Origin of the sequence: Kitasatospora sp. NPDC058478, from assembly GCF_042720345.1 — a bacterium.
GTDB lineage: Bacteria > Actinomycetota > Actinomycetes > Streptomycetales > Streptomycetaceae > Kitasatospora.
This window is the reverse complement of the sequence record NZ_JBHXML010000057.1, coordinates 1-57,671: the sequence shown is the minus strand read 5'-3', so window position 1 is coordinate 57,671 and position 57,671 is coordinate 1. Positions and strand designations below refer to the sequence as shown.

Here is a 57,671-nt window from a genome sequence, read left to right as displayed (position 1 = left end):
TTCAAGAACAAGAGCGGCCTGCTCACCGTCGAGAGCACCGAGAACGGCACCGACGCCGCCCTCTGGTACTACCCCACGACCAAGCTCCAGACCCTCGGCAAGCCCGTCCGGCTCGCCGCCTCCGGGTGGAAGGACAAGGAGCTCATCGCCCCCGGCGACTGGGCCAAGCAGGGCCACCCAGGCCTGTGGGCCCGGAACCTGGAGGCAGCCGCGGACGGCGGCAAGGGCACTCTGCTCGCCTACACCTTCACCACCGGGACAGTGGTGTCCACCGACCGCAACGGCAGGCCCGTACTGGACACCAGCGGGAACACCGCCACCGTCCCGACGCTGGCCCAGATCTCCAACCCGGTCACGATCGGCTCCGTCTCCCCGGACACCTGGCCGACGCTCGGCTCGGACGGGGACCTCACCGGCAACGGCGCGGCCGGTCTCTGGGGCAAGCGCGGCAACGGTCAGATCGACATCTGGTGGGGCGCGCCCACCAACCCCGGCAGCCCCAACGCCGCCTTCACCTGGCAGGCCGGGCCGACCCAGGCCGCAGACACCTCCGTGAACCCGCTCTGGTGGGCACTCGACGGCACCACCGCCGTCGACAGCAACGCCGCCAACGCGCTCTACCCGAGCACGTTCACCCGCACCACCGACCACAACGGCGCCGCGGGCAAGGCGACCGTCCTCGACGGCAACACCCTCTACCGCAGCACCAACCAGGCCGACATCGACACCGGCCAGAGCTACACCGTCGCCGCCTGGGTCAAGCTCAACAACGCCAACGGCTACCAGACCGCCGTCTCCCTGACCGGCAACGAGCGCAGCCCGTTCTACCTGCAGTACTCCGCGACGTACGGCAAGTGGGCCTTCAACCTGCCCTCGTCGGACCAGCTCCGCCCCAGCACGTACTACGCGGCCGTCGACTCCGAGCAGCCCCAGATCGGCGCCTGGACCCACCTCGTCGGCACGTTCAACGCGGACACCCAGACCGCGACGCTGTACGTCAACGGCCGAGCGGCCGGAAGCGCGAAGGTCCCTGCGGGCTGGAAGGCCAACGGCAGTCTGAACATCGGCGGGGAGACCACCACCCGGTACCCCGGGCCTGACAGCCGCGTGAACGGCGCGGTCAGCGACGTCCGGATCTACCCGTACGCGTTCACCGACCAGCAGGCCAACACGCTCGCCACGGCCGGCTCCAGCGTCCAGATCCAGAGCGCCTACAACCCCGGTAGGTGCATCGACAGTTGGGGCGGTTCCATCGGTACGGCGGTCGCCTTCTACAACTGCTACAACGGCAACGCCCAGCACTTCACCCTGACCACCGACAACAAGGTCAAGGTCTCCGGCGCCGACCGGTGCATCACCACCAACGACAAGCCGGCCGGCAACGGCACCAAGGTGTCCTTCCAGACCTGCACCGCCGACGACGCCCAGACCTGGGTCCGCCGCTACGACGGCACGCTCTACAACCCGATCTCCGACAAGTGCCTCGAACTGCCCGGCTGGGCGGACGCGAACGGCACCACGCTCGGGGTCTGGTCCTGCACCGCCAGCGCCAACCAGCGTTGGCTGGTGCGCGCCCAGGCGGGCTGACCACCGGGTGCCCACGGAAGCCTGAACGACCAGGGCACCTAACCACTGCGGCCTCCCCGAGCCACGCTCGGGGAGGCCGCGGCCGTGTCGGCGGCGCCGGCCGGGCCCCCAGGGGACCCGCTATACACCTGTGTGTATACATGGCCTGTATAGTCCCGGAGCATGTCACTCGGACAGCTGTTCCTCGGCTTGCTGGAGACCCAGCCCCGCCACGGATACGACATCAAACGCCTCCACGACGAGCACTTCGGGCGCGACCGCGGCCTGCACTACGGGCAGGTGTACGCGACGCTCTCCCGGCTGCTGAAGAACGGGCTGGTGGTGGTCGACGGGGTCGAGGCCGGCGACGGCCCGGAGCGCAAGCGGTACGCGATCACCGACGCCGGGGTCACCGACCTCGCCAACTGGCTCGCGCACCCGGAGAGCCCGCAGCCGTACCTGCAGAGCACGCTCTACCAGAAGGTCGTGCTCGCCCTCCTGACCGGCCGCTCCGGCGCCGACGTCCTGGACGCGCAGCGGGCCGAACACCTCAAGGAGATGCGGGAGCTGACCCGCCGCAAGCTCACCGGGGACCTCACCGACCAGCTGATCTGCGACCACGCTCTGTTCCACCTGGAAGCCGACCTGCGCTGGCTGGAGCTCACCGCCGCCCGCCTGGACGAACTCGCCGCCCGCATCACGGAGTCCCAGCGTTGACCATGCCCGAACCCCTGCTCGCCGCCCACGACCTGCACAAGAACTTCGGGCTCACCCCGGCGCTCGGCGGAGCCTCGCTCACCGTCGCGGCCGGCGAACTCGTCGCCGTGATGGGCCCGTCGGGCTCCGGCAAGTCCACCCTGCTGCACTGCCTCGCCGGGATCACCCGGCCCGACAGCGGCCGCCTCCGCTACCGGGAACGCGACCTCACCGCCTGCTCCGACGCCGAGCTGAGCGCCCTGCGGCGCACCGAGTTCGGCTTCCTGTTCCAGTTCGGCCAGCTCGTCCCGGAACTCTCCTGCCTGGACAACGTCGCGCTCCCGCTGCGCCTCAACGGACTGCGCCGCCGGGCCGCCGAGGCCCGGGCCCGCGAATGGCTGGAGCGCCTGGAGGTGGACGACGTGGCCGCCAAGCGCCCCGGCGAGGTCTCCGGCGGCCAGGGCCAACGGGTCGGCGCCGCGCGGGCCCTGATCACCGGGCCCAGGGCGGTCTTCGCCGACGAGCCGACCGGCGCGCTCGACTCCCTCAACGGCGAGCGGGTGATGAAGCTGCTCACCCTGGCCGCCCGGGAGACCGGCGCCGCCGTCGTCCTGGTCACCCACGAGGTCAGGGTCGCCGCCTACGCCGATCGCGAGATCGTCGTCCGCGACGGCCGCACCCGCGACCTGGCGGGCGCGATATGAGCAGTTCCACCACGAGCGGCCCCGGCGTGAGCAGCCCCGACGCGAGCACCCCCGCCGCCGACCGGGTCCGCTCGCCGTTCCTGGACCAGCTCGGCCTCGGCGTGCGCCTGGCCCTCACCAACGGGCGGGACGGCTGGGGCCGGCTGCTGCTCACCGCCTGCGGTGTCGGCCTGGGGGTGGCCCTGCTGCTGTTCACCGCCTCCTTCCCCGGCATCGTCCAGCACCGCAACGAGCGCCTGTACGTGCAGAACGACACCTTCCGCGACGAGGACCTGCCCACGCCCGGCGACCGGACGGTCCTCATCGCCACCGCCGACACCGCCTTCCGGGGCACCCCGATCCGTGGACGGGTCGTCCAGCCCGAGGGCCCGGACGCGGCGCTCCCGCCCGGAGTGGCCGCGTACCCGCCGCCGGGGCGGATGGTCGTCTCGCCCACCCTGGCCGAGCTCCTGAAGGACCCGGCCAACCAGCTGCTGCGCGACCGCCTCCCCTACCCGGTGGTCGGCGGCATCGGCCCGGCCGGTCTGCTCGGCCCCGGCCAGGCCGGCTACCTGCTCGGCAGCGACCGGCTCTCGCTGGACGCCGGAGCCGACCGCATCACCTCGTACGGCCACTTCTCGCCGCCCAAGCCGATGGACCCCCGGCTGATCCTGCTCAACGCCGTCGGCCTGACCGTGATGCTCGCCCCGGTCGGCGTCTTCCTCGCCGCCGCCGCCCGCTTCGGCGGCGAACGGCGCGACCGCAGGCTCGCCGCGCTGCGCCTGGTCGGCGCGGACCGCCGGATGACCGCCCGGTTCGCCGCCGGGGAGTCCCTGGTCGGCGCGGTGCTGGGCCTGGTCGCGGGCGCGGCGCTGTTCCTGCTCGGCCGGCAGCTGACCGGCCGCCTGCGGCTCGCGGGCTTCAGCTTCTACCCCGAGGACATCGCGCCGCACCCCGCCATCGCCGCCGCGATCGCCGTGGTCGTGCCGCTCCTCGGCGTCGGCGTGACCCTGCTGGCGATGCGCCGGGTCACCGTCGACCCGCTCGGCGTGGTCCGCCGGTCCGGTCCCGGCCGGCGCCGGATCGGGTGGCGGCTGGCGCTGCCGCTGGCCGGTCTCGCCCTGACGGCGCTCGCGCTGGCGCTGCCCACGCAGTACAACCCGTCCGGGATGGGGCGCACCGCCGTCTTCAACTCCGTTCAGGACACTCGCGGTTCACTGCTGGTCGCGGTCGGCGTGCTGCTGATGCTGGTGGGCGTCTGCACCCTGCTGCCCTGGCTGGTGGAGGCCGCCACCCGGCACTCCGGCGGCGGCGTGTCCTGGCAACTCGCCATCCGAAGGCTCCAGTTGAGCTCGGGACCCGCCTCGGCCGCGGTCAGCGGCGTGGTCGTCGCCGTCGCCGGGGCGATCGCCCTGCAGACGCTCTTCCTCGGCGTCAGCGCGAGCTACGAGGACCGCCCCGGCCCCCGCGCCGCGGTCGGGCCGTACCAGCAGTCGGTGTCCTTCCCCGGCGGCGGACCGCAGGCCGACCTGCTCGCCGAGCGGCTGGCGCACTCCCCCGGGGTGCAGGCCACCGCCGCCTACACCGAGTTCGCCCTGGAGACCCCCACCGCCAAGTCCTGGGAGCTGCCCGGCGTCCGGATCGCCGGCTGCGCCGTGCTGCGCGGCTTCGCCACCCTGCCCGACTGCAAGGACGGTGACGCCTTCGCCGTCCAGGGCCGGACCATCCGACCGGGCGGCGGCACGAGCACCGGAGCGAACACCGGAACGAACGACGGAACGAACACCGGCACGAGCACCGGAACGAACCGCGGCACGGACGCCGCCGCCGAGACCAGGCCCGGCACGCCCGTCCACGCCGCCTACTTCCACGGTGCCGGCGAGCCGCCGTCCTGGCCGCTGCCCGCGGTGACGGCCACCGTCGAGCCCGTCGAAGGCGCCGACCCCAACGGGCGGCTCGGCTCCGGCCTGCTGCTCCTCACCCCGGCCGCCGCCCCGGCCGCCGCACTGCGCGGCCAGCCCGCGACCGTCCTGGTCGCGATGGCCCCCGGCCTGCCGGACCCGAAGGAGCAACTCGCGACCGCCGTCATGGCGATCGACCCGCAGGGCTTCGCCGGGTCCCCCCTCGACCGCGCCGTCGACCCGACCTACCTCGCCGTCAAACGCCTGCTCACCGCCGGCTCCGCCGTCACCCTGCTGCTGGTCGCCCTCAGCCTGCTGGTCGGCCAGTTGGAGCGGTTCCGGGAGCAGCGCCGCATCCTCGGCGTGCTGAACGCCGTCGGCACCCGCCGCCGGATCCTGGGCCTGTCGGTGCTGTGGCAGAACCTCGTCCCGATGGCCCTGGGCATGCTGCTGGCCACTGTCGGCGGCCTGCTGATGGGAGCCGTCCTGCAGTACACGGCGGGCCTGCCCTTCGCCCTCGACTGGGGCTCCATGCTGGCCATGTCCGCGATCGCCGCCGGCGCCGTCCTCCTCACGACCGCGCTCGGCCTGCCGCAGCTCCTGCGCCTGATGCGGCCCGGCGAACTGCGCTACGAGTAGCACCGGCCACCGGGGGCCGTCCCACCAGGCGACGGCGACGGCAACGGCCACCGGTGTCGGTCACAGGTCGTCGAGGGGTTCGTCCAGGACGCCCTCGCGGGCGATGATGTAGCCGAGGTGGCCGCGGCTGCGGCTGCCGAGGAGTTCGCTGGCCTTCTGGATGTGGCTGGAGACCGTACGGGTGCTCATGCCGAGGCGGGAGGCGATGGCCTCGTCGGTGTAGCCGTTGACCATCAGGCGCAGGACGTTCTGGCGGGTGCGGTCGGTGAGCAGTTGGGGGCGGTGGCGGCCCTCCAGGTAGGTGACCGGTTCGGCGCGTTCCCACATCAACTCGTAGATCTTGAGCAGGTACTCGACCAGCGGTGGGAACTGGATGAGCATCGCGGCGGCCTCGCGGTCGGCCGCGGCCGGGACGAAGGCGGTGGAGCGGTCGCAGATGATCACCCGGTCGAACACCTCGTTCAGGGTGCGTATCCGGGCGCCCTGGGCGGTGACCTGCTCGATGTAGGCCAGCGTCGGGCCGTGCGCGCGCACGGTGTGCTGGTAGAGGGTGCGCTGGCGCACGCCGCGCCCGGCGAGGGCGAGGTCGCGCGGGAGGGCGTCCGCGAGGTGCTCGGGGCTGCGGCCGCCGCCGGGCTGGGCGGTGCGCAGTTCCTCGGTGCAGGCGGCGACGGCCTTCTCCAGCGCGGGGTTGATCTCCTCGCCCGTCAGGAGGCGGACCGGCAGCTGGGCCCGGCGCATGACGTCCTGGTAGGCGCGGTCGGCGGCGGTGAAGGCGGTGCGCAGCTCGGCGAGCCGCTCCTGGTGGCCCAGCACGGCGAGTTCGAGCGGCCGGGTCAGGCCGGTGGCCGCGATGTCGGGCGGGACGGGGGTCAGCCGCTCGCCGGAGCCGGGTACGGAGCGCAGCAGGCCCATCGCGAGCAGGCACTCGGGGGCGTCTCCGGCGGCGCAGCCCTCGGCCAGCGCCACCCGGTAGAACTCGACCCCCCGGTCACAGAGCTGCGGTGTCCCCATTCCCGCGCTGTTGTCCTGGGATAGGCACATCTGGGCATCCTTCCGGCTTCGGCATTGCGGTTTCACGAATGCCCGTACCGGCCACCGCCAGGCGTCTGAAATGGCAGGATGGAAATCACCTGTCGGTCGGAAGCCGTCCCCCCGGGCTCTGACTGCCGTGAGTGTACGCCCAAGTGGCGCGGAAATCAGCGGCCGACGGCGAAGCCGAGCGCGCCCGGAGGCGGGGGAGCCGACCGCGGCAGTGGCGGACCCGACCGTACCCGGCCGCGGTGACAGGCGGATGGCCGCCGTGTCGCGCCTGTCGCCCCGTCAGGGCGGCCGGGGCGGACGGTCGGCGGACGGAACGGCCGACAGACGGAGGGCACCCCTTGTTGCGAGCTGATCCCGGCCCGGCGGTCCCGCCCGTGGACCTGGCCGAGCTGGTGGACCAGCGGCTGGTGCGGCAGCTGGCGGAGGCCGCCGCCGAGCAGGTCGGCTCCGGCGCGATCCGGCTGCTGGGCGACGGCGGGCTGTTCCAGACGCTCGCCAAGCAGCTGATCGAGCACGCCCTGGAACTCGAACTCCAGGAGCACCTGCGCGGGGCCGAACCCGGCACCGACCCCGGCGCCAACGTCCGCAACGGCGCCCGGGCCAGACGGCTGCTCACCGAGGTCGGCCCGGTCGAGGTGCGGGTGCCCCGGGACCGCCAGGGCAGCTTCACCCCCCGGGCCGTCCGCCCCCGGGCCCGCCGACTGCCCGGCCTCGACCGGCTGGTCATCTCGCTCACCGCGCGCGGCCTCAGCTCGGGCGAGCTGGTGGCGCACCTGGCCGAGGTGTACGGCGTGGAGCTCAGCCGGGAGACCGTCTCCGCCATCACCGACCAGGTGCTCGACGAGCTCGACGAGCGGCGCCGGTGCCCGCTCGACCCCGTCTACCCGGTGGTCTTCCTCGACGCGGTGCGCAGCGGCCGCTCGGGCGGCCCGCTGGTGCACCTGGCGCTCGGGATCTCCACCGACGGCCGGCGCGAGGTCCTGGGCCTGTGGCCGGCCACGGACGGGGAGCACTGGCCGCAGGTGCTGGCCGAGCTCGCCGAGCGCGGGGTGCGCGAGGTCTGGGTACTGGTCGGCGACACCGGCGGGGGCCTGGCCGAGGCGGTGGCCGCGCGGTGGCCGCGCACCGTGGTGCACGGCTCGATGGCCCACCTGTTGCACGCCGCGCTGCGGCACGCGCCCGGCGAGGACTGGGGTGCGCTCGCGCGGACGCTGCGCGAGATCTGTGCCGCGCCCACCGAGCGGGCGGCGATGGCGCGGCTGTCCCGGGCCGAGCGGGAGTGGGGTCCGGGCCACCGCGAGGTGTTCCGGGTGTGGCGGTCGGCCTGGCCGCTGCTCGCCGCCGGCTTCCGCTTCGGCCCCGAAGCGCGGCGTCTGCTCGCGGGCGGGGGCGCGCTGGAGCGGCTGCACGCCCGGCTGCGCCGGATCGAGCAGGCCTCGGGCCGGGTGCAGGACGAGCGGGCCGCGCTCAAGCGCGCCTACCTGGCGACGATCGCCCTGGAGTCGCCCGCCTCGGCGGGGCGGACGTGGACCGACGACTGGCCCGCCGTCCGCGAGGAACTGCGCCGGGGATCGCACTGCTGACGCTCCATCACCTCCCGCACTGACGCTCCGTAACCCCCGCCCCCGCGGCAGCTTCGGCAGCTTCCGGAGGCCGGGGCCGGGGCCTCCCTCGCCGACGCGCCGGGGGAGTGGTTTGACCGAAACCCTCGCCAGTGACCGGTTCCCACCACTGATCTGACAGTGCCAGGCGCTCTTTGGATCAGATCTGTCTGTTTTTGACATGGTCTGTTCGGGCTTCCGGTTCCCGCAATGCGTGTTCCCGATCATGGCCAGAGCTTCCACCCCCGTTTGAGCCTCGGCAGGATGAATTTCCGAGCGAAGAGGGCCGACCGCCCCCTCGGAAAAAGGAATTAACGATGAAGAATCTTGCCGTTCGCATTCACCATATGCTCGGGATTCTCGCCGTTCTGCTGGTCGCCGGACTGGGCGTCCAGAGCAGCGCCGACCCGCACTCGCCCCTGGCCGCCGCCGCCCTCGTCTCGGCGCCCAACGCCGACTCCGGCTGGGGTCCGTGAGCCGCGCTCCGGCGTAATTCCCCCCTCCCCGAAATTTCTCCGAACAAAGAGGAAACCGACGATGGCGAACCCGTTCGAGGACCCCGACGCCAGCTACCTCGTCCTGGTGAACGACGAGGGCCAGCACTCGCTGTGGCCGGCCTTCAGCCCGGTGCCCGACGGCTGGCAGCAGGCCTTCGGCGCCGCCGGCCGACAGGACTGCCTCGACTACGTCGAACAGCACTGGCAGGACCTGCGGCCGAAGAGCCTGCTCGCCCAGCAGTCCGGCCACTGACCGCGGCAGCCCAGCGCCGAAACCGCACCACCGCACCACCGCACCACCAGAACAGCCAGAACAGCCAGAACCACGCCACCACGCCACCGCACCGCCGCTCCATCGACCGCCCGGGCCGACCGCCCCGAAGGTCACCGAGCAAGCCGTTCCCGCCACCGCGGGGGCCAGCCGTACGAGGGAGAGAGCCACATGTCCGGGGTCCAGCAGACGCACAGAGCCGACCAGCGGCCGACCCTGACCGCGCTGGTCGACGCCCAGACGTCCCGCACCCCGCAGGCCCCCGCCCTGTACGCCGAGGGCACCACCCTCACGTACGCCGAGCTGGACGCCCGCGCCAACCGGCTGGCCCGGGTGCTCGCCGCCCGCGGCCTGGGCACCGAGGACATCGTCGCGCTCGCCCTGCCGAAGTCCCCCGAGGCCGTCGCCGCGATCCTCGCCGTGGCCAAGACCGGCGCCGCCTGGCTGCCCGCCGACCCGGCCTACCCCGCCGAGCGGCTGCGCCACATGCTGACCGACTCCCGCGCCGCCCTGGTGCTCACCACCGCCGAGGCCGCCGCCCAGCTGCCCGAGACCGACGCCCCCCGGCTGCTGCTCGACTCCCCCGGGCACCTCGCCGAGCTGGCCGCCCAGGCCGGCACCCCCTTCACCGCCGCCGAGCGGGTGCGGCCGCTGAGCGCCGGGAACACCGCGTACGTGATCTACACCTCCGGCTCCACCGGTGTGCCCAAGGGTGTGGCCGTCACCCACACCGGGCTGCCCAGCATGATCGACACGCAGGTCGCCGCCACCGGGGTCGGCCCCGGCAGCCGGGTGCTCCAGGCCGCCTCGCTCAGCTTCGACGTCTCCGTCTCCGACCTGGCCGTGGCGCTCTCCACCGGCGCCGCCCTGGTGCTCCCCCGCGAGCAGAGCCAGCTGGTCGGCGAGCCGCTGGCCGCGCTGATCGAGCAGTACGGCGTCACCCACGCCGACATCGCCACCGCGATGGCGGCCACCCTGCCGGACGTGCCGCTGCCCTCCCTGCGCACCCTGATCGGCGGCGGCGAGGCCATCCCGCGCGAACTGGCCGCCCGCTGCGGCCGCGACCGCCTGATGCTCAACAGCTACGGCCCGACCGAGACCACCGTCATCGTCACCATGAGCGAGCCGCTCACCGGCGAGGAGCAGCCCCCGATCGGCCACCCCTGCCAGGACGTGCGCATCCACGTGCTGGACGAGCGGCTGCGCCCGGTCGAGCCGGGCACCGTGGGCGAGCTGTACGTCTCCGGCCCGCACCTGGCCCGGGGCTACCTCGGGCGCCCCGGCCTGACCGCCGAGCGCTTCGTCGCCTGCCCCTTCGGCGAACCCGGCGACCGGATGTACCGCACCGGCGACCTCGGCAGCCAACGGCCGGACGGGCAGCTGGACTTCGTCGGCCGGGCCGACGACCAGGTGAAGATCCGCGGCTTCCGGGTGGAGCTCGGCGAGGTCGAGCAGGCCCTCTCCGCCCACCCCGAGGTGCGCCAGGCCGTGGTGCTGGTCCGCGAGGACCGCCCGGGCGAGCGCCGCCTGGTCGGCTACACCGTCGGCGCCGCCGACCCGGCCGAGCTGCGCGCGTACTGCGCCGAGCGGCTGCCCGACCACATGGTGCCCACCGTCGTGGTGCTCGACCGGCTGCCGCTCACGCCCAACGGCAAGGTGGACAAGCGCGCCCTGCCGGCGCCGGTCTTCGCCGCCGCCGAGGAGGGCGGCCGGGCCCCCGCCGGGGAACTGGAGCACACCCTCGCCCGGCTCTTCGCCGAGGTGCTGGGCCTGCCCGCGGTGGGCGTCACGGACTCCTTCTTCGAGCTCGGCGGCGACTCCATCGTGGCCATCCGGCTCGTCTCCCGGGCCCGGCACGCCGGGCTGCAGCTCACCCCCCGCGAGGTGTTCCTCTCGCCGACCGTCGAGGCGCTGGCCCGGATCGCCCGACCGCTGGAGGGGCCGGTCGTCGCCGAACCCGCCGGGGCCGGCCTCGGCGAGGTGCCGCCGACGCCCATCGTGCACTGGCTGGCCGCGCAGCACGGCGCCGTCGAGAGCTTCTACCAGTCCACCCTGCTCACCCTCCCCGCCGGGAGCGGGCCCGAGCACGTGGCCACGGCCCTCCAGGCGCTGCTCGACCACCACGACGTCTTCCGCGCCCGCACCTCCCCGCTCGCCGAGCGCCCCTGGACGCTGCACGTCCCCGCCCCCGGCGCCGTCCCCGCCGGGGCCGCGCTGCGGCACGTCGCGGGCCCGGCCACCGAGGAGGCGCTGCGCGCCGAGACCGAGGCCGCCCGCGAACGCCTCTCGCCCGAGGACGGCCGGATGCTCCAGGCCGTCCGGTTCGACGCCGGGCCGGGCCTGCCCCCGCAGCTCCTGCTCGTGATCCACCACCTGGCGGTGGACGGCGTCACCTGGCGCATCGTCGAGGAGGACCTGCTCGCCGCGCTCGCCGCCGCCCGCGAGGGCCGGGCCGTGGCGCTGGCGCCGGTGCCCACCTCCTTCCGCCGCTGGGCCCAGCGGCTCACCGCCGAGGCCGGGACCGACCGCCGGGCCGCCGAACTCCCGCTCTGGGAGGCCGCCCTGGCCACCCCGGACCCGCTGCTCGGCGCGCGCCCCCTCGACCCGGCCCGGGACACCTACGCCACCGAGGGCGTCCTGCGGCTCGTACTGCCCGCCGAGACCACCCAGGCGCTGCTGACCCGGGTCACGGCCGCCTACCACGCGCAGGTCAACGACGTGCTGCTGACCGCGCTGGCGCTCGCCCTCGGCCACTGGCGCGGCGCGGCGACCACCGGTCCGGACGGCGCCGTGCTGGTGACCGCCGAGGGCCACGGCCGCGAGGAGGTCGTCGACGGCGTCGACCTGCACCGCACCGCCGGCTGGTTCACCTCCCTCTACCCCGTCCGGCTCGCCCCCGGGGCGCTGCCCTGGTCCGAGGTCACCGCGGCCGGCCCCGGGCTCGGCCGGGCCCTCGGCCAGGTCAAGGAGCAGCTGCGCGCCGTCCCGGACAACGGCATCGGCTACGGCCTGCTGCGCCACCTCAACCCGGCCACCGCCGCCGTACTGGAGGGGTACACCGATCCGCAGGTCGAGTTCAACTACCTGGGCCGCTTCGCGCCGGAGGGCGTCACCGCCGAGGACGTGCTCGCCGGCACCGAGGCGATGAGCGAGGGCGCCGCGACCGGCCTCGCGCTCGGCCGGGTGCTCGGCCTGGACGCCACCACCGTCGACACCCCGCAGGGCCCGCTGCTGGTCGCCCAGTGGTCCTACGCCACCGGGCTGCTCGCCGAGGAGCGCGTGGCCGCGCTCGCCGAGGCGTGGTTCACCGCGCTGCGCGCGCTCGCCGAGCACGCCGACCGGCCGGACGCGGGCGGACACACCCCCTCCGACTTCCCGCTCGTCACGCTCGGCCAGTCCGAACTGGACCAGCTCGCCGGACACCACGCCCCCGCCCGCCTGGTGGACGTCTGGCCCACCTCGCCGCTCCAGCAGGGCATGGCCTTCCACGCGGCGTACGACACCGACGGCGCCGACGTCTACACCTCCGTCTGCACCTTCGACCTCACCGGCCCGGTGGACGCCGACCGGCTGCGCGCCGCCGCCGAGGCGCTGCTGCTGCGCCACCCCAACCTCAAGGCCGGCTTCCACCAGCGCCCCGACGGCCCGCCCGTGCAGGCCGTACCGGACGGCGTCGAACTGCCCTTCACCGCCATCGACCTGACGGCGCACGCCGACCCGAAGGCCGAGGCCGCGCGGATCGCCGCCGCCGAGTACGGCCGCCGCTTCGACCTCGCCCGGCCGCCGCTGCTGCGCTACACCCTGCTCACCCTCGCCCCCGGGCGCCACCAGCTGATCGCCGCCGCGCACCACATCCTGCTGGACGGCTGGTCCACCCCGCTGTTCGCCGAGGAGCTGTGGGGCCTGTACTTCCAGCAGCCGATGCCCCCGGCCGCCCCCTACCGCGAGTACCTGCGCTGGCTCACCCGGCGCGACGGCGCCGCCGCCCGCGCCGCCTGGGCCCGGGCCCTGGCGGGCGCCGACGAGCCCACCCTGCTGGCCCCCGGCCGCTCCGCCGCCGCCCCGCAGCTGCCGCTGCGCCTGCACACCGGCCTCACCCCGGCGGCCACCGAGGCGCTGGCCCGCACCGCCCGCCGCTACGGCGTCACCCTCAACACCCTCGTCCAGGCCGCCTGGGGCGTGCTGCTGGCCCGGCTCACCGGGCGCGAGGACGTGCTCTTCGGCACCACCGTCTCCGGCCGGCCGCACGACCTGCCGGGCGTGGAGCGGATGGTGGGCCTGCTCATCAACACCGTGCCGGTGCGCGTCACCCTCGACCCGGCCGAGAGCTGGGGGCAGCTGCTGCTGCGTCTCCAGCACGAGCAGTCCGCGCTGCTGGACCACCAGCACCTCAGCCTCACCGAGATCCAGCAACTCGCCGGAGTGGGCAGCCTGTTCGACACCGTCACGGTGTACGGCAACTACCCGGACCCGTCCGCCCTGGACGAGGCCGACCCGAGCGGCGCCACCCACGTCACCCTGGTCGAGGACGTCGACAGCGCGCACTACCCGCTGCTGCTGGCCCTCACCCCCGGCGACGGCCTCCAACTGCGCCTGGACCACCGGCCCGACGCCTTCACCCCCGCCGAGGCGCGCACCCTGCTGGACCGCTTCCTCGCCCTGCTCGACCGGATCGTCGCCGACCCGGCCGAACTCGTCGGTGCCGTCCAGGTGTTGACCGAGGAGGAGCGCGAGCGGCTGCTGACCGGCGGGGCCGGCGCCACCGCGCCACTGCCGGAGGCCGCACTGCCCGAGCTGTTCGAGGCACGGGCCGCCGCGACGCCCGACGCGGTCGCGCTCACCGCCGACGACGTCGAGCTGACCTACGCCGAACTCAACGCGCGGGCCAACGGGTTGGCCGTTCGGCTGGTCGAGGCCGGGGTCCGCCCGGAGACCCCCGTCGCGCTGCTGATGGAGCGCTCGGCCGCCCTGGTGGTGGCGATCCTGGCCGTGCTCAAGGCCGGCGGCGCCTTCGTGCCGCTGGACGGCGCGCAGCCGGCCGAGCGCCTGCGGGCCGTCCTCGCGGACTCCGGGGCCCGGCTGGCGCTGGCCGACACCGCCCACCGGGCACACCCCGCGCTGACCGGACTGGACGTGCTCGACCCCGAGGGCGCACGAGACCCCGAGGACGAAGACACCGCCGGGAACCTCGGACTCCCGCTGAGCGCCGACCAGTTGGCGTACGTGATGCACACCTCCGGCTCGACCGGCGTGCCCAAGGGCATCGGCGTCACCCACCGGTCCGTGGTCGACCTCGCGCTCGGCGGGGCGTTCGCGGGCGGCGGCCACGAGCGCGTCCTGCTGCACTCCCCCGTCGCCTTCGACGCCTCCACCTACGAGCTCTGGGTGCCGCTGCTCTCCGGCGGCCGCGTGGTGGTCGCCCCGGCCGGGCGGCTCGGCGTCGCCGAGCTGGCGACCGCGATCGGCCGGGGGCGGGTCGGCGCCGCCTGGATGACGGTCGGGCTCTTCAACGTGCTGGCCGCCGAGGCCCCGGAGACCTTCGCCGGGCTGCGCGAGGTGTGGACGGGCGGGGACATCGTCTCGCCGGCCGCCATCCGGCGGGTGCTGGAGCACTGCCCCGGCCTGCGGGTGGTGAACGGCTACGGGCCGACGGAGACCACGACCTTCGCGACCCGCCACCCGATGGCCACCGCCGCCGAGGTCCCGGCCGCCGTGCCGATCGGGCGGCCGCTGCCCAACACCCGGGTGTACGCGCTGGACGCCGGGCTGCGCCCGGTCCCCGTCGGCGTCGCCGGTGAGCTGTACGTCGCGGGCGCCGGGCTGGCCCGGGGCTACGTCGGCCGCGCCGGCCTGACCGCCGAGCGGTTCGTGGCCTGCCCCTTCGGCGAGCCCGGCGGCCGGATGTACCGCACCGGCGACGTGGTGCGCTGGACCACCACGGGCGAACTGGAGTTCGTCGGCCGCGCCGACGACCAGGTCAAGCTGCGCGGCTTCCGGATCGAACTCGGCGAGGTGGAGGCCGCGTTCACCGCCCACCCGGCCGTCGGCCAGGCCGTCGCCGTGGTCCGCCAGGACCAGCCGGGCGACAAACGCCTGGTCGCCTACGTCACGGGCCCCGTCCGGCCCGACGAACTGCGCGCCTTCGTCGCCGACCGCCTGCCCGGCTACATGGTGCCCGCCGCGATCGTCACCCTCGACGCGCTGCCCGTCACCCCCAACGGCAAGGTCGACCGCCGCGCCCTGCCCGCCCCCGACTACAGCGGCGCCGCCGCCGGCCGGGCCCCGCGCACCGAAACCGAGCAGGCGCTCTGCGAACTCTTCGCCGAGGTCCTCGGGTTGGCCTCGGTCGGCATCGACGACAGCTTCTTCGACCTGGGCGGCCACTCGCTGCTCGCCACCAAGCTGGTCAGCCGCGTCCGCACCGCCCTCGGCACGGAGCTGCCGATCCGCGCGCTCTTCGACCACCCGACGGTGGCCGCCCTGGCCGCCGCCCTGCCCGCCTCCGGCGCGGCCCGCCCGGCCCTGCGGCCCGTCACCCGGCCGGAGCGCGTCCCGCTGTCCTCCGCGCAGCAACGCCTGTGGTTCATCGAGCAGTTCGAGGGACCGAGCGCGCTCTACAACACGCCCGTCGCCCTCCGGCTGACCGGCGCCCTCGACCGCCCCGCGCTGGACGGCGCGCTGCGGGACGTGGTGGCCCGGCACGAGGTGCTGCGCACCGTCTTCCCGACCACCGACGGCCAGCCGCACCAACTGGTCGCCGAGGCCCCCGAGTCGATCCTGCGGACCATACCCGTGGCCACCGAGGCGGCGCTCCGGGCCGCCCTGGCCGAGGCCGGCGGGGAGGTCTTCGACCTCGCCCACGACCTGCCCGTCCGCGCGACGCTGCTCTCCCTCCCGCACGACGAACACGTCCTGCTCGTCCTCATGCACCACATCGCCACCGACGGCTGGTCCGTCGCCCCCCTCCTCCGCGACCTCTCCACCGCCTACGACGCCCGGCTCACCGGCACCGCACCGCAGTGGCAGCCGATGCCGGTGCAGTACGCCGACTACGCCCTCTGGCAGCACGAACTCCTCGGCACCCCAGAGCAGCCCACCACCCTGCTCACCGAACAACTCGCCCACTGGCAGCAGACGCTGTCCGGCCTCCCGGAAGAGCTGGCACTCCCCTACGACCGCCCCCGCCCGACCACGCCCAGCCACCGGGGCGGCGCCGCCGAGTTCGAGGTCGGCGCCGAACTGCACACCGCCCTGGCCGAGTTGGCCGCCGCGCAGAACGCCAGCCTGTTCATGGCCCTGCAAGCCGCCGTCGCCGCCCTCTACACCCGCCTCGGCGCGGGCACCGACCTCCCGCTCGGCACCCCCGTCGCCGGACGCACCGACGAAGCCCTCGACGACCTGGTCGGCTTCTTCGTCAACACCCTGCTGCTGCGCACCGACACCACCGGCAACCCCACCTTCCGGGAACTGCTGGACCGCGTCCGCCGCGCCGACCTCGACGCCTACGACCACCAGGACCTCCCCTTCGAGCGCCTGGTCGAACACCTCAACCCCCCGCGCACCACCCGCCACCCCCTCTTCCAGTCGCTGATCGCCCTGGAGAGCGGCCCGGCGGTGCCCGCCGCCTTCGGCGACCTGGCCTGCGCGGACCACCCCTTCGAGCTGGACGTGGCCAAGTTCGACCTGTCCTTCCGCTTCACCGAACAGGGCTCCCAGGCGGGCCTGTCGGTGGCGGTCGAGTACGCGGCCGACCTCTTCGACCACGCCACCGTCACCGCCCTCGCCGAGCGGCTGCTCCGCGTCCTGCGCGCCGTCGCCGCCGACCCGGACGCCCCGATCGGCAGCATCGAGATCCTCGACCCGGCCGAACGCGAGCACCTGCTCACCGGCTGGAACGGACCAGCGGCACCGGTTCCCGAGGCCACCCTGCCGCAGCTGTTCGAGGCCCAGGCCGCCGCCACCCCCGACGCCCCCGCCCTGATCACCGGCGCCGAACAGCTCAGCTACGCCGAACTCGACTCCCGGGCCGAACACTTGGCGGCCCACCTCGCCGAGGCGGGCGTCGGCGCCGACACCCCGGTGATCCTGCTGATGGACCGCTCCGCCGACCTGGTGACGGCGATCCTGGCGGTGGCCAAGGCCGGCGGCACCTACGTCCCGCTGGACGACCGGCACCCCGCCGAGCGGCTGCGGCAGATCACCGCCGAGACGCGGGCGGCGCTCGTCCTGGTCGATCCCGCGCACCAGGGCCACCCGCTGGCCACCGACGCCCCCTGCCCCGTCCTGCCGCTCACCGAGGGCTGGTTCGACGGCCCGCGCAGGCGGCGCGCCCAGCCCGCCGGGCTCCACCCGGAGCAGCTCGCGTACGTGATGTTCACCTCCGGATCCACCGGGATGCCCAAGGGCATCGCCATCACCCACCGGGACGTGGTGCAGCTCGCGACGGACCCGTGCTGGCACCACCCCGACGGGCTGCGGGTGCTCTTCCACGCGCCGCACGCCTTCGACGCCTCGACCTACGAACTGTGGGCGCCGCTGCTCTCCGGCGGCCAGGTGGTCGTCGCGCCGCAGGGCGACCTGGACGCCTCCGCCATCCGCGAGCTGGTCCGGGCGCACGGGCTCACCCACGTGCACGTCACCGCCGGGCTGTTCCGCGTCATCGCGGAGGAGGACCCGGGCATCTTCACCGGCGTGCGCGAGGTGCTGACCGGCGGGGACGTCGTCTCCGCCCCGGCCGTCCGCCGGGTGCTGGAGGCCGTCCCGGGCATCGCGGTGCGAGCGCTTTACGGGCCGACCGAGACGACCCTGTGCGCGACCCAGTTCCCGATGCCGACCTCCTCGGCGGTCCCGAACGTGGTGCCGATCGGCCGTCCGCTGGCCAACACCCGGACGTACGTGCTCGACACCGCGCTGCAGCCCGTACCCGCCGGCGTGGCAGGCGAGCTGTACATCGCCGGCGCCGGACTCGCCCGCGGCTACACCGGCCGCCCCTCCCTCACCGCCGAACGCTTCGTCGCCTGCCCCTACGGCCAGCCCGGTGAGCGGATGTACCGCACCGGCGACCTCGCCCGCTGGACCACCGACGGCATCCTGGAATTCCTCGGCCGCGCCGACGACCAGGTCAAGATCCGCGGCTTCCGCATCGAACTCGGCGAAGTCGAGGCCGCGTTCACCGCCCACCCCGCCGTCGGGCAAGCCCTCGCCCACGTCCGCGAAGACCAGCCCGGCGACAAACGCCTCGTCGTCTACACCACCCTCGCCAGCACAGGCGCGGACACCGTCACCGCCGGCGAACTGCGCGCAGCCGTCGCCGACACCCTCCCCAGCTACATGCTCCCCGCCGCCGTCGTCATCCTCGACACCCTCCCCGTCACCGCCAACGGCAAGGTCGACCGCCGCGCCCTCCCCGCCCCCGACTACACCGGCACCACCGAAGGCCGCGCCCCCCGCAACACCACCGAACAAACCCTCTGCGCGCTCTTCGCCGACGTCCTCGGACTCACCACCGTCACCATCGACGACCGCTTCTTCGACCTCGGCGGCCACTCGCTGCTCGCCACCAGGCTGGTCAGCCGCATCCGCGCCGCCCTCGGTACGGAGCTGCCGATCCGCACCCTGTTCGACTCCCCCACGGTCGCCGCCCTGGCCGCCGTCCTGCCCGAGCGCGAACAGAAGGCCGCGCCGAAGAAGGCCCGCCCGGCCCTGCGGCCGATGCGCCGCCCGGGCGGCCCGGCCTGACCTGCCGCCCACCTCGCGGCCCCGTCCACCGCAGGACGCGCGCCCGCCGCCGGCCCGGCCGGCGGCGCGGCCCGCCGCGTCCCGCGACCGCCGAACCCCACCAGCCATACCAGCCCCAGCAGTCACAGCACCCGTAAGTCGCCAGTCGGAGGCAGACCTTGATCCCGTTGTCGTTCGCCCAGCAGCGGCTCTGGTTCATCGAGCAGTTCGAGGGCCCGAGCGCCCTCTACAACACGCCGTTCGCCCTCCGGCTGACCGGCGAGCTCGACGCCGCCGCCCTCGAAGGCGCGCTGTGGGACGTGGTGGCCCGGCACGAGGTGCTGCGCACCGTCTTCCCGACCACCGACGGCCAGCCTCACCAGCACATCCTCGACCAGGGGCGCCCGCCGCTGCACCGGGTGCCGGTGGCCGACGAGGCCGAGCTGTCCGAGCGGCTGCGCGAGGACGCCGGGCAGGTCTTCGACCTCGCCGCCGATCTCCCCGTCCGCGCCTGGCTGTACGCCCTCCCCTCGCCGGGCGAGCACGTCCTGCTGCTGCTGACGCACCACATCGCCAGCGACGGCTGGTCCGTCGCCCCGCTCTTCGGCGACCTCGCCACCGCCTACGAGGCCCGGCTCGCCGGCACCGAGCCGCAGTGGGAGCCGCTGCCGGTGCAGTACGCCGACTACACCCTCTGGCAGCGCGAGCTGCTCGGCGAGGAGGACGACCCCGAGAGCGTCGTCTCCCTGCAACTCGCCTACTGGCAGCAGGCGTTGTCCGGCCTCCCCGAGGAGCTTGCGCTCCCCTACGACCGCCCCCGCCCGACCGCGCCCACCCGCCGGGGCGGCGCCGCGGAGCTGGAACTCGACGTCGAACTGCACACCGCGCTGGCCGAGTTGGCCGGCACGCAGAACGCCAGCCTCTTCATGGCCCTGCAAGCCGCCGTCGCCGCCCTCTACACCCGCCTCGGTACGGGCACCGACCTGCCGATCGGCACCGTCGTCGCCGGGCGCACCGACGAAGCCCTCGACGACCTGGTCGGCTTCTTCGTCAACACCCTGCTGCTGCGCACCGACACCAGCGGCAACCCGAGCTTCCGGGAACTGCTGGACCGCGTCCGCCGCACCGACCTCGACGCCTACGACCACCAGGACATCCCCTTCGAGCGCCTGGTCGAACACCTCAACCCCACCCGCACCGCCGGCCACCCCCTCTTCCAGTCGCTCGTCACCCTGAACACGGAGCGGGCCGGCGATCTCGCCTTCGGCCCGGTGACGGCCCGGCCGGTCGAGGCCGGCGAGGCCCAGGCCCAGTTCGACCTGAACTTCAACTTCGTCGAGCACCTCACGGCGGACGGCGACTGCCTCGGTGTCCGCGGCGCCGTCGACTACGCGGCCGACCTCTTCGACCACGCCACCGCGACCGCCCTCGCCGAGCGGCTGCTGCGCATCCTGCGCGCCGTCGCCGCCGACCCGGACGCCCCGATCGGCAGCATCGAGATCCTCGACCCGGCCGAACGCGAGCACCTGCTCACCGGCTGGAACGGACCGACGGCCCCGGTGCCCGACACCAGCCTGCCCCGGCTGTTCGAGGCCCAGGCCGCCGCCACCCCCGACGCCCCCGCCCTGATCACCGACGCCGAACAGCTCAGCTACGCCGAGCTGAACGGCCGCGCCAACCGCCTCGCCGCCCTGCTGCTGGCGCGCGGCCTGACCACCGAACAGCCGGTGGCGGTGCTGATGGAGCGCTCCGCCGGGCTGCTCACGGCCGTCCTCGCGATCGCCAAGGCGGGCGGCACGTACGTCCCGCTGGACGACCGCTACCCGCTGGACCGGCTCCAGCACATCCTCACCGACACCCGCACCGGCCTGCTGCTCACCGACCCGGCCCACCACGGGCATCCGGTCCTCGCCACCGGCGGCTTCGCCACCGTCGAAGTCACCGACGCGCTGCTCGCCACGGCCCCCGAGGCGGGCGACCCGGCCGTGCCCGTGCACCCCGGCCAGCTGGTCTACGTGATGTACACCTCGGGCTCGACCGGCCTGCCCAAGGGCGTCGCCGTCACCCACCGCAACGTGGTGGACCTGCTGGGCAACCAGCACTTCCGCACGGGCCACCACGAGCGCGTCCTGCTGCACTCGCCCACCGCCTTCGACGCCTCCACCACCGAGATCTGGGCACCGCTCGTCACCGGCGGGGCGATCGTGCTGGCCGAGCCCGGCGAGCTGGACATCCGGCGCCTCGCCGAGACCATCACCACCCACCGGGTGACCCTGGTCCAGGCGCCCTCGGGCCTGCTGCGGCTGATGGCCGAGGAGACGCCGGAGGCCTTCCGGGCCGTCCGGCAGGTGTGGACCGGCGGCGACGTCGTCCCGCCCGAGGCCGTCCGCCGGCTGTTCCAGGCGTGCCCGGACACCTCCGTCGTCGCGGTCTACGCGCCCACCGAGACGACGGCCATCAAGACCACCTTCACCATGACCCCCTCCTCGGCGGTCCCGAACGTGGTGCCGATCGGCCGCCCGCTGGCCAACACCCGGACGTACGTGCTCGACACCGCACTGCAGCCCGTACCCGCCGGCGTGGCAGGCGAGCTGTACATCGCCGGCGCCGGACTCGCCCGCGGCTACACCGGCCGCCCCTCCCTCACCGCCGAACGCTTCGTCGCCTGCCCCTACGGCCCGCCCGGCGAGCGGATGTACCGCACCGGCGACCTCGCCCGCTGGACCACCGACGGCATCCTGGAATTCCTCGGCCGCGCCGACGACCAGGTCAAGATCCGCGGCTTCCGCATCGAACTCGGCGAAGTCGAGGCCGCGTTCACCGCCCACCCCGCCGTCGGGCAAGCCCTCGCCCACGTCCGCGAAGACCAGCCCGGCGACAAACGCCTCGTCGTCTACACCACCCTCGCCAGCACAGGCGCGGACACCGTCACCGCCGGCGAACTGCGCGCCGCCGTCACCGACACCCTCCCCAGCTACATGCTCCCCGCCGCCGTCGTCATCCTCGACACCCTCCCCGTCACCGCCAACGGCAAGGTCGACCGCCGCGCCCTCCCCGCCCCCGACTACACCGGCACCACCGAAGGCCGCGCCCCCCGCAACACCACCGAACAAACCCTCTGCGCACTCTTCGCCGACGTCCTCGGACTCACCACCGTCACCATCGACGACCGCTTCTTCGACCTCGGCGGCCACTCGCTGCTCGCCACCAAGCTGGTCAGCCGCATCCGCGCCACCCTCAGCACCGAACTGCCCATCCGGGCCCTGTTCGACGCTCCCACGGTCGCCGCCCTGGCCGCCGTCCTGCCCGCCTCCGGCACGGCCCGCCCGACCCTGCGGCCCGTCGACCGGCCCGAGCGCATCCCGCTCTCCCCGGCGCAGCAACGCCTGTGGTTCATCGAGCAGTTCGAGGGCCCGAGCGCGCTCTACAACACCCCGTGCGCGGTGCGCCTGACCGGCCGGATCGACGCCCCCGCCCTCCAGGCGGCGCTGACGGACGTCCTCGACCGCCACGAGGTGCTGCGCACCGTCTACCCGGCCACCGACGGCCAGCCGCACCAGCTGATCGTCGAGCGCCCCGAACTCCCGCTGCACACCGTGTCGGTGGCCACCGAGACCGAGCTCCAGGCCGCCCTGGCCGAGGCCGGCGGGGCGGTCTTCGACCTCGCCCACGACCTGCCCGTCCGCGCGACGCTGCTCTCCCTCCCGCACGACGAACACGTCCTGCTCGTCCTCATGCACCACATCGCCACCGACGGCTGGTCCGTCGCCCCGCTCCTGCGCGACCTCTCCACCGCCTACGACGCCCGCCTCGCCAACACCGCACCGCAGTGGCAGCCACTCCCCGTGCAGTACGCCGACTACGCCCTCTGGCAGCACGAACTCCTCGGCACCCCCCAGCAGCCCACCACCCTGCTCACCGAACAACTCGCCCACTGGCAGCAGACGCTGTCCGGCCTCCCCGAAGAGCTTGCGCTCCCCTACGACCGCCCCCGCCCGACCGCACCGACCCGCCGGGGCGCAGCGGTGGAACTGCACCTGGACAGCGAACTCCACGGCGCCCTGGTCGAGTTGGCGCAGCAGAGCCGGGCCAGCGTGTTCATGGTGATGCAGGCGGCACTCGCCACCACGCTGGGCCGCCTGGGCGCGGGCACCGACCTGCCGATCGGCACCGTCGTCGCCGGGCGCACCGACGAAGCCCTCGACGACCTGGTCGGCTTCTTCGTCAACACCCTGGTGCTGCGCACCGACACGTCCGGCGACCCGAGCTTCCGGGAGCTGCTGGAGCGCGTCCGGATCGGCACCCTGGACGCCTTCGGGCACCAGGACGTGCCCTTCGAGCGCCTGGTCGAGCTGCTCAACCCGGCGCGCTCGACGGCCCGGCACCCGCTCTGCCAGGTGATGCTGACCTCGGGCGGCGACGCCGGACAGATCCGCCTCGGCGGCCTGCCGGGCCGGGTCGAGGCACTGGATTCGGACCTCGCCAAGTTCGACCTGACCTTCGCCTTCGGCGAGACCTTCGATCGCGACGGCGCCCCCGCCGGGCTGGAGCTGTCGGTCGAGTACGCCGTCGACCTGTTCGACCGGGCCACGGCGGCGGCGACGGCCGCACGGTTCGAGCGCGCCCTGCGCGCGGTGCTGGCCGACCCGGACCAGCGGGTGGGCCAGGTGGAGATCCTGGCCCCGGAGGAGCGCCGGCAGCTGATCACGGCCTCGAACGACACCGACCACCCCGTCGCCCCCGCCACCTTCCCGGCGCTCTTCCAGGCCCAGGCCGCCGCCCGCCCCGACGCCGTCGCCCTCGCCTTCGGCGCCGAGCAGCTCACCTACGCCGAGCTGAACGGACGCGCCAACCGCCTCGCCCGGCTGCTCACCGCACACGGCGCGGGCCCCGAGCGGTTCGTCGCGATCGCCCTGGACCGCTCGACCGAGCTCATCGTCGCCCAGCTCGCCGTCCTCAAGGCCGGCGCGGCCTTCCTCCCGCTCGACCCGCGCTACCCGGCCGACCGCATCGCCTACATGCTCGCCGACGCCGCCCCCGTCCTGGTCCTCACCACCGGTACGGTGGCCGCCGGTCTGCCGACCGACAGCGCCGTCCCGCGCCTGCTGGTCGAGGACCTCGACACCTCCGGCCACCCCACACACAACCTCACGGACGCCGAAACCGACGCCGAAACCGCCCCCGACGCCGCCGCGTACGTCATCTACACCTCCGGCTCCACCGGCCGCCCCAAGGGCGTCGTCGTCCCCCACACCGGCCTCGCCTCCCTGATCGAGAGCCAGCGCGAGAGTCTCGCGCCCACCCCCGACAGCCGCGTCCTGCTGTTCGCCTCCCCCTCCTTCGACGCCGCCGTCGCCGAGCTCAGCATGGCCCTGCTCACCGGTGCCCGCGCCGTCCTCGGCACCGCCGACCAACTGCTGCCCGGCCCGGCCCTGGCCGAACTGATCGCCGAGCAGGGCGTCACCCACGTCACCCTGCCGCCCACCGCCCTGGCCGTCCTGCCCCCCGACGCGCTCGCGCCCGTCGAGACCCTGGCCGTCGCCGGGGAGGCCTGCCCGCCCGACCTCGTCGAGCACTGGTCCGCCCGCCTGCGGATGGTCAACGCCTACGGGCCGACGGAGTCCACCGTCTGCGCCAGCATGACCACCCCGCTGTCCGGCCGGATCGCACCGCCGCTGGGCCGGCCCATCCTGAACACCCGGCTGCACGTCCTCGACGCCGCCCTGCGGCCCGTCCCCGCCGGGGTCGTCGGCGAGCTCTACCTCGCGGGCGCCGGCCTGGCCAGGGGCTACCTCAACCGGCCCGGCCTGACCGCCGAGCGCTTCGTCGCCAACCCGTACGGCGCCCCCGGCAGCCGGATGTACCGCACCGGCGACCTCGTCCGCCGCCGGGCCGACGGCTCCCTGGAGTACCTCGGCCGCACCGACCACCAGGTCAAGGTCCGCGGGTTCCGCATCGAACCCGGCGAGATCGAGGCCGCCCTCGTCCGGCACCCCTCCCTCGCCCAGGCCTTCGTCCTGGTCCGCGAGGACCGCCCCGGCGACCGGCGCCTGGTCGGCTACGCCGTGGCCCGGCCCGGCCAGACGGTCGACCAGGCCCTCCTGCGGGCCCACGTCGGCGCGACCCTGCCCGACTACATGGTGCCCTCCGCCGTCGTGGCCCTGGACGCCCTCCCCCTCACCGCCAACGGCAAGGTCGACCGCCGCGCCCTCCCCGCCCCCGACACCGCCGCCTGGCCCGGCGCCGGGCGGGCGCCCGGCACGCCGCAGGAGGAGGTGCTCTGCGGGCTGTTCGCCGACGTGCTCGGGCTCGAACGGGTCGGCGTGGACGACAACTTCTTCGAGCTGGGCGGGCACTCGCTGCTGGCCGCCCGGCTGGTCGCGGGGCTGCGGGAGCTGGTCGGCGCGGGCGAGGGGATCGGGGTCCGCACCGTGTTCGAGGCGCCGACCGTCGCCGGGCTCGCCGAGCGGCTCGCCCGGGGGCCGGGCGCCGAGAGCTTCCCCGTCCTGCTGCCGATCCGCACCCGGGGCTCGCGCCCGCCGCTGTTCTGCGTCCACCCGGCCGCGGGCATCAGCTGGGTGTACACGGGGCTGCTGCGCCACCTCGACGCCGAGCAGCCGATCTACGGCCTCCAGGCCCCGGGCCTGGCCGATCCGAGCCACCGCCCTTCCTCCGTCGCGGAGTTGGCGCGCGACTACCTCGCGCAGATCCGCGCCGTCCGCCCCGAGGGCCCGTACGCCCTGCTCGGCTGGTCCTTCGGCGGGGCCGTCGCCCACGCGATCGCCGCGCTGCTGCGCGACCAGGGCGAGGAGGTCCAACTGCTGGCCCTGCTGGACGCCTACCCGGGCGCCGGCGAGGCCGGGCCCGAGCAGTGGCGGGACGACCCGGCGCAGCTGGCGGTGATCCTCGACTCGCTCGGCCACCCGGCCGGGGAGATCGGCGCCTGGCCCGAGGACGAGGACGGCTACGCCGAGCTGGTCCGGCACGGCGAGGGCCCGCTCGCGGGCCTCAGCGGCGCCGCGGTGGCCCGGGTGGTCGCGGTCTTCCAGGCCAACGCCGAGCTGGCGCACACGCTCCCGCTGCCCGGCTACGACGGCGACGCGGTGGTCTTCACCGCCGCCAAGGACCGCCCGGCCGACGCCCCCGACCCGGACGGCTGGCGCCCCCACGTGGGCGGCCGGATCGACGTCCACGAGGTGCCGAGCACCCACGGCGCCATGACGGGCCCCGAGGCGCTCGCCGTCATCGGCCCGGTGCTCGCCGCCCGTCTGACCGCCCGACCGGCCTCCTGACCGACCGGCCTCCCGACCGGCCTCCCGACCCGCCGACTTTCGCATCCCTTCCGACCGCAGGCCACCGACCTGCACCCACCGCGCGGGCCGCACCCGGCCCGCCCACCGAGAAACGGACACCACCATGACCACTGCCGCCATCCCCGACACCTGGCGCGGCGTCACCCCGTCGCCGATCACGTCGACCGACGCCTACAACGGCTTCATCGCCGCCAACGTGATCTTCGCGCTGGACCGGATCGGCGTCCTGGAGAAGCTCGGGCGCGGCGAGCCGCTCTCCGCCGTCGAGGCCACCGCCCAGGGCGGCGACACCGCCCGGACCGAGGCCGTCCTGCGCGCCGCCGCCGACTGCGGCTACGTCAAGGCCGACGGCGCCGCCTACGTGCCCACCGAGGTCGGTCTCGAAGTCGCCGCCGCACGCGGCTACTTCACCTGGGCCGTCGGCGGGTACCACGACGTGTTCGGCCGCGCCGGGCACCTGAGCGCGGGGACGCACCGCTACAGCGAGGACGTCCTGCGCGACGAGGCGATGGTCGCCCTCGGCTCCGCCCAGTGCGACCAGTCGCTGTTCGCCGCGCAGCTGACCGACGTGCTCTCCGGCATCGACTTCCGCACCATCGCCGACCTGGGCAGCGGCACCTCCGCCCGGGTGCGCCGGGTGGTCGGGCAGCGCGAGGGCACCCGGGGCCTGGGCATCGACATCAGCCGCCCGGCCACCGACATCGCCCGCCGCGACATCGTCACGGCCGGGATGCAGGACCGCGTCACCGCCGTCCGGGCCGACGTCCTGGGCCTGCTCGGCACCCAGATCGACAACGACGCCGAGGCCGCCGAGGTGGCCGAGGTCGACACCGTGATGAGCTTCTTCCTGCTGCACGACCTGCTGGCCGACCCGGCCACCCGCTCCTCGATCTTCACCCGGATGCGGGAGGCCTTCCCGAAGGCCCGCACCTTCGTGCTCGGCGACACCATGCTGCGCGGCCCGGGCGAGTCCCAGAGCGCCCTGCCGGTCTTCTCGGTCGGCTTCGAGCTGGCGCACGCGATGATGGGCGTCCCGCTGCACACCAAGGAGACGTACGAGGAGCTGTTCACCGACGCCGGGCTGCGGATCGACCGCGTCGAGGCGCTGGCCACCCCGCACTCCTGGCTCTACGTCCTCCAGGCCGACTGATGGCCGCCGCCCCCGCCGCCAGACACCTGCTGGCGCAGAACGAGCACCCGGGCCCGCCGCTGCCGTCCGTCGTGGCCGCCCTGGCCGCGGCCGCCGGCGACCTGCACCGGTACCCGGACTTCCGCCCGCAGCGGATCGAGGGGATCATCGCCGACTGGCAGGGCGTCCCGGCCGGCCAGGTCGTGGTCGGCCACGGCTCGGCGGGCGTGGCACTGGACCTCTTCCACGCCGTCGTCGAGCCCGGCGACAACGTGGTGCACTCGGCGCCCTGCTTCGACGCGTACCCGCTGTTCTGCGAGATCGCCCGGGCCGAGGCCCGGGCCGTCCCGCTCGGCCCCGACGCCCGGCACGACCTGGCCGCGATGGCCGAGCGGCTGGACAAGCGCACCCGGATCGTCGTGCTGTGCAACCCGCACAACCCGACCGGCACGGTCTACTCCTGGGCGGAGCTGACGGACTTCTTCCGCCTGGTCCCGGCCACGGCGCTGATCCTGCTGGACGAGGCGTACGTCGACTTCGCCCGGGACTGGGCGGCCCCGGCCGTCCCGGACCGGATCGCCGAGTGGCCGAACCTGGTGGTGCTGCGCACCCTCTCCAAGTCGCACGGCATCGCCGCCCTGCGGATCGGCTACGCGCTCGCAAAGGAGTCCGTGGCCCAGCGGGTGCGGGACCACCAGGTCCCGTACGCGGTGAACCGGCTCCAGGAGGCGGGCCTGCTGGCCGCCGTCTCGGCCCAGGACGAGGTGGACCGGCGGATCGCCGAGATCGCCGCCGAGCGGGAGCGCCTGCGGGCCGAACTGCTGGGGCTGGGCTGGACGGTGGCGCCCAGCCTGACCAACTTCCTCTGGGTCGTCGCGCCTGGTGACCAGCTCCCCCTGCGGACGGAGCTGGAGCGCCGGGGGGTGGCCGTCCGCTACTACGCCGGGCAGGGCATCCGGATCGCCGTCGGCGAGAAGGACGCCAACGACGCGGTGATCGAGGGCTTCGGCGCCACCGCGCCCGCCGCTCCCTGACCGCACCCCGCGTCCGCGGATCCCCGCGCATCCCTGCACCTCCCCGCACGTCCCGCACATCCCGCACGTCCCCGCGCACGGCGCGTGAGGGCGCACCGTCCGCGCCCCACGCGCCGAGCAGCCCAGCAACTCGGCACACACGGCACACACAGCACGTCCAGCACGTCCAGCACCCCGAAGCGCCGTCGGCGCAGCGAAGGAACCGCGATGCACCCGCTGTTGGCCCGCCCGGAGTTCCGGCGCTACCTCGCCGGGCAGACCCTGTCCGTCCTCGGCGACAGCGCCCTCTCCATCGCCCTCGGCATCTGGGCCAAGGTGCTGACCGGCAGCAACTCCGCCGCCGGGCTGGTGCTGTTCTGCTTCGCCGCGCCGCTGCTGCTCCTGCCGCTGGGCGGCCTGCTCGCCGACCGGGTCCGGCGCAGGCCGCTGCTGGTCGGGGTCAACCTGGTGGTGGCGGTGGGGTTGACGCCCCTGCTGCTCGTCGACGGTCCGGACCGGGTCTGGATCATCTACTGCACCGCCTCGCTCTGCGGTCTCGCCGGGGCCGTGCTGGCCCCGGCGCAGAGCGCCCTGCTGCGTACGATCCTGACGGACCGTCAGGACTTCGGCGCAGCAGCCGGGTTCACCCAGAGCGCCCGGGCCGGCACCACGCTCGTCGCGCCGCTGCTCGGCTCGGGCCTCTACAGCTGGCTGGGCGGGCGCGCCGTGGCGCTGGCCGACCTCGGCGTGCTGCTGCTGGCGGCCCTGGCCTTCCTCGGCCTGCGGGCGGACGAGCCCAGGCCGGAGCCCTCGGGCCGCCGGTGGCGCACCGAGGTGCTGGCGGGCTTCGCCCACCTGCGCGGCGCGACCGGGCTGCGCCCGCTGGTGGCGGCCACCGCCGTCACGGGCTTCGTGCTGAGCCTGCTCCAGCCGGTGCTGTTCGCACTGACCCAGCACGGGCTGCACCGCCCGCCGCAGTTCCTCGGCGTGCTGGAGACGATCGAGGCGGTCGGGGCGCTGGGCGGCTCGGTGGTCGGCGGTCTGCTGATCGGCCGGCTCGGGCCGCGCCGGACGGTCATGGCGGGGTCGGTGGTGTTCGGCCTCGGCACGGTCCTGCTGCTCGCGCCGTCCCTCCCCGTGGTGGCGGCCGGCCTGGTGATCGCCGGGGCGGGCATCCCGGCCGCCATGGTCGGCCTCGCCACGGCCGCCCAGGCGGCCACGCCGCCCCAGCTGATGGGCCGCGCCCAGGCGGCCGTCAACCTCTCGCTCACCGCCCCGCAGGCCCTCGCGGTCGGCGTCGGCTCCGGGCTGGTGGCCGCCCTGGACTTCCGGGTCGTGCTGGCCGTGATGGTGCTCGGCGCCCTGCTCGCGGCCGTCCACCTGCTCGGCAAGCCCGAGGCCCCGACCGAGCCCGAGGCCCCCGCCGGGACCGAGGCCCCCGAAGAGCCCGAGAGCTCCACCGAGCCCCCGGCCGACTCCGCGAGCCCCACCGAGCCCGGGAGCGCCCCGGACCTCCAGCGCACCTGATCGCCCGATCACCCCCGACACCTCCTCTCCTCCTCACCAGAAAGCTCCTCAGATGACCGACCGCTCCTCACCCACCGCCGCCCCGCTCCCCGTCGAACTGGACCACGTCGAGTTCTACCTGTCCGACCTCACCGCCGAGACCGCCCGGCTGACCACCGAGTACGGCTTCGAGCTGCTCGTCCCGCCCACCGAGCGCGGCGAGGCCGCCGAGCGCTGCCTCTCGGCGCTGGTCGGGCAGGGCACCGTCCGGCTGCTGCTCACCCAGCCGCTGGCCGGCGGCCACCCGGCCACCGACTACCTGGCCCGGCACGGCGACGGCGTGGGCGCACTGGCCCTGCGGGTGCCGGACGCCGCCGACGCCTACCGGACGCTGACCGGCCGGGGCGCCGACGGGCTGCGCCCGCCGCAGGCCGCGCACGGCTGCGTCACGGCGGTGGTCGGCGCCTTCGGCGACGTGGTGCACACCCTGATCGAACGCGGCCCCGAGGCCCCCGCCGACCGGATCCCCGGCCTGCCGGACGCCGCCCCCGTGACCGGTGCCGGTACGACGGGGCTGCGCTCCGTCGACCACTTCGCGGTCTGCGTCCCCTCCGGTGAGCTGCGCGAGACCGTCCGCCGGTACTGCGAGGTCTTCGGCTTCCGGATGATCTTCGAGGAGCGGATCGAGGTCGGCGCGCTCGGCATGGACTCGGCGGTCGTGCAGAGCACCGACCACAGCGTCACGCTCACCCTGATCGAGCCGCTCAGCCCGGACGCGGGCGGCCAGATCGCCTCCTTCCTCGCCGACCACGGCGGCGCCGGGGTGCAGCACGTGGCCTTCTCCTCCGCCGACGCCGTGCACTCCGTCTCCGCGATGGCGGAGCGCGGCGTGCCGTTCCTGCGCACCCCGGGCGCGTACTTCGACGCGCTGCCCGCCCGCCTGACGCCGCTGCGGCACTCCCTCGACCAGCTGCGCGCCCTGCACCTGCTGGTCGACCAGGACCACGACGGCCAGCTGTTCCAGATCTTCACCCGCTCCCAGCACCCGCGCGGCACCTTCTTCTTCGAGGTGATCGAGCGCATCCGGGCCCGCACCTTCGGCAGCAACAACGTCCGCGCCCTCTACGAGGCCGTCGAACTCCAGCGCAGCGCCAGCGAAGTGGCCGGATGAACGCGCCGGCCCTGACCGGGCACCAGCCCTCCCCCGCCCCGTCACCCTCCACCCCGTCGCCCTCCACCCAGCCGCTCCCCTCCCAGCCACCCTCCACCCAGCCGCTCTCCGTCGCCGAGTACGCGGAGCCGGCCCGGGCCGCGCTCGCGCCCGAGGTCTGGGACTGGCTGGAGGGCGGCGCGGAGCGCGAGCGCACCCTCGCCGGCAACCGGGCGGCCTTCGACCAACTGGCCCTGGTGCCCCGGGTGCTGGCCGACGTCTCCGCCTGCGACACCGCCGCCACCCTGGTGCGCAGCCGCGCGAGCCTGCCGGTGGCGGTGGCGCCCGTCGCGTACCACCGGCTGTTCCACCCCGAGGGCGAGCTGGCCTCGGCCCGGGCGGCGGCCGCGGCGGGGGTGCCGTTCACCGTCGGCACGCTCAGCAGCGTCGGCTTCGAGGACCTGGCCGCGACGGGAGCCACGCTCTGGTTCCAGCTGTACTGGCTGCGCGACCGGGGGCGGCTGCTCGACCTGGTCGCGGCGGCCGAGGCGGCGGGCAGCGAGTGCCTGGTCGTCACCGCCGACGTGCCGTTCATGGGCCGCCGCCTGCGCGACGCCAAGAACGCCTTCGCGCTGCCCGCGGACGTCCGCGCGGTCCTGCTCGAAGACGGCGCCGCCGGGCGGGCCCACCAGGCCACCACCGCCGTCTCGGCCGTGGCCGCGCACACCGCCGAGCTGCTCTCCCCCGCCGTCACCTGGGCGGATCTCGCCTGGCTGCGCGAGCACACCAGCCTGCCGCTGATGGTCAAGGGGGTGCTCGACCCGGCGGACGCGGTGCGGGCCGCCGAACTCGGCGCCGAGGCCGTGGTGGTGTCCAACCACGGCGGCCGCCAGCTCGACCGGGCCGTCCCCTCGATCACCGCGCTGCCCGCCGTCGCCGAGGCGCTGGCCGGCCGCGACTGCCAGGTGCTGCTGGACAGCGGGGTACGCGGCGGCTCGGACGTGCTCACCGCCCTGGCCCTCGGGGCGTCCGGGGTGCTGCTCGGACGCCCGATGATCTGGGGCCTGGCGGCCCGGGGCGAGGCCGGCTGCGCCCACGTGCTCGACCTGCTGGCCGCGGAGCTGCGGCACGCGCTCGGCCTCGCGGGCTGCGCCGACCTGAGCGCGGCCGCCGCGCTGCGCACCACCCCCATGCCCTGCCCCACCTGGAGTGCCCCGTGACCACCACCGCCCCACCCCGCGGCCTGCTGCGGGCCGACCTGCACCCCTCCCTCGCCGACCCGGCGATGACCTCGATGAACCTGCTCAACGAGATCTCCATCCGCTACCCGGAGGCGGTCTCCTTCGCCGCGGGCCGCCCGGCGGAGCAGTTCTTCGAACTCGACGCCGTCCACCGCCACCTGGACCGCTACGTCGCCCACCTGCGCGCCGAGCGCGGGCTCTCCGAGGAGGCGGCCCGGCGGCAGGTGCTCCAGTACGGGCGGACCAAGGGGATCATCCACGAGCTGATCGCCACCCACCTCGCGGTGGACGAGGGCATCGAGGTGCCCGCCGAGTCGATCGTGGTGACGGTGGGCTGCCAGGAGGCGATGTTCCTGGTGCTGCGGGCACTGCGCCGCGGCCCCGAGGACGTGGTGCTCGCCGTCTCGCCCACGTACGTGGGGCTGACCGGCGCGGCGCTGCTCGCCGACCTCCCGGTACGGCCGGTGGCCGACGGCCCGGACGGCGTGGACCTCGCCGACCTGCGCCGCCAACTGGCCGCCGCCCGGGCCGAGGGGCTGCGCCCGCGCGCCCTCTACCTGGTGCCGGACGTCGCCAACCCGAGCGGGGCCAGCCTGCCGCTGGAGCTGCGGCGGGAGCTGCTCGCCCTGGCCGCCGAGGAGGACTTCCTCCTGCTGGAGGACAACCCGTACTGCGTCTTCGCCGGCGAGGAGCGGCTGCCCTCGCTCAAGGCCCTGGACACCGAACAGCGGGTCGTCCACCTCGGCTCCTTCGCCAAGACGGCCCTCCCGGGCGCCCGGGTCGGGTACGTGGTGGCGGACCAGCCGGTGGCCGACGGCGCGGGCGGCACCGACCTGCTGGCCGACCTGCTCGGCATGATCAAGAGCATGACCACGGTGAACACCTCACCGATCGCCCAGGCCGTGATCGGCGGGGCACTGCTCGAACACGGCTACAGCCTGCGGGCCGCCAACACCGAGGTCGCCGCGCTCTACCGGCGCAACCTCGCGCTCGTCCTGGCGGGCCTGGCCCGGCGATTCCCGCCCGGCAGCGGGGTGAGCTGGAACGAGCCGCGCGGCGGGTTCTTCCTGGTGGTCACGGTGCCGTTCGCGGTGGACGACGCACTGCTCGAACTCTCGGCCTCGGAGTACGGGGTGATCTGGACCCCGATGTCGCACTTCTACCCGGGCGCGGGCGGGGAGCGGCAACTGCGGCTCTCCGTCAGCCAGGTCGACCCGGACACCGTCGACCGCGGGCTGGACGGGCTGGCCGCCCTGATCGCCGCACGGTCCTGATCGCCACACGGTCCTGACCTCGGAGGGGGCGCCCGCTCCGGCGCCCCCTCCCTTGCCGGGCCCTCGCGTCAGGGGCAGTGGGACGAGCCCGAGTCGACGCCCCCGACGCCCCCGACGCCCCCGACCGCCCGGTCCGCCGGCGTGGCGTCCTCGGACAGCATCTTGATCCGGACCTGCCGCACGTACCGGTCCACCAAGTGGCGCAGCACGCTGACCGTGGCGGCGACGTCCGGTGCCGGAATGCCGTCCAGCGCATTGGCCAGACCGGCGATGTTGGCCTGTTTCAGACGGTTGAGCATCGCCCGCCCCTCGGCCGTGAGCGCCACCTGGCGGGCCCGGCGGTCCAGCGCGTCCGGGGTGCGTTCCACCAGTTGCTGGGTCTGCAGCCGGTCGATCTGCCGGGTGACGTGGGAGGGCTTGACCATCAACCGGGCGGCCAGGTCGCCCACCCGGCTGACCTCCTCGGCCTCGGCGAGCGCGCGCAGCAGGTAGACGTCCGAGCGCGCCGCCGTGATGCCGGCCCGCGCCGTCTGGCGCTCGTGCTCCTGCGAGCGGGTCAGCAGGTAGGCCAGCGAGGCCAGCACCTCCTCCAGTTCGGAGGTGGCGGTCGGATTGTCTGTTGCGTCCGGCATGGGGGAACTGTAGCGACCCCGTTCGAGGAGTGGCTCCCCTCTCGACCACTGACCGGTTTCCGGACAGATTCGTTCGCCACCGGATGGACCCTTTCGCCACCACTGACCGCGAGTTAGCGTGACGGTGAGTTAGTTGCTTAGGGCATGCAATGGTCCCGGGCGCTACCCCACGGCACCGCAGGCCCATCCGCTCGGCGCCACCGGCAAATCCGCTCCGTGAAGGGAGCCCATGATGGCCACCGCCGCTCACCACCCCCAGTTCACCCACCCCGCCGCCCGTGGCGGCTGCCCGTTCGACCCGCCGCCGGCCTACCAGCAGGCCCAGCAGGACGAACCGATCAGCCGGATCGCCCTCTGGGACGGCGCCCCCAGCTGGCTGGTCACCCGCCACGACGACATCAAGGCCGTGCTCAGCGACGCCCGCTTCAGCTCGGACGCCGCCCGACCCGGCTTCCCGTTCATCAGCGCCGGCGCCCGACAGCTGAGCACCGGCCAGCGGACCTTCATCCGGATGGACGACCCGGAGCACGCCCAGCTGCGCCGGATGCTCACCAGCGAATTCATGATCAAGAAGGTCGAGGCACTGCGCCCCGAGGTCCAGCGCATCGCCGACGACCTGCTCGACGAGCTGACCGCCGGCCGCAACTCCGGCGACCTGGTCCACGAGTTCGCGCTGCCGCTGCCGTCCCTGGTCATCTGCCTGCTGCTCGGCGTCCCCTACCAGGACCACGACTTCTTCCAGGAGTGCAGCCGGGTCCTGCTGCGCCGCGACTCCTCGGTCGAAGAGGTGCAGATCGCCCAGAAGAACCTGGCCGACTACCTGGTCAAGCTCACCGACTCCAAGCGCACCGAGCCCGACGACGGCATCCTCAGCCGCCTGGTCGCCCGCGGCGAGCTGAGCACCGAGGAGATCGGCGCCATGGGCCGGCTGCTGCTCGTCGCCGGACACGAGACCACGGCGAACATGACCGCACTCTCCATCCTGGCCCTGCTGCAGAACCCCACCCAGCTCGCCCACCTGCGCGAGCACCCGGAGTCGGTCGCCGGCGCCGTCGAGGAACTGCTGCGCTACCTCACCATCGTGCACTCCGGCCTGACCCGGGTCGCCACCGAGGACGTCACCATCGGCGACGTCCGGATCCGGGCGGGCGAGGGCGTGATCTGCATGATCAGCACCGCGAACCGGGACGAGCAGAAGTTCCCCGACGGCGACGAACTCGACCTCTCCCGCGACGCGCGCCTCCACCTGGCCTTCGGCTTCGGCGTCCACCAGTGCCTCGGACAGCCCCTGGCCCGGCTGGAACTGCAGATCGCGCTGAACACCATCCTGCAGCGACTGCCCGAACTGCGCCTGGCCGTACCGTTCGAGGAGATCCGCTTCCGGGGCGACATGCTCATCTACGGCGTCCACGAGCTCCCCCTCGCCTGGTAACGGCCCCCCGCGTCCGAACCGATCCTCCGAAGGGAAAGCCATGCTCATCCACATCGACCAGGAAAAGTGCTGCGGCGCCGGCCACTGCGTACTCGCCGCCCCCGAGGTCTTCGACCAGCGCGACGAGGACGGCATCGTCGTCCTCCTCGACGCCGCACCCCCCGCCGACCTCCACCAGGCCGTCCAGGACGCCGCCGCGGTCTGCCCGGCCGCAGCCATCCGGCTCGACCAGCCGTAACCACCCCCCACCCCACCAACCCGCCGCCGAGCGGCGCCCCTGACCGCGCGTCGGGCCCGGCCGAACCGACCGGACCCCGACCGAGGCCGATCCTCGACATCCACGCCGTGGAACAATGGACGGGCCTCGCGCGGGGGAGGCGGCGAGCATCGAAGGAGCGGCGGGTTGGCAGGGCTGGTGACCGACTGGATCCGGGTTCCGGTGGGCGAGGACGCTTCGAGGTGGACCACCCGCGGTGGCTGCCGCCGCGTTCTCCTCGTCGTCCACAACGTGACCTCCGCGACCCGGCTCCTGGACGTCGTTCCACTGTTCCGCGACGACCTCAGGATCCAGTTACTGGCCTCCTGCACGGGATCGTCCCCCTTCAGCGCAGGAGTCGCCGAGCTGCTGAGCTCCCTCGGGGTTCCGGTACTTCCGTGGGAGCAGGCCAAGCAGACCCCCGTCGACCTCGCCCTGTCGGCCAGCTTCGGCGGTGAACTATCGGGCTTCCAAGGGAAGTTGGTCGTCCTCTCACACGGAGTCGGATACAATAAAAAGCTCGCAACACCGAACACCGAACACCGAACACCGAACACCGAACACCGAACACCGAACACCGAACACCGAACACCGAACACCGAACACGCCGCATGCCCCTGTCTTCGGCCTGGCGCCCGAGTGGCTGCTGTCCGACGGGGTTCCGCTCGCCCGGGCGATGGTGCTCTCCCACCCCGAGCAGCTCGGCCGGCTGCGCGAAGCCTGCCCCGAGGCCGCTCCGACGGCGGTGCTCGGCGGCGACCCCTGCTTCGACCGCATCCTGGCCGCCCTTCCGCGCCGCGAACGCCATCGCCGCGCGTTCGGCGTCCGACCCGGGCAGCGGTTCATCGTGCTCAACTCCACCTGGAACCCGCAGTCGCTCTTCGGTGACGCCGGCGCGAACGACCCGCTGCCGTGGCTGCTCGACCGCCTCGCCACCGAACTCCCGGTCGACGACTACCGGGTGGCGGCCGTCCTCCACCCGAACATCTGGCACGGCCACGGCCCCGGCCAGGTCCGCCTCTGGCTGGACCGCGCCGAGCGGGCCGGCCTCACCCTGATCGACCCCCTGGACAGCTGGCGGCAGGCACTGGTCGCCGCCGACGCGGTGATCGGGGACTTCGGCTCGGTCAGCTACTACGCCGCGGCACTGGGCACCCCCGTCCTGCTCGGCACGGCCTCCGACGAAGTCCTGGGCGCCACCTCACCGGTGGCAGCCTTCGTCCGCGAAGCCCCCAGACTCGCCCTGGACTCCCCTCTGCTGCCGCAGCTGAACCGACTCCTGGCGCTCCATCAACCCATAACCAGCACCAGCGAATTGACGACATCAGCACCCGGCGAGGCGGCCGGCCTGTTGCGTTCGCTCTTCTACGAGGTCATGGGACTGCCCGAGCCGACAGAGCCGGCTCTCCTGGACCTGCTCCCACTCCCCGACTACCGGCCACCGACCCGAACCGTGCCGCTGCGGGTCCGTACCCGCCCGGGTCCCCGCCCGCACGAGGTCACCATCGAGCGGGTCGCCGAAGGCCGGTACGGGCCTTCCGGGCCCGGCTCCGATCACCTCGCGGTGCACGAGGACACCCTCGACCAGGGCCTCCTCGGTCTGGCCGACGCGATCCTCCGGTACGGGGAGGCCGACGACCCCCGGATCGGCCCGCCCCGGGAGTGGGCCGCGGCGACGCTCGCCCGCTACCCGAACTGCTCGCTCGCGGCCTTCGTCTCCGGTCCGGGCACCTGTGAAGTACTGCTGCGTGACCGGGGATTCGTCCGCCTCACCAGCCCCTCGCTCGACCCGGCGGCGGCCGCCTCGGCACTGTTCGCCCAGGTGGACGGCACCACCATCCCCCGTCCGCTGCCGCGGATGGAGCTGACGGTGCGCACCGGCGGCGCGTCCCACGCGGTCCTGGTCAGTCCCGTTCCGTGAGGCACTGCTGCCGCAGGCCCGCCAGGTAGCGCAGATGGGGCTCCGCCTGCTCACGGTCCAGGATCGCGGCGGCCTCGTCGATCGCGGCCAGCGCCTGTTCCGTCGCCGAGGTGTCCGCCCAGGTCTCCGCGAGATTGGTGAGGGTGCGGGCCGCGTTGTAGTTGTCGCGCAGACGCCGGAATTCGGACAACGCCTCCGTCAGCCAGGTCCGGGCCCGCTCGTACTCGGCCAGGCCTCGCAGCGCCCGCCCCCGGTGCCGCTTCAGCAGCGCCCGGGCCCGCGGAACGTCCCCCGCCCGCTCGTGGTCCGGACCGATCGACCCGAGCAGTCCGTCGGCCTGCTCGAAGCAGTCGTACGCGGGCTGCCACCGCCACTGCCGAAGCCTCAGCAGCCCGAGCGACTCGACGGCCGTGGCCCGGCCCAGCAGGTGACCGGCCCGCTCGAACGCCGAGGAGGCGTCGACCAGACAGCTCTCGGCCTCGGCCAGCAGGTCCAGTTCCATCAGGGCGAACGCCAGCTGGGTGTGCATCCGGCCGGCCATCGCCGAGTCCGGGTCGTGCGCGACCGCCGCCCGCACGGCGGTTCGCAGCGCCGGCAACAAGGTCTCGTGCCGACCGGCCTTGAGCTGCACCGCCCACGACGCCTCCGCCAGCTCGCACACCGTGGCCGGCGCGGCCAACTCCTCGGCGGCGAGCACCGCCTCGACCAGGTTGCCCACCTCCGCGGCCAGCGCGGCCAACGCCGCACCGGCGTCCGGGTAGTCACCGGGCCCGAGCTCCCGGTAGAGCGGCCCGACGTGCCAACGCTCCCGCAACGCCGCGTAGTCGGCCCGGACGGCGAAGCGCAGCAGGTGCTCCACGGCACGCGTCACCGCACCCGCGCACGCGGCCAAACCGTCCTCCCGCGCCGCCTGCTCCTCGGCGAACCGGCGCACGGCGGGCCGGTAGCGGTAGCGGCCGTCGGGCGTGGCCTCCACCAGGCCGGCCTCGGCGAGCCCGGCCAGCAGGACACCAGCGCGCTCGACGGTGAGCCCGCCAGTTCCATGGGGTCCGACAACCGCCACGGCCAGCTCGGGACCGACGGCCGGCCACGGCCGCAAGGCGCAGAGCCGGAACAGCCGGGCCTCCTCCGGCTCCAGCGCCTCGTACGACTCCTGCACGGCGGCCCGCACCGGATCACCCACATGGGCATCGCCGCCGCCGTCACCACCACCGCCCCGGCCCCGGCGCTGCTGGGGGACGAACGCCAGCCGGGGAGCCGCGGCACGCAGGGCGAAGGGCGATCCTTCGCACCGTTCGAGGACGCCCCACAGGGCGGGGCCGGCGGCGGAGACGGTCTCCTTCCCCACGAGGTCCGTGAGCAGCCGCCTGGCGTCCTTGTCGGACAGCGGCCCCACCGGGATCGGGACGGCGTCGAGACCGGTGAGCGGACGCCGGGCCACGACGACCGTGACGACGCCCGGAGCCGCGGTGATCAACGGCCGGACCTGGGCCGCCGACCGGGTGTGGTCCAGCACGACGAGCAACTGCCGCTCGGCGACCAGCGACCGGAACCGCTCGACCCGGTCCTGAGCGGCCGGCGGAACCCGGTCCGCCGGCATGCCGAGGTGGATCAGGAACTGCCGGAGCACGGCGGCCGCATCGGGTGCGGTGGCCAGCGACCCGCCGGAGAGGTCCGCGTAGAGCTGCCCGTGCGGAAACCGCTTCCGCTGCTGCGCACCCCAGTGGACGGCCGCGGTGCTCACGCCCATCCCCTGAGGTCCGTACAGGACGCTGACGCGGGGCGTGCCGTCCGCCTTCCGTCCGGCCTCCTTGTCCAACAACGCCAACACCTTGCGCCGGTCGGTGAAGAAGCGGTCGGAGGGCGGCAGCAGGGAGGGCGTCGCCAACGGCCCGGACCAGGCCCCGCCCTGGCCGCCCAGCCAGGCGCGAAGCGCCCTGGCCTGCGCCGGATCCGACTCGGCCACATCCAGCAACAGCTGCGCCACGGCGGCCCGTTCGGCGGCATCGGTCGGCGCCGGCACATCCCGTCCCGTCACCCGGCGGACGAACGCACCCGCCGACTCCCAGGCCCACTTACCGGCCTCGTTCGCCACGCTCGCACCCACGGCGCCGAAAACAGCGGCCACCGCCGACAGCGACACCGGCTCCAACACCCCACACCCCCTGGTCCATCGCGGCACCCGACCAGCACCGCCGCACCCTCGCGTCCGGCCCCACGGTAGCCTGCCGAACCCCACCACGGGCGCGCACCAGCCCGCTTGCCCACAGCCGGATCCGGTTCCGCTCCCCCCTTCCCCCCCCTCCCCGCAGACCGACGCCCACGACGCCTACACCCGACTCGCGACCCGCCCGGCCCTCCACGCGCTGAACAAGGCGTCCTCCGCCGCACCAGCCGCATTCATGGAGAACATCATCCTCAACGGCCGCGCCAACGCCACCGCCCCCGCGACCCAGCAGACTTCCAGCCCTCCTCGCTCACCGTCCACAGCTGGTTGGCGTTGCCGGTCTGCTTGTCCACCAGGTGGGCGTCGGTCCAGCTTTCGGGGTGGTCGAGAACGTTGCCGCTGTTGCGGTCCTCGGTGATCCACTTGTCGCCGATCTGCCAGAACGCGAACGAGGGGTTGGGGGTTTACCAAGAGAGCCTGAATCTCTGTCAAACTCTCTTCCTCACTCAGGCTTCACCTCAGGAGCTGATATGAACCCACCCGACTCCCCGAAGCCGCCTCGCAGGCGACGGCAACCGAGCCAGCCGGGTTCGGGCGCCCGCCAAACAGGCTCGCCGGAGCCGCCCGGGCGCTTCCGCCTCCGGCTCTCGAGTCGTGGCTTCCACCTCGACGCTCCGGACACCCCGGAGGGTCGGCGCCTCGCGGTAAAGCTCCTTGTCGGCGTCGCGGCCCTGGGTGCTATCGCGGCACTTCCATCGATCATCACTGCCCTTTCCGCCCAGAAGAATTCGGCGAGCATCCAGGCCGCAGCAACGCCGACCTCCACAGCTTCTGCTCAAACACCAGCCCCATCAGCGGAAGCCCGTACATCCCTGCCTGCACCACCGGTCGCCGCAAGCAGCACTCCCACCGCCGCCGCCGTGTCGCCGCCGAAACCTCGCAGCGTCTCGCTTCGTATCGCTCGGGTGAAGGACGGCTACCAGTTGATCGACCTGGATGCCCCAGAGACCAAGCCGGTATCCATGTTGGTCACAGCCGACGACTGGGACGCCATGACGCCGAAGGAGCGAAAGGCTTCGGAGATCGTGGTGCACGATATCGGCGCCCCAACAGTGATCTTCGGGAACCTGGCCACCGCGCTACCTCCTGGAGCAGAAGTCACGGAGCAGACGTGCCGGGAAGCTGCTCGCACCGGGGGCATCAAGGAGTTCACCAACGACACAGGTGACAAGGAAAAGACCCGCGCGATGGGCATTCGCGCCGGGGCGACTCTTTGCATGATGACCAGCGAAGGAGCAGTCACTGCCGCGAAGATCACCGACTTCTCGTACCCCGACTACATCTACGGTGCTCTGAACCTCGACGTGACGACATGGCCCGCCAAGACGACCTGAACAGCGACCCGGCGTTGGCTCCAACTGAGCAAGAGGTGCGACCTCATGGTGCGAACGCCGCCTGGCCCTGCGGACCAACGGTTGATCCAGCTCACCTCAGGCCTTGGAGTGATGGTCTCAGAGGGCGGTATGTTCAGCACCGCGCTGCTGGACAGGGTGGTTGCCGGCACCGAGCCGAGCACCATAAAGAAGGCCCTGGTGGACCAGGGGTTCAAGAGCACCGTCAAGGACTACGGGGCTCAGGTGGGCATCGAGGTCGAAGTCGTGAAGCGCAACCCCGGCGACGCCGGGTTCGTTCCGCAGCCCAAGAGATGGGTGGTGGAGCAGACGAACGAGGTCTTGATGCTGCACCGCAGGCTGGTGCGTGACCACGAGCATCGACCCGCCTCGGCCGAGTCGAGGGCGTCCTGGGCCATAAGCGACCGGATGCCGAGGATGCTCACCGGGACCTCCACCCCCACCTGGCGCGGCGCATGACCGACGGGGAGCTGACCTTGGGGGCGGTGCTGGTACGGCTGAAGGAGCGGGAGCGGGAGATCGCTGCGCAGGCCGAGGCGGCCTGGGCGGAGAGCCGGATCACCCACAAGACGCTGCTGGAGCTGCCCGATCCGCAGCCGCCGCGCCGCCGACCGCGAAGCTGCCGAATCATCCGACCTACCAGCAGATCATGGCGGTGTTCGCCGCAGCCGACGCACCGTTGCGGGCACGGGCGGTGTGCGAGGCGATGGACATGGAGATCGCGCCCCCAACGCCAACAACGTCCGTCTGAAGCTCAAGCGGCTGGTCGAGCGCGGGATCCCGGCCGAGACCGAGCAGGGGGTGTTCACCCGGCCCCGGCCATAGCCGCCCCGCGAGCCCGCGGCCAAGCCGCTCGCTGGTTCCGCCGATGCTGTCGGCGGTCCGGACCTGGTCCTGTCCGACACGGCACCGGAGGCACCGAGGGGTTGCCCCCGACGAAACCGGTACGGCCCGCCCTGGGCCCCGGCCCTCCTCGTCTCCGTTCGTCCCCGGATTGTCCGACCGATGCAGCAGGATGGAGTTCGACCAGTCACTGGGGAGAGGGAAGCAAGGAATGGCCACTGACGAAACCCGGCTGCCTGTGGAGTTCCTGGCCACTGTCGCGGCCGGTGCCGATGCCGGGTCCGCCGCGGCCCGGATGGCAGCCGAACAGGCCCGTGCCGTCGCCGACAGTCAGCAGGGCGGACCACTCCTCGCCGCGCTGCTCGACAAGCCCTACCGGGATTCGGCACCCGCCTGGCTGCTGGAGGCCGCGGTGACGAACGGGCTACGGCAGACCGAAAGCGAATACGAGTACCTGACCGGGTCGACCTCGCTGGTGGTCCTCGCGCTCATCCACCCCGACTGCGACCCGGCCCTGCGGGCCGACGCCTTGCACCGCTGCTCCGACCGCCGGCTCGGATCCCTCGGCACCGCCGACCGGCCGGCCGACCTCTGCGCGGCCGTCGCCGACGAACTGCGCAGGCGGGTACCGCAACCACCGCACATGACGCCCGAACTGCTCAAGGAGCCAACGTCCGCACAGGTGGTTCTGCGTACGGGACGCCTCCACGACGCCGTGTTCGAAGCCGCCGTCGCTCTCCTGCCCGACGGCCTCGACCGCACGCGTCTGGAGGACGAGGATTCCGACGCCTGGTCCGACCGGATCAGGGCAGCGTTCGACGCGTGGGGCCGCATGTGGTCGGCCGTACTCGAACGGCACTCCGACCGGCACTCCCAGCTCATCGACAGGACCGCCGGCACCACGGCGAACCGGGTCATCCGCGACCAACTGCTCGGCAGCGTGCCGTGGACGGTCGAGCCGATACTCCTTAGGCAGATCGCGCTGGATGACCTCTTCCGGTTCGGCGCCGCCATGCTCACGACCCGGATCTGCGGCTTCCTCCAGGAGGGTTCCTCGAAGGAGGAGGCCCGGCAGCACTTCGCCGCCGAGCTCTCCGCCCTGGACGAGACCGATCGAAGGGACATCGAGTTCCTGCACCTACGGGACGACGGCTTCGACACCGACTGGGGCACCGATTCCGCCGTCTCCTGGGTGAGCCATGCGGCCGACGGACGGTGGCGCCTCGTCCTGAACCCCGCCGAGGCCAAGCCCGCCTACGGCGATCCCCACGCCTGGCAGAGCCATGCGGACGAACTCGCCGACCTGGGCCGACACTTCGCCGAAACGGCCGTGCAAGCCCTCCGAACGTGGAAGCCGAAGGACCTCTACGGAATCAGCAGGGCGGCCGACCTGCGCTGGATCCACGCCATGCTGGTCCACCTGCCCGAACTCACGCCCGCCGTCGAAGCGACCGTCCGACTGGTGATCCGCGACGCCCGCCGCGGCCGGTCCGGCCTCCAGTCGTACGACTACAAGTTCCAGGACGACCGGCAGCAGTTCGACGAACTCCTGGACGCGATCACGCGGATCGTCGCCGACCCCGCCCCGCAGCCGCCCGCGACCCGTCGCGGGGCCCTCGGCGATCCCGAAGAGGTGACGGTGCGGAGCCTGTCCGCCGTCACCGCAGTGGTGCTCGACGCGTACCTCGACCGGCACGCCGGCGACGACGAACTCGTGGAGAAGGCACTGCTGTCCTTCGCCTGGCACGGCCACCGCAGCGAACCGGCATTCACCTCGGTCCTCGCCCGCCACTCCGATCCGCAGCGCGCCGTCCACACGCTCACCCGCGAGCTCCGCCACAGGCTCGGCGGCAACCCCAGCAACCGCGAAGCATGGGCCCGGGAGATCCTCGCCCTACCCGACTGCCCCAGCGAGACCATCCTCGCCCTGCCCGCCTGGACGGCACTCAAAGCACGCGGGCACCACTACAACAACACCCATCCCACAGTGATCTCCCTGGTGGAAGCAGCGCTCGGAGACGATCACCAGGCCTGGCAGCGATTCGCCGACAGCCCGATCGGCAACTCCGGCCCCAACGCTTGGCTCCGCCTCGGAGACATCCTCACGGCCGCCGCAGACGGAACAACGTGGCCGAAGCCGCCGACCTCCAGGTGACAGCTCCGGGCCGCCCCGGGGCGGCCCTTCCTACTCGGCCACGAAGACGCCGCCCCCGTCCAGGTCACCCTCCTTCCATGGCGGAGGCGTCGGCCACACAACGGCTCGGGTCAGCAAGCGTTCCCATCCTGGGCACTGCACTGGAAGCAGCATCAACGAGGCCGGTGCCGTCCGGCCGCGGCGACTACCGGGCGGCACCGGCCTCGTGGCGTCGGAGGCGGACTGAGCTACAACCCCGCCAAGCACTCCGCCCCCGCCCGCCCCCGCGCCGCCGAGCGCACCTGCTGGACCCGCGAACAGGCCGCCGCCGCCTTCCTGCGCCACGGCGCCGAGCAGTACGCCGATCAGCTAAACGACCTGTTCGAGGTGATGCTCGGCACCGGCATGCACCGCGGTGAGATCCTCGCCCTCCACTGGTCCGACGTCCACCTCATGGACCGCAGGCTCTACGTCCGCTGGACCCTCGCCGCCGTCAACAACGGGCGGCTCCATCCCGGCGGGCCCAAGACCGAGGCCAGCCGCACCTGGATCAGCCTCTTCCCCGGAGTCATGACGCCCTCCAGGTGGGGAGGTGAGGTTCACGGGCGCCGTGGTGGTCGGCAGCGCAGCGATGTGGTGTAGCAGTGGCCGAACCCCTCGGAGTGAACGGACAGGTCGTTTGACTGCGTCTGCTCGTCGACTGGTTGCATCATGTGCACAGAGCTGACACGGCGGCGACCAAGATCCCCGACAGAGTCACGCTCAGCCGGCCCCACTGTCACGGGCGGCGGTGCTCGGCGGGACGGGCTCCGAGGCCGGCACCCGGCGCCGCCTTCTCCAGGCACCCTGCCGATCCCCGGCAGGCAAGGCCCCGCACCCGGCACACTCGAACGAAGACCTTGCCTGTCGCGTACAGCTACGGCCGCCCGGTCAGGACCAGGCCTGGCGGCCCCCGGCGTCAACCGGGCTGATCAACCACCGCTCTTGCGGCGGAAGTTGCGCTTGCCGCCCACCGCGCCGTGGGCGCCGTGGATCTTCGAGTCGCCATTCGGGCCGCCGGCCGCGCTATCGGACTTGGCGCCGCGCTTGCGCTCCAGAGCGGCGAGGAACCGGGCCTTGACGTCGTCCTGGGCGGCGGGCGCGGGAGCCTCGGCAGCCCCCGTGACCTCCGGGCTCTCGACACTCTCGGCGCTCTTGGGGTTCTCAGATGACTCCACGTCGCTGCTCATGCAGAACCTCTTTCTTAAGGGATGGTGGCGGTTGATGACTTCACGCACACCATGTCATGCCCAAGCTTCCCATCTGCGGGTGGTACCGATCCTGTACGGACAGAACCTGCGCGCCCGCCCGGTCCTCAGAACCCAGCCGAATCTCTCCGGCAGGGTCCTGACGGGTTACCCGCAAGTAGAAATAGCGGGGGTAGTGCGCTGCGGGGGTGGTCGAGTGAGGGCGTTCGGTGAGCCTCTGCTGGGGTTTCGCCAGGCCGCTGCGCCGAGCTGGCCGAGGCAGCCGGGTTAGCCGCCAGGTCCATCAGGCATCCGGAGCGGGGCCGCCGGGAGCGGCCGCAGCGTCGCACGGTGGAACTGCTGGTGTCGACGCTGGGGCCGGTCGAGGCCGACGCCGCCGCGCTACTCGCGGCCGGTCGGGGCGGGGGCGCGCCGGCCGGGAGCAGTGGGCCAGGCCCCGGCCTGCTCTATCGCCGCAACCAGCTGGCGGTCCCGGAGCAGGCAGCCGGTGCGGCGCGGGCCGGCCGGGGTGGTACTGGTGCGGTCGGGCGCGGGGATAGGCAAGACCTCACTGGTGAACGTCTGGGCAACCGCCGAGCAGGCTCGCGGGATCCCGATGGTGCGGGCGACGATCTTCCCCGAGCCCCCCCCCCCGAGCACCGGCATCACAGGCTCGTCGGAGAAGCCCGGCAGCGGCCGCTGCCAGCGCGTAGCGGGAAACACCCGACGGCTCGTACCGGCCACGCGGATCTTGTCAACAAGGTGTTGCGCGGCCTTGTCGGGCAGCGGCAGCGTTCAGTGGCGGGCTGTGGCCCGTTCCCCTGCGATGGCCTTGCCACCGGCGTCTGCCGCTTTCAGGCCTGTGATCTCCCGCGTGCGCAGACCTCGCAGGGCCAGATCGAGGGCACGGTCCGCGGGGGGGCGAGGCCGGGGCGGTCTGACCCGCTACAGCGTCGACCCCAACCGGCACGAGCTGCTCGCCACCTGGGGAACCGGCGAGGGCGACCTCGCCACCCGAGTGGCTTCCCTCCCGGCCGAAGCCGATACCTCCGTTCTCCTGGGCCTGGCCCGCGCGCTCAGCCACCTGTCCGACGCCGCCTGGCGCACCTACCCCCACCCCGTCAGTGCGGCCGGCTCGCTGGAGCCCAACTCCGAGGGCTGGCGCCGCGACGAGGAAGGCAAGCACTTCAGCGAGGTCACGGACGCGATCGCCAAACCGAACCTCCCCAGGTACGGCTCGATGATCGTCTCCTACAGCCCCCTGATCGAATCCGCCAACCGCGTCGGACGGGCCCTCCACGACATCGACGACCCCGACCTCACGAAGGCCGTGCTCGCCGAGGCCGCCACCGAGGTCGCCGTCGTCGAGAGTGCCGAACTCGGCGACCTGGCCGGCCGCGCGCAGCAGGCCGTCCTCCTCAGTAGGGAGGACGCCTCCCCCGTCCAGGTGTCCGCCGCCGACCGCCTCCTGGAGCAGAACCCGTTCGGGCCAGCCGAGCTCTTCTCCTCAGTCGACCCCACCGCGGCCGCCGTCGCTACGGCGCACTGGCTCGCTGCCGCGGCCGAGGTCACCGCCGACGCCTCCGGCCGCGATGCCGTCGACGTCGTCCAAGAGGCCGACAACATCGAAGCGCTCCCCCACGAGACCCCCACCCTCGTCCTCGGCCTCATCGACGCCGGCGCCACCCCGCACGAGGCCGTCACAGGCCTCGTCCGCCACGCCCTCCACGCCCTCCACGTAGCCGACGGCCTGCTCCCCGACCCCACCGCCCTGCGCGAGCAGCTCGACGACCTGGAGGAGACCCTCGTTGACTACGGCGACAACGCACCCGACCTCGCCGACGTCGAGCTGCGCCTGCCCCCGCTCGACCCGAAGCGCCCGGCCCGCGACCTCCTCGAAGACCTCCTCACCGGCATCCACGCCTGCTGGCTCCTCCACACCGAGTACGACGACCTCGACGACGAAGACGACGACACCAGCGCGGAGGACTGGACCGCCGAACAGGCCGAAAAGCACCAGCGGCGCAGCCGCGAGCGTTTCGCCCAGCTCGTCCGCGAAAACGCCGCTCACCGCGAACCGCTCGTCTGACCACTCCGCCCAGACACCGCAGCAGCCCCGCGCCCGACCACCCTGCGGATCTCCCTTTGCCATGAATCAAGGGAGATCCGCAGGTCAGCGCCAATTTCGTGGAGCTCGTGGTCGCACGGTGATCGCCCCGCGAGCGCACACTGGAAGCAAAAACGACTCGCGCACGATCCTCCCGAGGCGATCACCATGCGCTGCTCACCCACCCCCTCAGACGACCAGGACCGGGGACGCGTCTACCGACGCTGCGGCTGCCGCGACGACCACCGCCACCAGCTCGGCACCACCTGCTCCCGCCTCGCCACCGACCCGCACCACGGCACCTGGGCCTTCGCCGTCGACACCCCGCCCGCCGACGGCCACCGCCGCACCGTCCGCGGCGCCGGCTTCCCCGACGAACTCCGCGCCAGCATCGCGCTGCAGCGCTCCAACGAGGGCCTGGCCCTGTGCGTCATCACCGACCCCAGGCAGCGCACCGCCGACTACCTGAGGGACTGGCTCGACGAGAAGGAGCTGCGCCTCAAGCCCACCGCCATAGCCCGCTACCGCACCTACACCGAACAGGACCTCATCCCCGCCCTCGGCACCATCCCCTGATCGACCTCACCCGCCAGCACCTGGCCGCCTTCGTCACCAACCAGCTGCGCCGGGGCCGCGGCCAGGTCACCGTCTACCAGATCATGGCCACCCTCTCCAGCGCCTTCAGCAGCGCCGTCCACGACGGCCGCCTCGCCCGCAACCCCGCCAAACCCCCACTGCTCCCCCGCCCTGCCTCCGCCCCGAGACGCCTGTGGACCGAGGAACAGACCGCCCGCTTTCTACGCTTCACCCACGTCACCGACCCCCTCTACGCCGACCTCGCCGAACTCATGATCGGCACCGGCATCCGAAAAGGCGAAGCCCTCGCCCTCCACTGGGACGACGTCCACCTCACCGACCGCACCCTGTTCGTCCGCGCAACCCTCTCCGTCATCGACAACAACCAACTCCTGCTCACCGCCCCCAAGATCAGGGCCAGCAGGACATGGGTCGCCCTCTCCGACCGCGTCGTCGACACCCTCGAAGACCGGGCGGGTTCACTGGCCTTCGGCGAGATCACCCCCGCCAGCGGCTACGTCCTCCACCGCCACGGCCGCCCCCTGCACCCCAAGAACGTCCTCGACCGCTTCCACCTGCTCTGCGACAAGGCTGGCGTCCCCCGCATCGCCCTGCACGACCTGCGCCACCTCGCCGCCAGTTTCGCCCTGGCCGCGGGCGTGCCCCTGCCCGTCATCTCCAAGACCCTGCGCCACCGCGCCCTGTCGACGACCGCGAACATCTACGCCGACCTCACGAAACTCGCCGCCCGCGCGGCCGTCGACGCCGTCGCCTGGATCCTCGATGGCGCCGACCACGCCGTCCTCGGCCAACCCGTCTGCCGCGCCCAGCGCCCCTGGCGCCAGCGCCCGCGCCTCCACCGGCAACTGGTCGCCTACCAGCAGCCCCGGCCAGAAGAACCGTCCACGCCCTGGCCGATGTGGCCCGGTGACCACCGTGCGACCACCAGCTGACCCGGAAACAGAAAGAGCCGACACTCGGTCTCCCAAGTGCCGGCCCTCGCAACCGACTTCACAGTCGGGACGACAGGATTTGAACCTGCGACCCCTTGACCCCCAGTCGCCCAGCCGTAGCCATCGTTGCACGTCAGACGGTAGACAGCCCGTGCTGTTCGTTCACCGAAGGACGCCTCAGAGGCAATGGTGATCGACGCGTGGTCCCCGGTTCTCCCCGCTCCAGACCCTCCCCGGCTCCGTCGCAGCTCTCGTGGCCCAAGCCGTTGGAGTAGCCCGGTCCAGACGGGGCCGCTCCGGGGCTCCGTCGGCCACGCAAGCCGCCCCCGTCACCCATTCCGCGGTCCGCCATGCATTGGTGGACGCTCAGGTGTTCGGGCACGAGCTCAGACTCTCCACTGTAGGTTTAGCCCTGTCATCAGCGCGGCCCGCCGGGCTTCCCTCCAGGGACATGCCCCCACCCGCACGAGTCACTTCGTGCTGCCTGGGAGCATGTCTTGCTGTTCCGCGACTCCGCGTCCGCGGTCGCCGCCGAGAGCCTGGCCGGATCACTGTTCGTACGCCTCATCGACCAGTTCGTCCACAAGCACGGCCACAAGCCCAGCCCGTCCGAGGTGCGGTCCTGGGAACGGAGCATCCCGGTCCTGACCAACGCGCTCCTGGACGCCGGACTCGGCATGGTCGAGGTACTCCTCGAGTACTCGCTCCCGCTCAACAGCAAGCGAGCCGACGTCATACTCGCCGGCGTCCACCCGGGCACGGGAGAATCGTCCTATGTGGTGGTCGAACTCAAACAGTGGAGCAGCGCGGCCCCGGAGGACGGTGAGCCGCTGCTCTGCCGGGTCGACACATTCACCCGACCGGTGCTGAACCCGATCGAGCAGGTCCGCGGCTACTGCGACTACCTCATCGCCTTCAACGGCGCGCTCGCCGCCCGCCCCGAGCGGCTGTCCGGGGTGGCCTTCCTGCACAACGCGACGGAGTTCGGCGTCCAGGGCCTCTACGAGGTGCCGCAGGACGAGCGCGGCCGGCTCTTCACCGCCGAGCGCCGCGGTGAGTTCGTCCAGTACCTCCGCTCGAAGCTGAAGCCGGTCTCCGGCGCGGAGGCTGCGGACCAGTTACTTGCGGGCAAGGTGGCCCCGTCCAAGCAGCTGATGGCGGTCGCCGCCGACGAGGTCCGCGAGCGCGAACAGTTCGTCCTGCTGGACGAGCAGCGCGTCGCCTACGAGCTGGTGCTGCGCGCGGTACGCCAGGCGCAGCAGTCCGACCGCAAGGAGGTCGTCGTCATCACGGGCGGCCCGGGTACCGGGAAGAGCGTCATCGCGCTGTCCCTCCTGGGCGATCTGTACCGGCGTGGTGTCACGGCCCTGCACGCGACCGGGTCCAGCTCGTTCACCACCACCATGCGCCGGATCGCCGGCGCGCGGAAGCGTGAGGTCCAGGACCTGTTCAAGTACTTCAACAGCTTCATGACCGCCGAGCGCAACGGTCTGGACGTATTGATCTGCGACGAGGCCCACCGGATCCGGGAGACGTCGGCCAACCGCTACACGCGGGCCGCCCAGCGCACCGGCAAGCCCCAGATCGAGGAGCTGATCGACGCCGCCCGGGTGCCTGTCTTCCTGCTGGACGAGCACCAGGTCGTCCGGCCTGGCGAGATGGGCACTGTGGCCCAGATCCGGGCGGCCGCCGCCGTGAAGGGCCTGGGCTGCCAGGTGGTCGAGCTGGACAGCCAGTTCCGCTGCGGCGGCAGCGACGCCTACCTGCACTGGGTGGTGCGCCTCCTGAACCTCGAGCCCGGTGGCCCCGTCGACTGGGAGCCCGACGGCAAGGTCGCCCTGGAGGTGGTCGACAGCCCCCATGCGCTGGAGGCGTTCCTCGACGCCCGCCGCGCGGAGGGATACGGCGCCCGCATGTCGGCCGGGTACTGCTGGAAGTGGACGACGAAGGTGGCCCCAGGAGACCCGCTCCCCCCCGACGTGCACATCGGTGACTGGGCCCGCCCGTGGAACGTGTACGGCGACCGCTCGATCGCCGGCGCCCCGCCAGCCGCGTTGTGGGCCACCGACCCGGCCGGCTTCGGCCAGGTCGGCTGCGTGTACACCGCCCAGGGCTTCGAGTACGACTGGAGCGGTGTCATCCTCGGGCCGGACCTCGTCTGGCGGACCGACCGGTGGATCACCGACCGGACGGCGTCCAAGGACCCCGTTTTCCGCAAGTCCACCACCGACGCCGACATCGACCGCCTGATCCGCAACACCTACAAGGTGCTGCTGACACGCGGAATGATCGGAACGGTCGTGTACTCGACGGACCCGGAGACACGCGCCAAACTGCGGAACCTGGTGGCCGGCCAACAGGTGGAGCAGATCGAGGTGGCGCACGGCCGTCGCGGCTGATCGGCACTCACAGCGCCGGGCCGACGGGCTCCCGGGGTTCGCCTCGGAATACCTGTTCGCCGTGCCACCGCCGGTGCAGGCCTGCGACCAGTGGAGCCCCTGCCTGCGGGCCGATGACCGGCCGTCCGGCCAACGCCAGCACGTGCTGGCGGCTTGCCTCGCTGCGTCCGACGAAGCGCTGTGAGACGGGTATGCGGCACCCCTCCCCAAGACCCAGGATGCCCTTGTCGAAAAGCTTGTGGTGCAAGGAGCGCAGGCACAGACCGTTGTCGACCTCATCCGGCCCGTCGTGGGATCACCAACGCACATGCGCCCGCTTCCGGTCCGACCGTGCTCGTTCCCAGCATTCCCCGGATGAGGACGAGCCTCATTCAGATCTCGCGCGCCTCACCGGACACCAAGCTCGTTCTCATCGCCTGCGCTTGCTCCCTGGCCGACGGTGTGATCCGCCTTGAGTGGGAATCCGCGGAACTCCGCCGCGAGGACAGGTCATTGATCTGGCACCGCCATGAGCCCCTGCCCATCCCACGGCAGCGCTGACGCGACAGCTTCGCGCGCCGACGGTGAGCCCTTTGCCTCTGCCCCTGCGGGGCATGGCGGCGGACCGGCGTGCGTCTTGCGAGGTTCCGCTCGCTGATCCCCGACGCCAACGCGTCCACGCGGTAGCATCATTGCGCTGCGCACCTTCCCGGAGGGTACGAGGCCTAGGTTCCGTGCGCCCTCGACAGGCGGCGATTGACGGATGGTTGTGCCCGTCAGATGGTCAACATCTGACGTGAGCGTGGTTGCCCGGTAGGGTGCCCCCTGCCATTCCGATATCACTACCTGGGGATGGCCGCATGACCTCGATCGAGTACAAGCCTGCGCGTCGTGGACGGATCCGCAAGATCCTCACCGACATCGCCGTCGGAGTCGCCTCCAACATGCTGGTGGCGGCGCTGACCTCGGTGGCGCACCTGCTCTTCTGACGCAGGTCAGTGGCGGGCCCGGCGAGCCCGCCACTTCCACCTTTCCACACCTTCCGTCAGAACAAGCGAAGGTCGTTCTTGGGCTTCTTCCGTCCCCGCTTCGGATGGGCGTGATGCCATGGCAAGCTCTCCCGAGTCGGCCGCAATCCGTGGATCTCGGTCTCCCCAACAAGGCCCTTGAGGTAGGCCCGGGTCTCCTCGTCCGTGGAATAGAGCACCGTCGCCCGGCTGGCCCGGGTCATCAGCACGTGGTAGGCGTGCCGAATCAGGCGGGCGAACTCCTCGTCACCGACGCTACTCGCACTGACCTTCGGATCAAGCGATCCTGGAACTCTCACCCGTCTTACACCTTGCGCCGACTTCTCCGTCTCCTTGCCTCGGCGGAACACCCACTGGTCGTCCCGGCGCACCATGTCATCGCCCATGATCACTCCGCACCAGTCCCACTCGAGGCCCTGTGCGGTGTACACACAGCCGATCTGGCCAATGCCGTTCTTGTGCATCGACCACCTGACACCGGGCGGGACGCCGTCCGCGCAGAAGCTGTCGCTCTTCGCGTTCCACGGCTCGTGCCAGTCACCGATCCTGACATCCCGCTCCAGTCGCTTCTCCCGGCCCAGAGGCTCGGTCCAAGGCCAGCAGTAGCCGGCAACCATACGCGCGGATGCCCCGGCGCTCTCCTCGCCGAGGATGATGTCCCTGAGCGCGTCCGGCGTGTCCACCACCTCGACATGCATCAAGCCGTCCGGCGTCCAGTGCTCAGGTTCGTCATCCGACATACCGAGCAGCGCGTACACCCAGCGGACATACGCGTCACTGCCACCGCATCGGAACTGCTCGCGGAGGCCGTACCGCACCACCTTGGCTCCGCGCCGATCAGCCGCCTGCTGGATCAGGTCGACCGTGCCGACCTCCTTCGGACGAACGACCTGGCCTTCGTCGAGGAAGAACACCGTCAGCCGGGACGCATCGAGGAGTTCGTCCACCTGCGGCCGAGATCCCTGCTTCTCCGGCGGCCAGAACCGGTTCTCGGAGCGGTCACGGAGTCGGTGTGCCTCATCGCAGATCAGAACATCGAGCAGCGGGTCGGGCGTCGTGACATAATCGAAGAAGTAGGTGAAGGTCTCCTTGAACTCCCGGTCACCGACACCGACGTGCTCCTGCATCGCCGCGTTGAAGGCCCTGCTCCCGCTGGCGTAGTTGACGTTCCGGCCAGCGGCCTCCAGCTCCGCCTTGATCTGCAGGCCGATAGCGCTCTTGCCGGTGCCTGCGCCACCGGTCACCAGGAAAACTACTCGTCGCTCGTCCGGAACCAGCGCGGACTGCTTCGAGGAGGGCAGTACCTTGGCAGCTGTCTCCAGGATCTGATCAGCCACCTCCTTCTGCCGCCCCCGCAGGGTGAAGACCGTGTCCGTGCCCCGGGACCACATCATCGCGTCGAGCAGCGGTGCGTTGCGCACGCCGATGCCCTGCAGTAGCAGCTCGGCCTCGGTGCCGCCGCCGTCAGCGGCAAAGTGTCCCTGCAAGTCGGTCAGCAACTGGCGGCGACGATCACCGGTGTACACCCGCGCATAGACACCCGTCGGTGCGTCCACGTCGATCAGCGGACGGACAGAGTCCTCAGTGGCGTTGTGCAGGTAGGCAAAGCCGCCGCACTCGATGTCGACCATGCCGAAGGGGCCTCGGCTGCCGGTGAACGCATGGTAGTACTCGCGCAGTTGCAGCGCAGGGTGCTTCTTGGGCTTCGCCAGGCCCGCCACGTAGATCTGGTCCGCAATGGCCCGCTCGACCCTGGTCACGGTCGACCAACGCTTCAGCTCCACCAGCTGGACGGACGGCCGATTCTCGCGCGGGTGGCGGCCCACCAGGACGACGTCCACGAGCCTGGGACTGCTCCCCTTGATGTCCTCGTCAGCAGTCGCGGCGCACTCAACGACCATCTGCACATTGCCACGATCAGCGGCGACCAAATCGTTCGCCAGACAAATCAGACTCTCCGCCCACGCAACCCGCTCCGTCTCCGAAGCCTCGTGCTCCCGGAACTTTCGCCACCGTTCGGCAAGATGCGGCACCATCCGGCGACGCGCGTTCAGAGTGAGCAGATCCTGCGCCGACAACTTCAGCAGGAGCATGGGCACGAAGGGACTCCCCCAGACCAGACCACGAGTGATTCGTGCGGGTTGGGGGCATGTCCTCAGCGGGAAGCCTGTCGGGCCGCAAACAGTACCGCCGATCCTACGTGCAGAAGCGGCCGTCAGTACACAATGCTCAGCGGCGATACGTACATCAAGAGATCATTCTCATCCCGGGCGAAGGCCCGGCCGCGCAATACCCCCAGTCGCCCGGCCATTGCCATCTCTGCACGTCAGACGGTAGACAGCCCGCGCTGTTCGTTCACCCAAAAAGCCCTCAAAGGCGGAGGTGAATAGCGCGTGGTCCCAGATCGCCCCCGACTGATGCACTGACCAGCGTCTCCAAGGAGCTGAACCAGTCGATGCCCTCGGCCCCGGCCAGCAGCTACGGGCGCCCACCCTCGCACGTCAGCCGCGACGAGGACTCATCCGCCCACGCCACTGATCCCCCGCCGCGGCCATCAGTTACTTTCCTTTGCGGCACGGCCCTGGGAGGGCTTCACCGGCCTTCTCTTCGATGTGTGCAACACACCACGGCTGAGCATGTTTCAGGAGGACACCACGTCTCTCGACCCTGCCCTCGACGACCCCCTGGGCCTTGGCCAACGTGTACTCGCCAGCCACCGCGGAACGCCGCCGCCAGCTCGATAGCGAAGTGCGAGGTATGCCCTACGTCCGGGTACACCAGCGCCCGTCCGCGCGTGTCCCAATAGTCCCGAGCCACGGTTTCAGTCCGCCCGGAGCGAGAACCTAACCGGTTGAGACAATACGACCGCCGCTGAGTCGAGGTCCGCGAGTCTGGTGGCGAGTGTGGCCAGAGCCAGCCGCTCGGGGAGTGCCTCGTGAAACTTCAGTCCGCGCATGGCTTTCACATCGACGTCTGGCAGGCACAGCCGTGAGACCGCATCCGCCGTTCCGACCTTCCACATCTGTGGGGTGAGGTCGGTGCGTAGGCGCAGGTATTCGTCGGAGAAGCGCTGGCGTTCGTCGGTGAGGCCGGCAAGGGTGGCGGTGAGGGTGGCGTTGGCGCGGTAGCCGGCCCAGGTCCACCAGCGGATGTCGTCGCCGGCTCGGGTGATGACGGTGCCGCCGGGGTGGACGGTGTCGACGTTCTGTTCGCGCACGTGGGCGAGCTGTTGGGTGGCGCGGCGGGTGGGTTTGACCGGCGGGTCGGTTCCGAGCAGGACGTCGCGGGCGGACTGGTTGAGCGCGTAGGAGGTGCCGCTGTAGCCGGTGCCGAACCAGCGTGCGCGGCCGGCGAGGTCTGAGGGTTCGACGTAGCAGCGGCGTCTGGTCCAGTCGATCCAGGTGACTTTCCAGCTTCGCCCACCGAGGAGGAGGACCCGGGGTCCGTCGATCTTCTCGGTGAGGAGCATGGGGTCGGTGCGGCCGATCTCCTGGCGGCCGGCGAGGACGGTGAATTCGGGTGGTGCGGTGAAGACGGCAGTGATGCCCATGAAGTGGCGGCGGCCGAACTTCTCCTCGGCGGCCGGGCCGATGAACAGCAGCTCGCCGTCCTGGTCGAGGAAGCCGTCGTTCACCAGGTGCCGCAGGATGGGTTCGGCGCTGCGGTCGAACGGGGGCAGGCTGTTCCAGCCCTGGTTCCAGAGTCCTTGGGCGATCTTGTGCTCTTGCAGGCTGAGAGCCAGGAGTTGCTGGGCGACGATGTGCCGGGGCTCGGGCGGGGCGGTGACCGGTTCGATGTAACCGCGGCCCCACAGGACTAGGAGTGCCGAGGCGCTCAGGAGTGCCTCGTGGCTGCGGGCGAGGAAGAGGCAGTTGCGGTTGGAGCCTGCGCGGCGTCCGGTGCGGCCGATGCGTTGGAGGAAGGAGGCGACGGTAGTGGGGGCGTCGATCTGGATGACGCGGTCCAAGTCGCCGACGTCGATGCCGAGTTCGAGGGTGCTGGTGGAGACGATGACGCAGTCGCGGGCCTCGGCGAAGGCGGCTTCGGCGCGGCGCCGTTCGTCGAGGGAGAGGGAGGCGTGGGAGAGGAAGGTGGTGACGCCTGCGGCGCGGAGTGCGGCGCCGAGTTCTTCGACGCGCTGCCGGGAGTCGCAGAAGACCAGCCGCTTCTCGCCTCGGTGGAGGGCGGCGATGACCTTGGCCGCGTTGGCGGTTGATCCGACGTAGTCGAGTTCGATGTCTCCCGGTGGTGTCACCGTCGTGGCGTCGGCGACGGCCCGTGGAGCGAGGTCGACGCCGGGGGCGACGACCTGGGCGGGTCGCAGGCCGCGGCCCGAGCCTTGCAGCCAGTGGAGGAGGTCGCCCGGGTTGCCGACCGTGGCGGACAGGCCGACGCGTTGGATGGGCCGTCCGGCCAGCTGCTGGAGGCGTTCGAGGACGGCGAGCAGGTGCCAGCCGCGGTCGTCGCCGGCGAAAGCGTGGACCTCGTCGACGACGATGGTCCGGAGGTCGGCGAAGAGGCGGTGCTGGTCGACCTTGGTGCTCACCAGCATGGCCTCGATCGACTCGGGCGTGGTGAGCAGGATGTCCGGCGGGTCGGTGAGGATGCGCCGGCGTGCGGTCTGGGGGATGTCGCCGTGCCAGAGTGCCGCGCGCCGTCCGAGCCATCCGGCGTACGTTTCGAGGCGTGGCAAGAGGTTGTTCAGCAGGGCCTTGAGCGGGCACACGTACAGCACCGACAGGCCCGTCCAGCGGTGCTGTTCCATGGCGGACAGCAGCGGGAACGACGCGGCTTCGGTCTTGCCGCCGGCAGTGGGGGCGAGCAGGACCGCGTCCGAGCCGTCGAGCAACGGGGCGATGGCCTCCTGCTGGAGGGGGCGGAGTTCGCGCCAGCCGAGGGAGTTGACGATGTGGTGGACGAGAGCGGGCTGGAGCCGGGACAGGGCGGCCGTCCCGGCCCCTGAGCCGGAAGATGCATCGGCATCGCTCATAGGTCGAGCTCGATGTCGCCCGCGGAAGCGGCGCTGCGTTCGGCTTCGCTCAGCTCGGCCGAGGAGAGGGTGAGGGCGTAGTGCCGGCGCGGGTCGAAGTCGTCGAACTCGTCGACCCGGTCGAGGACATCGGCGACGAGTTTGCGCAGGAAGACGCGCGGGGCGATGCCGACCTGGCCGCCGAGCCCGCCGGTGACGGCGGTGGCGAGTTCGGCGATGTAGGCGTTGTCGACGAGTTCGGCGACCCGGTCCGGGTTGCGGGCAGCTCCGGCGTAGAGGTCCAATGCCGCGTAGTTAAGGGGTGGTTGGGCTGGTCAAGACCACGTCCGGGTGATGTTCCAGCCGGTCGGGAACGGCCCATTCGGGAGCGAGGAT

The 57,671-nt window shown here is 72.7% G+C and carries 34 protein-coding genes and 2 pseudogenes (1 of these 36 running past the window's edge); 27 read left to right on the top strand and 9 right to left on the bottom strand.

What is annotated here, in order from left to right:
• The 4 genes from ACFWPT_RS28430 to ACFWPT_RS28415 form a co-directional block, all read left to right on the top strand.
• Positions 1-1,587, top strand: the 3' portion of a protein-coding gene (locus ACFWPT_RS28430; RefSeq protein ID WP_380485244.1) for a LamG-like jellyroll fold domain-containing protein. The gene continues 2,793 nt to the left of window position 1, outside the view; only the last 1,587 of its 4,380 coding nucleotides appear in the window; its start codon lies off the left edge, out of view; it ends in the stop codon at positions 1,585-1,587.
• A 162-nt stretch (positions 1,588-1,749) separates the two neighbouring features.
• Complete coding sequence (locus ACFWPT_RS28425) at positions 1,750-2,283, top strand: PadR family transcriptional regulator (RefSeq protein ID WP_363374032.1); 534 nt, start codon at positions 1,750-1,752, stop codon at positions 2,281-2,283.
• A 2-nt stretch (positions 2,284-2,285) separates the two neighbouring features.
• Complete coding sequence (locus tag ACFWPT_RS28420) at positions 2,286-2,966, top strand: ABC transporter ATP-binding protein (protein WP_380485241.1); 681 nt, start codon at positions 2,286-2,288, stop codon at positions 2,964-2,966.
• Complete coding sequence (locus ACFWPT_RS28415) at positions 2,963-5,485, top strand: ABC transporter permease (RefSeq protein ID WP_380485239.1); 2,523 nt, start codon at positions 2,963-2,965, stop codon at positions 5,483-5,485. The genes ACFWPT_RS28420 and ACFWPT_RS28415 overlap by 4 nt, the downstream gene beginning before the upstream one ends.
• Before the next feature lie 60 nt (positions 5,486-5,545).
• Here the strand turns inward: ACFWPT_RS28415 and ACFWPT_RS28410 are convergent, their stop codons facing one another.
• Positions 5,546-6,529 carry a helix-turn-helix transcriptional regulator gene (locus ACFWPT_RS28410; protein ID WP_363374037.1) on the bottom strand — a complete coding sequence of 328 codons (984 nt, stop codon included), beginning with the start codon at positions 6,527-6,529 and terminating at the stop codon, positions 5,546-5,548.
• A gap of 338 nt (positions 6,530-6,867) precedes the next feature.
• Between ACFWPT_RS28410 and ACFWPT_RS28405 the strand changes: the two genes are divergently transcribed.
• From ACFWPT_RS28405 to ACFWPT_RS28355, 11 genes are all read left to right on the top strand, one after another.
• Positions 6,868-8,112, top strand: a complete 1,245-nt coding sequence (locus ACFWPT_RS28405; RefSeq protein ID WP_380374144.1) for an IS256 family transposase — start codon at positions 6,868-6,870, stop codon at positions 8,110-8,112.
• 365 nt (positions 8,113-8,477) lie between these two features.
• The gene (locus tag ACFWPT_RS28400; RefSeq protein WP_380374146.1) at positions 8,478-8,606 is read left to right on the top strand and encodes a hypothetical protein; all 129 of its coding nucleotides are present in this window, start codon (positions 8,478-8,480) and stop codon (positions 8,604-8,606) included.
• Positions 8,607-8,667: 61 nt separating this feature from the next.
• Positions 8,668-8,880: an MbtH family protein gene (locus ACFWPT_RS28395; RefSeq protein WP_063349684.1), complete on the top strand. Its 213-nt coding sequence runs from the start codon at positions 8,668-8,670 to the stop codon at positions 8,878-8,880.
• A gap of 189 nt (positions 8,881-9,069) precedes the next feature.
• Positions 9,070-18,636, top strand: a complete 9,567-nt coding sequence (locus ACFWPT_RS28390) for an amino acid adenylation domain-containing protein (protein ID WP_380485236.1) — start codon at positions 9,070-9,072, stop codon at positions 18,634-18,636.
• Positions 18,637-18,794: 158 nt separating this feature from the next.
• The gene (locus tag ACFWPT_RS28385) at positions 18,795-25,907 is read left to right on the top strand and encodes an amino acid adenylation domain-containing protein (protein WP_380485233.1); all 7,113 of its coding nucleotides are present in this window, start codon (positions 18,795-18,797) and stop codon (positions 25,905-25,907) included.
• Positions 25,908-26,031: 124 nt separating this feature from the next.
• The gene (locus tag ACFWPT_RS28380; RefSeq protein ID WP_363374052.1) at positions 26,032-27,078 is read left to right on the top strand and encodes a class I SAM-dependent methyltransferase; all 1,047 of its coding nucleotides are present in this window, start codon (positions 26,032-26,034) and stop codon (positions 27,076-27,078) included.
• Positions 27,078-28,091, top strand: coding sequence for a pyridoxal phosphate-dependent aminotransferase (locus ACFWPT_RS28375; RefSeq protein ID WP_380485231.1), 1,014 nt, complete (start codon positions 27,078-27,080; stop codon positions 28,089-28,091). The genes ACFWPT_RS28380 and ACFWPT_RS28375 overlap by 1 nt, the downstream gene beginning before the upstream one ends.
• A gap of 207 nt (positions 28,092-28,298) precedes the next feature.
• Positions 28,299-29,597 (top strand): MFS transporter, encoded by a 1,299-nt coding sequence (locus ACFWPT_RS28370; protein ID WP_380485229.1) that lies wholly within the window; start codon positions 28,299-28,301, stop codon positions 29,595-29,597.
• Between the two features lie 52 nt (positions 29,598-29,649).
• Positions 29,650-30,747: a 4-hydroxyphenylpyruvate dioxygenase gene (gene hppD / locus ACFWPT_RS28365; RefSeq protein ID WP_363374059.1), complete on the top strand. Its 1,098-nt coding sequence runs from the start codon at positions 29,650-29,652 to the stop codon at positions 30,745-30,747.
• On the top strand, positions 30,744-31,946 hold the full coding sequence (locus ACFWPT_RS28360; RefSeq protein ID WP_380485227.1) for an alpha-hydroxy acid oxidase: 1,203 nt from the start codon (positions 30,744-30,746) through the stop codon (positions 31,944-31,946). The genes hppD and ACFWPT_RS28360 overlap by 4 nt, the downstream gene beginning before the upstream one ends.
• A gap of 65 nt (positions 31,947-32,011) precedes the next feature.
• Entirely contained in the window at positions 32,012-33,241 is a 1,230-nt protein-coding gene (locus ACFWPT_RS28355; protein WP_380485252.1) for a PLP-dependent aminotransferase family protein, read from the top strand.
• A gap of 68 nt (positions 33,242-33,309) precedes the next feature.
• Here the strand turns inward: ACFWPT_RS28355 and ACFWPT_RS28350 are convergent, their stop codons facing one another.
• Positions 33,310-33,873, bottom strand: coding sequence for a MarR family winged helix-turn-helix transcriptional regulator (locus ACFWPT_RS28350; RefSeq protein ID WP_380485225.1), 564 nt, complete (start codon positions 33,871-33,873; stop codon positions 33,310-33,312).
• Positions 33,874-34,105: 232 nt separating this feature from the next.
• Between ACFWPT_RS28350 and ACFWPT_RS28345 the strand changes: the two genes are divergently transcribed.
• From ACFWPT_RS28345 to ACFWPT_RS28335, 3 genes are all read left to right on the top strand, one after another.
• Positions 34,106-35,305: a cytochrome P450 gene (locus ACFWPT_RS28345; protein WP_380374167.1), complete on the top strand. Its 1,200-nt coding sequence runs from the start codon at positions 34,106-34,108 to the stop codon at positions 35,303-35,305.
• Positions 35,306-35,345: 40 nt separating this feature from the next.
• Positions 35,346-35,543 (top strand): ferredoxin, encoded by a 198-nt coding sequence (locus tag ACFWPT_RS28340; protein WP_380374170.1) that lies wholly within the window; start codon positions 35,346-35,348, stop codon positions 35,541-35,543.
• A 694-nt stretch (positions 35,544-36,237) separates the two neighbouring features.
• The gene (locus ACFWPT_RS28335; protein ID WP_380485223.1) at positions 36,238-37,482 is read left to right on the top strand and encodes a hypothetical protein; all 1,245 of its coding nucleotides are present in this window, start codon (positions 36,238-36,240) and stop codon (positions 37,480-37,482) included.
• On the opposite strand, the gene ACFWPT_RS28330 is transcribed toward ACFWPT_RS28335, so the two are convergent.
• Positions 37,466-39,637, bottom strand: coding sequence for a tetratricopeptide repeat protein (locus ACFWPT_RS28330; RefSeq protein ID WP_380485221.1), 2,172 nt, complete (start codon positions 39,635-39,637; stop codon positions 37,466-37,468). The two genes, ACFWPT_RS28335 and ACFWPT_RS28330, sit on opposite strands and share 17 nt — an antisense overlap.
• 542 nt (positions 39,638-40,179) lie before the next feature.
• On the opposite strand from ACFWPT_RS28330, the gene ACFWPT_RS28325 reads away from it, so the two are divergent.
• The 4 genes from ACFWPT_RS28325 to ACFWPT_RS28310 all read left to right on the top strand — a co-directional run bounded on the left by ACFWPT_RS28325 (position 40,180) and on the right by ACFWPT_RS28310 (position 44,680).
• Positions 40,180-41,043 carry a hypothetical protein gene (locus tag ACFWPT_RS28325; RefSeq protein WP_380485219.1) on the top strand — a complete coding sequence of 288 codons (864 nt, stop codon included), beginning with the start codon at positions 40,180-40,182 and terminating at the stop codon, positions 41,041-41,043.
• 129 nt (positions 41,044-41,172) lie between these two features.
• Positions 41,173-41,520 carry a hypothetical protein gene (locus ACFWPT_RS28320; RefSeq protein WP_380485217.1) on the top strand — a complete coding sequence of 116 codons (348 nt, stop codon included), beginning with the start codon at positions 41,173-41,175 and terminating at the stop codon, positions 41,518-41,520.
• 595 nt (positions 41,521-42,115) lie between these two features.
• Positions 42,116-44,059, top strand: coding sequence for a hypothetical protein (locus ACFWPT_RS28315; protein ID WP_380485215.1), 1,944 nt, complete (start codon positions 42,116-42,118; stop codon positions 44,057-44,059).
• A 384-nt stretch (positions 44,060-44,443) separates the two neighbouring features.
• Positions 44,444-44,680, top strand: coding sequence for a hypothetical protein (locus tag ACFWPT_RS28310; protein ID WP_380485213.1), 237 nt, complete (start codon positions 44,444-44,446; stop codon positions 44,678-44,680).
• Positions 44,681-45,009: 329 nt separating this feature from the next.
• Here ACFWPT_RS28310 and ACFWPT_RS28305 read toward each other — a convergent pair whose 3' ends face one another.
• Both ACFWPT_RS28305 and ACFWPT_RS28300 read right to left on the bottom strand, forming a co-directional pair.
• The gene (locus tag ACFWPT_RS28305) at positions 45,010-45,267 is read right to left on the bottom strand and encodes a DUF5302 domain-containing protein (RefSeq protein WP_380485211.1); all 258 of its coding nucleotides are present in this window, start codon (positions 45,265-45,267) and stop codon (positions 45,010-45,012) included.
• Between the two features lie 399 nt (positions 45,268-45,666).
• Complete coding sequence (locus ACFWPT_RS28300; protein WP_380485209.1) at positions 45,667-45,828, bottom strand: hypothetical protein; 162 nt, start codon at positions 45,826-45,828, stop codon at positions 45,667-45,669.
• A 310-nt stretch (positions 45,829-46,138) separates the two neighbouring features.
• Between ACFWPT_RS28300 and ACFWPT_RS28295 the strand changes: the two genes are divergently transcribed.
• From ACFWPT_RS28295 to ACFWPT_RS28280, 4 genes are all read left to right on the top strand, one after another.
• Positions 46,139-47,353, top strand: a complete 1,215-nt coding sequence (locus ACFWPT_RS28295) for a hypothetical protein (protein WP_380485207.1) — start codon at positions 46,139-46,141, stop codon at positions 47,351-47,353.
• Between the two features lie 186 nt (positions 47,354-47,539).
• Positions 47,540-47,947, top strand: coding sequence for a hypothetical protein (locus ACFWPT_RS28290; RefSeq protein ID WP_380485205.1), 408 nt, complete (start codon positions 47,540-47,542; stop codon positions 47,945-47,947).
• A gap of 83 nt (positions 47,948-48,030) precedes the next feature.
• Entirely contained in the window at positions 48,031-48,900 is an 870-nt protein-coding gene (locus ACFWPT_RS28285; protein WP_380485203.1) for a tyrosine-type recombinase/integrase, read from the top strand.
• A gap of 497 nt (positions 48,901-49,397) precedes the next feature.
• Positions 49,398-51,299, top strand: coding sequence for a DNA/RNA helicase domain-containing protein (locus ACFWPT_RS28280; RefSeq protein ID WP_380485201.1), 1,902 nt, complete (start codon positions 49,398-49,400; stop codon positions 51,297-51,299).
• Between the two features lie 7 nt (positions 51,300-51,306).
• On the opposite strand, the pseudogene ACFWPT_RS28275 reads toward ACFWPT_RS28280, so the two are convergent.
• Positions 51,307-51,649, bottom strand: a pseudogene (locus ACFWPT_RS28275) (HNH endonuclease); the annotation flags it as partial.
• Positions 51,650-52,138: 489 nt separating this feature from the next.
• Between ACFWPT_RS28275 and ACFWPT_RS28270 the strand changes: the two are divergent.
• Entirely contained in the window at positions 52,139-52,267 is a 129-nt protein-coding gene (locus tag ACFWPT_RS28270; protein WP_363586125.1) for a DUF6408 family protein, read from the top strand.
• A gap of 56 nt (positions 52,268-52,323) precedes the next feature.
• Here ACFWPT_RS28270 and ACFWPT_RS28265 read toward each other — a convergent pair whose 3' ends face one another.
• The 3 genes and pseudogenes from ACFWPT_RS28265 to ACFWPT_RS28255 all read right to left on the bottom strand — a co-directional run.
• Positions 52,324-54,399 (bottom strand): DUF2075 domain-containing protein, encoded by a 2,076-nt coding sequence (locus ACFWPT_RS28265; RefSeq protein WP_380485198.1) that lies wholly within the window; start codon positions 54,397-54,399, stop codon positions 52,324-52,326.
• Between the two features lie 728 nt (positions 54,400-55,127).
• Positions 55,128-57,296 carry a DEAD/DEAH box helicase gene (locus ACFWPT_RS28260; protein WP_380485196.1) on the bottom strand — a complete coding sequence of 723 codons (2,169 nt, stop codon included), beginning with the start codon at positions 57,294-57,296 and terminating at the stop codon, positions 55,128-55,130.
• Positions 57,293-57,577: pseudogene (locus ACFWPT_RS28255) on the bottom strand (BREX system ATP-binding domain-containing protein); the annotation flags it as partial. The pseudogene ACFWPT_RS28255 and the gene ACFWPT_RS28260, both read right to left, overlap by 4 nt.
• Between the last annotated feature and the right edge of the window lie 94 nt (positions 57,578-57,671).

What these genes read in the sequence shown, in the direction of transcription:
- ACFWPT_RS28425 (WP_363374032.1), top strand. Translation starts at nt 1,750, where the DNA reads ATGTCACTCGGACAGCTGTTCCTCGGCTTGCTGGAGACCCAGCCCCGC.
- ACFWPT_RS28420 (WP_380485241.1), top strand. Translation starts at nt 2,286, where the DNA reads ATGCCCGAACCCCTGCTCGCCGCCCACGACCTGCACAAGAACTTCGGG.
- ACFWPT_RS28415 (WP_380485239.1), top strand. Translation starts at nt 2,963, where the DNA reads ATGAGCAGTTCCACCACGAGCGGCCCCGGCGTGAGCAGCCCCGACGCG.
- ACFWPT_RS28410 (WP_363374037.1), bottom strand. Translation starts at nt 6,529, where the DNA reads ATGTGCCTATCCCAGGACAACAGCGCGGGAATGGGGACACCGCAGCTC.
- ACFWPT_RS28400 (WP_380374146.1), top strand. Translation starts at nt 8,478, where the DNA reads ATGCTCGGGATTCTCGCCGTTCTGCTGGTCGCCGGACTGGGCGTCCAG.
- ACFWPT_RS28395 (WP_063349684.1), top strand. Translation starts at nt 8,668, where the DNA reads ATGGCGAACCCGTTCGAGGACCCCGACGCCAGCTACCTCGTCCTGGTG.
- ACFWPT_RS28390 (WP_380485236.1), top strand. Translation starts at nt 9,070, where the DNA reads ATGTCCGGGGTCCAGCAGACGCACAGAGCCGACCAGCGGCCGACCCTG.
- ACFWPT_RS28380 (WP_363374052.1), top strand. Translation starts at nt 26,032, where the DNA reads ATGACCACTGCCGCCATCCCCGACACCTGGCGCGGCGTCACCCCGTCG.
- ACFWPT_RS28375 (WP_380485231.1), top strand. Translation starts at nt 27,078, where the DNA reads ATGGCCGCCGCCCCCGCCGCCAGACACCTGCTGGCGCAGAACGAGCAC.
- ACFWPT_RS28370 (WP_380485229.1), top strand. Translation starts at nt 28,299, where the DNA reads ATGCACCCGCTGTTGGCCCGCCCGGAGTTCCGGCGCTACCTCGCCGGG.
- hppD (WP_363374059.1), top strand. Translation starts at nt 29,650, where the DNA reads ATGACCGACCGCTCCTCACCCACCGCCGCCCCGCTCCCCGTCGAACTG.
- ACFWPT_RS28360 (WP_380485227.1), top strand. Translation starts at nt 30,744, where the DNA reads ATGAACGCGCCGGCCCTGACCGGGCACCAGCCCTCCCCCGCCCCGTCA.
- ACFWPT_RS28355 (WP_380485252.1), top strand. Translation starts at nt 32,012, where the DNA reads ATGACCTCGATGAACCTGCTCAACGAGATCTCCATCCGCTACCCGGAG.
- ACFWPT_RS28350 (WP_380485225.1), bottom strand. Translation starts at nt 33,873, where the DNA reads ATGCCGGACGCAACAGACAATCCGACCGCCACCTCCGAACTGGAGGAG.
- ACFWPT_RS28345 (WP_380374167.1), top strand. Translation starts at nt 34,106, where the DNA reads ATGGCCACCGCCGCTCACCACCCCCAGTTCACCCACCCCGCCGCCCGT.
- ACFWPT_RS28340 (WP_380374170.1), top strand. Translation starts at nt 35,346, where the DNA reads ATGCTCATCCACATCGACCAGGAAAAGTGCTGCGGCGCCGGCCACTGC.
- ACFWPT_RS28335 (WP_380485223.1), top strand. Translation starts at nt 36,238, where the DNA reads ATGGTGCTCTCCCACCCCGAGCAGCTCGGCCGGCTGCGCGAAGCCTGC.
- ACFWPT_RS28325 (WP_380485219.1), top strand. Translation starts at nt 40,180, where the DNA reads ATGAACCCACCCGACTCCCCGAAGCCGCCTCGCAGGCGACGGCAACCG.
- ACFWPT_RS28320 (WP_380485217.1), top strand. Translation starts at nt 41,173, where the DNA reads ATGTTCAGCACCGCGCTGCTGGACAGGGTGGTTGCCGGCACCGAGCCG.
- ACFWPT_RS28315 (WP_380485215.1), top strand. Translation starts at nt 42,116, where the DNA reads ATGGCCACTGACGAAACCCGGCTGCCTGTGGAGTTCCTGGCCACTGTC.
- ACFWPT_RS28310 (WP_380485213.1), top strand. Translation starts at nt 44,444, where the DNA reads ATGCACCGCGGTGAGATCCTCGCCCTCCACTGGTCCGACGTCCACCTC.
- ACFWPT_RS28305 (WP_380485211.1), bottom strand. Translation starts at nt 45,267, where the DNA reads ATGAGCAGCGACGTGGAGTCATCTGAGAACCCCAAGAGCGCCGAGAGT.
- ACFWPT_RS28290 (WP_380485205.1), top strand. Translation starts at nt 47,540, where the DNA reads ATGCGCTGCTCACCCACCCCCTCAGACGACCAGGACCGGGGACGCGTC.
- ACFWPT_RS28285 (WP_380485203.1), top strand. Translation starts at nt 48,031, where the DNA reads ATGGCCACCCTCTCCAGCGCCTTCAGCAGCGCCGTCCACGACGGCCGC.
- ACFWPT_RS28270 (WP_363586125.1), top strand. Translation starts at nt 52,139, where the DNA reads ATGACCTCGATCGAGTACAAGCCTGCGCGTCGTGGACGGATCCGCAAG.
- ACFWPT_RS28265 (WP_380485198.1), bottom strand. Translation starts at nt 54,399, where the DNA reads ATGCTCCTGCTGAAGTTGTCGGCGCAGGATCTGCTCACTCTGAACGCG.
- ACFWPT_RS28260 (WP_380485196.1), bottom strand. Translation starts at nt 57,296, where the DNA reads ATGAGCGATGCCGATGCATCTTCCGGCTCAGGGGCCGGGACGGCCGCC.